This is a genomic window from Dolichospermum sp. DET69, from assembly GCA_017355425.1.
Lineage (GTDB): Bacteria > Cyanobacteriota > Cyanobacteriia > Cyanobacteriales > Nostocaceae > Dolichospermum.
The window spans coordinates 2,505,590-2,563,260 of record CP070233.1; the positions used below are offsets into that span (position 1 = coordinate 2,505,590).

The following is a 57,671-nucleotide window of genomic DNA, read 5'->3' on the forward strand; positions in this document are numbered from 1 at the left end:
ACACTAGTAGATCGTAAAGGTGCAGCACTTGATCAAAGTGATACTTTTAAAACTATCACGGGTTCTTTGCAAAAACCCAATGGTGGTTATTTCTATTTAGATATGGACAAAACCAAAACCATCATTGAGCGCTTATCTGCTCAAAGTCAACCGCTACCTCCAGACGCTACTGCTATTCTCACTTCTATTCGTGGTATTGGTGTGACTGTTAATAGTCCTAGTAAATCAATGACTCAAATGGAGTTGTTGTTATCTCTCAAACCTAGTAAGGGTAAATAAATTTTTCTCCCGCAAAGGCGCAATCACGCTTCGTGATCTCGAAGAGTAGTTTGTAGGGTGCGTCAGACCCGATAATTTGGTAAAAAACAGATATCTTCTCTCTGACGCACCTTATTGATGAGGATAGGTTACGCTTTTCCTAACTAGACATCTGGTGAAAAAGAATGTAGGGACAATTCATGAATTGTCCCTACAAGGGTTTCAGGCTACGCATATTTAATTTCTACAAGATGTCTAGTGCAGTGAGAGCATAAATTGGATTAGCCGAGTACCATTAACCATCAAAGCATCTCAAGAATTAACTCAAATTTTAATGTTGCATTGCAGTGTTCATTGGTAGCTAATAGATGAATGATTGTTTCTAATGTTGCATTATCAGCAGCACTACTATCTATTCCCAACCAATCAGCATCTTCTACTAAATCAATTCCTTCTAAAAGTATTGCTAATTGTGATTTTGGTGCAGAAATTACACTACTCCAATCTAAGATAATTTTATGTTGATGGAGTTTTTGATTTATCTCTACTAAATTAAGTTCACCGGGGAGAATTGCAGGAAGTTGGATAATCATATATTGGGGAATTGGGAATTGGGAATTTTGTTTTTTAGGTTGCTAATTTTTATTCACCAGCTTGGTGTTTAAGTATATTAACCATACTATCTGATAACCATAATCCAGCATTACGTAAAGCCTCAATTCTAGGAGATACACTAGAAATTAATCCCCTCCTTTTCGCTAATATTAATAAACCTCCTGTACCCATAGTAATAGTTGACTTTTAAACAACACAATTAGAGGTGAGGAATTAATAATACAGCACTTCCCGGTGTTATGAGGTACACCATTAGCGGGCAAGATGCCCGCACTACAAGAGTTTCATGATTCAACTTTGTACCTCATAAGAGCGGAAACCGCTGTAATGCGATCAATCAACATTTGACATTTCCTCAGCTAATTCTTCGGCTGTATATTGCATAAAATCAACTCGATAACGAGATAAAGCATGAATAAACTCTGTACGAGTTAGTCCGGCTATTTCTGCTGCTTTATTTTGCGATATATCACCTAATTCGTACCATTTTACGGCGGCTGCAATTTTCATTTCTTGTACAAATTCTTCAGGATTTTTTCGCAGTGCAGAAAATGCGGTTTCTGGTAATTGAATAGGTATGGTTTTCATGGTTTGGGAATGGGGAATTGGGTATTTATAAGATGTTAAAATTAGGGAGTTAGCATATTTTTTAACATAATCAAATTATACATCATATTGGTGAAGTATTAGTAATAGTATAACTTATAACAAAAATTTAAGCTAGATTACAATTATTAAAGTTTATTTAAAAAATGTCAGAATCAGGATTTCCAGGATTTAAGGATATGCAGGATGTGGTTTTTAGTTTGGTTGTGTAGTGTTTTTGATTTTTTTGTCAGAAATGGCTAACGCCACACAAAAAATTTATCAACAACATCCTGAAAATCCTATAATCCTGGACATCCTGATTCAGACAATTACCAATTACCAAACACCAAACAGAAAATTTATCAACAACATCCTGAAAATCCTATAATCCTGGACATCCTGATTCAGACAATTACCAATTACCAAACACCAAACAGAAAATTTATCAACAACATCATGAAAATCCTATAATCCTGGACATCCTGATTCAGACAATTACCAATTTAAGTTATAATTGAAAATACTATATAAATTCTGTTCAAGCTGTGAGTTTTGACAACATTTGTAAGCTATTAGCTGAAAAATATCCTCTTGATTTTGCCCGGTGGTTACTACCAGAAGAACCACAAAGCGTCAAAGTTTTAAAAACCGAATTGAGTATTGAACCAATTCGTGCTGATTTTGTCACGTTTCTGAAAAGTGAAAACCAAATTTTACACATCGAATTTCAGACACTATCAACTTCTCGAAAACCCATTCCTTTGCGAGTCATAGATTATTATATCCGGTTAAAAAGACTCTACCCCGAATGTACCATTATCCAATTTGTGATTTTCCTCCAGGAAACAGAAGATAAAAATGCTTTTATCAATGTTTACCAAGATGTAAATACTACCCACTATTATCAAGTAATTAGAATGTGGGAACAAGACCCTGTTTTATTTCTTAATAATCCCGCACTCTTACCATTAGCACCATTAACCCGCACAAATGCACCTCAAGATTTATTATCGCAGGTTGCTGAAAGTGTTGCTAAAATTGAGGAAATAGAAATCAAGCGGGATATTGTAGCCTGTACTGAGATTTTAGCAGGTTTACGGTTTGAGAAAAAGCTGATTAGTCAATTACTTAGGGAGGACATTATGCGAGAATCAGTAATTTATCAAGATATTTTCCAAAAAGGTGAGAAGCAAGGTGACAAACGAGGTGAACAACGAGGTAGAGAATTAGGTGAACAACGGACAATTATCCGTTTACTTAATCGTCGGTTTGGAGAATTAGATTCATCATTGGTTGATAGAATCAAAACTTTGAATATTGAAAAGTTGGATAATTTAGCAGATGCTTTATTAGACTTTTCTAATATCAATGATTTGGGAACTTGGTTAAATTCAAATCAAGATTAATCATCCCCAATATTGGTCATTTTATCATCATTCTAGTCAGGGAATAAATTCCCTGTCTAAAAGCTAAAGTCGGTTGAAACCGACTATTTTTTTACAACATCCTGTAAATCCTATAATCCTGGACATCCTGATTCAGACAAATAACAATTACCAAACACCACACAAAAAATTTATCAACAACATCCTGAAAATCCTATAATCCTGGACATCCTGATTCAGACAATTACCAATTACCAAACACCAAACAGAAAATTTATCAACAACATCCTGAAAATCCTATAATCCTGGACATCCTGATTCAGACAAATAAAATTACCAAACACCAAACAGAAAATTTATCAACAACATCCTGAAAATCCTATAATCCTGGACATCCTGATTCAGACAATTACCAATTACCAAACACCAAACAGAAAATTTATCAACAACATCCTGAAAATCCTATAATCCTGGACATCCTGATTCAGACAATTACCAATTTAAGTTATAATTGAAAACACTATATAAATTCTGTTCAAGCTGTGAGTTTTGACAACGTTTGTAAGCTATTAGCTGAAAAATATCCTCTTGATTTTGCCCGGTGGTTACTACCAGAAGAACCACAAAGCGTCAAAGTTTTAAAAACCGAATTGAGTATTGAACCAATTCGTGCTGATTTTGTCACGTTTCTGAAAAGTGAAAACCAAATTTTACACATCGAATTTCAGACACTATCAACTTCTCGAAAACCCATTCCTTTGCGAGTCATAGATTATTATATCCGGTTAAAAAGACTCTACCCCGAATGTACCATTATCCAATTTGTGATTTTCCTCCAGGAAACAGAAGATAAAAATGCTTTTATCAATGTTTACCAAGATGTAAATACTACCCACTATTATCAAGTAATTAGAATGTGGGAACAAGACCCTGTTTTATTTCTTAATAATCCCGCACTTTTACCATTAGCACCATTAACCCGCACAAATGCACCTCAAGATTTATTATCGCAGGTTGCTGAAAGTGTTGCTAAAATTGAGGAAATAGAAATCAAGCGGGATATTGTAGCCTGTACTGAGATTTTAGCAGGTTTACGGTTTGAGAAAAAGCTGATTAGTCAATTACTTAGGGAGGACATTATGCGAGAATCAGTAATTTATCAAGATATTTTGCAAAAAGGCGAAGAAAAGGGTAGAAAGGAAGGTGAGAAACGTGGTGAACAACGAGGTAGAGAATTAGGTGAACAACGGACAATTATCCGTCAACTTAATCGCCGATTTGGAGAATTAGATTCATCATTGGTTGATAGAATCAAAACTTTGAATATTGAAAAGTTGGATAATTTAGCAGATGCTTTATTAGACTTTTCTAATATCAATGATTTGGTAAATTGGTTAAATGACAATCAACATGAAGGTCAAAATTAATCAACACTAACAACTGTAATTTTATGAAAGTCCGTTTTAACGGACTTTCTCTATAAGATGAGGACATTATGCGAGAATCAGTAATTTATCAAGATATTTTCCAAAAAGGTGAGAAGCAAGGTGAAAAACTCGGTAGGACAAAAGGTGAACAAAGGACAATTATCCGTCAACTTACTCGCAGGTTTGGAGAATTAGATTCATCATTGGTTGATAAAATAAAAACTCTGAATATTGAAAAGTTGGATAATTTAGCAGATGCTTTATTAGACTTTTCAAATATCAATGATTTGGTAACTTGGTTAAATGATAATTAGTTAGGGAATTGCGTAATAATAATTTTATTTTGTCTGAATCAGGATATCCAGGATTTAAGGATTTACAGGATGTTATTGGTAATTTGTTTGTGAATATTTGAGATTATAATAAAATTAAGTTACACTAGTAGTCAATCAATAATAGCAAATAAATTATCAAATCATTTATTCATTATATATCATCCTCAAATCTGTATTTCTCATAGACAATAAAACACTTACATCCTGAAAATCCTATAATCCTGGACATCCTGATTCAGACAATTACCAATTACCAAACACCAAACAAAAAATATCAAAACAACATCCTGAAAATCCTATAATCCTGAAAATCCTGATTCAGACAATTACCAATTACCAAACACCAAACAGAAAATTTATTAACAACACCCTGTAAATCCTATAATCCTGGACATCCTGATTCAGACAAATAACAATTACCAAACACCACACAAAAAATTTATCAACAACATCCTGAAAATCCTATAATCCTGGACATCCTGATTCAGACAAATAACAATTACCAAACACCAAACAGAAAATTTATCAACAGCATCCTGAAAATCCTATAATCCTGGAAATCCTGATATGGCTAACGCCACGCTACGCTATCAGACAATTTCCCCATTCCCTAAAACATCTCAATCTGTTTCATATCATTATTCACTTCCTCCTGTACCTTCTTCTTCCCCCCACCTTTCGCTTTTTTCTTCCCTTTATCATGCAAACCTTGGGCGACTTCTTGGGCGTATCTTTGATGATTTAATTGCAATAATCTATCTAATATTTCTCTGCGGGCATTTTCGCAAATCGTGAAACGGATACCTTGTTTTGTATCATGAAAATCATGATCTAATTCTATATCTTCCCAATCATAAGCAACAGCTACGGCGTTATCCATTTCTATGTGTAATGTGCGTAATTGTTCAATATCTGGGTTGGTTTCGTCGGGGTTGTGAAAACGGTTATAGGTTTTGGTTAATCCCTCTTGATGGGTTAACATGATTTTTTGGCGGTGAGTGTAATATTTTTCGCCTATTTCTTCTAGGTTTGCGGTTGATGTGGGGAAGGTGAATGTTTGAAAACAATCTGAAGGAGAATAATTAACAGTAAACCAAAAAGTTTTTCCCAAAGAGTGATTTTTACGGAGTGCTGACGCTATTGCTACAGACGCAGCAGGCATCACTAACAAAATACGACAGATACTCATGTACTATAGAATACCAAATATATAAGAAATAGTTATCATAATTTGCACTGGATCAAAATATGAAATGATGAAAGTAGTGTGTAGCATATTGGCTGAAAAAATTGACTGTTTCATCTCTAACAAAAGCCACGCGGGGCGAGTCTACAGAAGAACTCGTTTTAACCGACTCAGAAACTCTTGATGAGGTTATTCAGTGTTTAGTAGAAAATTTTTCGATTGAAACGCAAGGAGCCTGTGACCAACAAACTTTATTCGAGATTCTGGTTAAAGCAGCCAGCACTGGAGACAGTATTGAAAACACAGCTAAATTGTTAAAAAATATTCCGACAGCTAATGATATTAGATATCATCTCAATAAAATTAACAATTTTGAGGAATTAGAAGCGCAAATAAATCAAGCATTAAAAAGTCGAATTCCTTTAGGATTAAAAAAAGGGTGTTTGAAAATAGCGATTGATTTAAATTTAATTTGTTATTATGGTCAACCAACATCGTCAGAATTACCCTACATATATCGAAGTGAAGCTAAATCTGGTACTAATTCATTTTATGCCTATGCCACTTTATATGTTATTAGTAATAATAAGCGTGTAACTCTAGCAATAAGAGGTGTTCGCCAATTAGATACTAGTGTGGCTTTAATTACTTATTTATTAGCAGAACTTGAATCCCTAAAAATAAATGTAAAAAAACTCTATTTGGATAGGGGATTTTTTAATACTCCTGTAATTAGATGGTTACAGGCATTAGATATTCCCTTTCTTATGCCTGCTATCAAGACTGGAAAAAAAGGAGGAATCAAACAATTCCTCAAGGGTAAAAAAAGTTATAAAACTACCTATACTATTACAAGAGACAAAGATGATTTTGTCACATTTGATTTATGGATCGTCTGTAAATATAGAAAGGGAAAGCATAAAAAGCATGGGGTTCAATACTTTGTTTATGTTGCTTATAAGGTCAAAACAAATTTAAATTATATCTATCAAGATTATCGAAAAAGATTTGGCATTGAAACCAGTTATCGTCTGAAAAATATTTGTCGAATTAAGACGAATAACAAAAATCCAGTCTTGAGATTACTATTCATTGGAATATCCTTTCTTCTAATTAACATCTGGGTGAATCTACTATGGCTCAAAATCAGTCGTAAAAGGAAAGGTAGTAGATTAATTTATCGCACACTTTTTACACTCAAACAGATGTTAGCCTTTTTATCTCAAGCCCTACAGAAGAAATATCAAGTCGTTGAAAGCATTTATATTCCATCCGGTTAGCGTCAAGAAATTATTAACCAGCTAATCATAAGTAATTATTATCTATACTATGTCTGCTGATTAGAGTATCGGGAATAAAAAAGTATTTTATACTACACAGTATTTGGCGATCTCCCTTCAGGAAAAAACTTTTTGGTTTACTGATTAATATCTTTTCGCATTGTAGAACTATATTCCCAAGCCCAATGATAATGAAAATTAGATTGTATGACAGCAAATGATCTATATTCTTTAAATGGAAATACAGCCAATCTGTGAGCAAAAACAATATTTTTTGAAGCAAAAGCAAATCCTAAATGATTATTAACAAGTGAAAGAACTAACACTCGTTCCATTTTTGCGATCGCACTATAAAGTTCTGAACGAATTCGCCAAAACTGCCACCAAGGTGCAGATGCAACATCAGCAGCTTTATTTAATCTTTCTGATTTAACTTTTTCTTCTAAAATCGCTAAACAATCAGGATAATCACTTGCATAGGGTCTACCTTTAGGATTTTTCAGGTCATCATGTTCAGCATCTAAAGGCCAATCTTTAAAATTAATTACCCAACGATTTGGAGACTGATCAGGATTGGTATTCAAATCTTGTCCATTCAAATAAGGAAATAAAACATCTTGATTTTTTGCATCCTTTTCAATTAATGCTTGTGCCTCTTCTGGAGTCAAAACAAAACCCATCCCCAAAACTAAAGTACCTTGAAAAGATTTATCTCGATTTGCTGCTAACTGATCAGGATTACCAGATGTTTTACCAGGAATTGTTAAAAATGCTGTAATTCCATCAACAGGCTTTTCATCTAAAATAAAATCACCATTCCAATTACCTTTTCTTGACCAAACATAAGCCACTTCTAAACTTGCAATACCCGGACAAGTTCTACTAGGTACAGCCCGATAAATGGTACAATCTTCTATTAACTGGTCTAACCCTACTTCCCTTGTATCACCTTGAGAAATGGTATTAGTTGCAATTAACCCAAACCCACCATTTTTATTTAATAAATGTTTAGCTTTGAGGAAGAAGTAAGCACAAAAATCAGCATTACCTTTTTTATCATTCCCAATCCATTTAACAATAAAATCTCGATAAACAGTACCCAAACTACCAGTAATTTTCTTACCACCCATAAACGGCGAATTTCCCACAAGTGAATCAAAACCTTTTTGGGAATGGGGAACACTTCGACTTTGTTCAGTACGAGTTGGTAATGAAGAATTGGTAGATTTTGATTTTGACGACTTTGATTTTTGAGAACTCGAAGAATTAGCAACCAAAGATAAAGAACTATCAATAAAAACTTCAGGAAATTCTAACTCCCAATGAAACGGACGCAACTTATCAAAATCAGGTAAAGCCTTACCCATACCATCAGGAATATCCGCACTTTCCCGAAACGCATTTAACAAAGTCTTCCTTAAACCTTCCCTTTCCTTCTCATTCCAATTATTCAAATAACTCCCCACCAATAAATTACAACCTTGACGTAAATCAAAACTAATTGCTTCAGCCTTTGTCAATAAAAACGCCTTGCGATTTTGGTCTTCTGGAGTCAATACAGGTAAAGCCGCAATTTCTCGCCGTAACTCCACCATCTTATCAATTTCTCGGCGAATTTCCTCTGCAAATAATTCCAGTGTTCCAGTAATATCCAAATTCCAATAACCCAACTGTTCCAAACTCACACCAATTAACGAATCACCACATTTAAAAGCATGATCTAAAAAAGTAAAGGGACGGTTTTTTTGCAACGTTATCAACCATAAAGATAACTTCGCCATTTCCACCGCCAACGGGTTTTTATCCACCCCATACAAACATCTATCCGCAATAATCCGCCTCGCCACCGTCAAGCGTTCATCAGCTTCCTTGGGAATTACGCACTCCTGTGGTACAGATTTTGACAGCGTACCCTCCGGCGCTACCACCACCTTACCAGGATTGGCCTTTTCCGCATTTTCCCAGGCTTCCACCAACCTTTCCGCCAAATAGCGACAAGTCTGCACTAAAAACGCCCCCGAACCCATAGCCATATCGCATATTTTCAACTGTAATAACTCAGCCGCAGATTTAAGTTGCCATTCCTGCTGCGGTTTCCCCTCCGCTACACCCTCATATACCAAAGGTTCTAAAGTATATTTGACAATTTCCTCAGTTAAATTCCGGGGTGTGTAGTGAGTTCCCGTTTCCCTTCTATCAGTCCCCTGAGTCACATACACACTACCAGCAGGAATCACCACCGGATAACCTAAAGTATCCAACCGCACCAACCCCGCCAAGGGACGCACCTGGTTAAACAAATCCAGATCATTATTACAAGCAGTTAATAAACGTTGTTCCTCATAGCTTGTTAATTCCACCTGCAAAGCCTTTTTTAAAGCCGTCTCTGACCTGCCAGTAGCTTTTTTGAGAAATTTAATCAAATCCTGATTATCTTCCAGCTTAGGCTTTTTATCCGGGGTTTCTTCCCCATTTTGACTGCCATTTTTTTGACTTTTGACTTTTGACTTTTGACTTGAATTTTCCCCATTCCCAATCCCCAATTCCCCATTCTCCAATTCCCCAATTCCCAATTCCCCCAACCCAATTTCCGGTTCTTGATACTTAGTCCCCACCAGTCCCAATACTGTTCGGTTAAGGCTAAAAAAACGAAAATACGTAGGTTGGGTTGAGGAACGAAACCCAACATTTTCCATAGTTTATCAGTTTTATTAATAGGTTCTTTAGGTGGAAATTTTCGTTAACCGAACAGTATTGTTTGTGGATGGGATTAAATCTTCGATTCAACTCACAGATAGACAAAAACTGATTTTACAGTTCCTTGCTGAATGTGGGTTGAACGCAGATAAACGCAGATAAGAACGGATGAATTAATGGATTTGATGATTCTTTGCATTACTCCATAACGGCTAATACTGATTTTGGTAGGAGTTTTTCTTTAAACCAAATTATTCTCGCAGGGACGTTATCTAGTTTGACTCCAGCTTTTTCTAAATTCAATCTTTCGGAAATTGCTAAAATCAAATTATCACAATTTGCCTTTCTTACTTGAGCAAATTTCTTTTGTAAATATTCTGGTCGCCAATAACCAACTATTTCTAAAATAAATACGCGTCCGTCTGGATGAACTAGACGAAAATCGGGAATCATGACACTACCAGGAATGGGGATTAAATCTACTTCTCTTTCTAAAATCCAACCACTTTTTAAGGCATCCCATTTACTCGCAAATGATTCCTCCAACATACTATCATAGGGTTTACCTGGGGGATAGTGGGAGACTAATCCACATTCAGAATTAAGGGTGAAACGTCCTGTTTTCCATTCATTTGTGTAAAAATCACGGGTTTGTAAGGTGGCTGATAAACTCCATTTTGTCACATGAAGTAAAGCGGGAATTAATTTGGCTATAGCTAAACCGTAGCGAGTGCTGGGAGTAAATAAACTTGTCGGACCATCCACACTAATTGTAAAACCATGATCGGCATCACCTTCAATATAAGCCATTAATTGAAATAGTTTTAAATATCGAAATAAGAGTTTATATTCTCCGGGAACATTCCGATGAGCATTTAATATTAATTGACTGGCTTTATAAAAAATTCCTTGCACTTGAGATAAGTTATAACGATGTAAAACATCTTCTGGTTTAGGAACATCAAAAGCAGTTAAAATTTTATTTTCTGATAAATCAGCATAAAGTCCATCTCGGATTTGAGCAGGTAAAACTTCTTGGTTGAGTTCTTGGCTTAAATCATCAGCTATTTTATTTAAAGTCATATCCGTTGATTCCCGACTAGCAACGGATTTTGTTGCTAAAGCAAATACCCTCGCTCTTAACATGAGTGGTTCGAGGGGACTGACTATTTCAAAGGTGCAAAAACTACTTTTGAGAATATATGCTAAACCCCGCTTCATGCGATAATCTGTCGTATCTCCTTCAAAGTCAGTTAATTGACGTTCTAATAATCCTTGAGTTTTACCAACTGCTTCTTGAAAAAAACTAATTAATTCAGTCGCTAAACTCAAATGTTTTTGATCAAGTTTCAGTCTTTTTGGGATAATTTCCTCGCCGTTTTGGCGGTGTATCAGTAGTTCTGTTGGTAACATCTTTCTTTTGGGTTGAATAATTAATTTCTAGTTGTTCTGCTGCTTTTAAATCGCTTTTCTTTTCACTACTATAAATAACTTGTAAATTTGCTTTTTGCGGCTTTTCTTCCCGGCTGTTATTTTCTCCCCTGCGTCTAGCTGAAGTCTTTTCTTCGCTGGTATCTTCGGCTATAACTTCATATAAAATTGCTTGTTTATTTTCTAAATTTCCTTTCCGTAATATTCTCCCCAATCGTTGAATATATTCCCTGGTTGAACCTGTCCCTGATAAAATAATGGCAATACTGGCTGCGGGAACATCTACACCTTCGTTTAAGACGTTAGAAGCAACTAAAGTATTATATTCACCTGATTTAAATTTAGTTAAAATTTCATGTCTTTCTTTGACTGGTGTTTGATGAGTAATTGCGGGAATTAATAAGTCTTGAGAAATGCGGTAAACTGTAGCATTATCAGCAGTAAAAATTAAAGTTCTTTCTAAAAAATGCGTGGCTAATAAATCCAGAAGTACCCGGATTTTTCCATCTGTGCCTAAAGCAATTTCTTTAGCTTGACGATGTGCTAACATTGCTTTCCTTCCCGGTTGAGAACGCGCACTCATTTGCACAAACATTTGCCAACCTTGGAGACTTCCTAAAGAGATTTTTGACTGCTTCAAAAAATCATTGCGAGTTTGAATTAACTGATTGTATTTTTCCCGTTCCAATTGGGATAATTTGACTTTAATTTGCACAATTTCATGGGCTGCTAAAGCTTTACCAGCCAAATCTTCAGCGCGTTGACGATAAACCTCTTTACCAATGAGAATATTTAAATCAGCGTGTTTTCCATCTGTGCGTTCTGGGGTTGCGGAAAGTCCTAACCGATAGGGAGCGATCGCATATTCAGCAATAACTCTGTTAAAATCTGTAGGTAAATGGTGACATTCATCAAAAATTATCAAGGCATATTTATTACCCAAACTTTCTGCATGAATGGCTGCACTATCATAGGTAGCAACTAGAATTGCGGTTCTATCCCGTGAACCACCCCCAAGTAAACCCACTTCCCCGTCAGGAAAAGCCGCTACTAAGTGGGCATACCACTGGTGCATTAAATCCAAAGTAGGGACGACAATTAATGTCGTGCGTGGTGTGGCTTGCATCGCCATTTGGGCTAAATAGGTCTTACCCGCTGCTGTCGGTAGCACAACTACCCCCTGTCGTCCTGCCAGTTTCCAAGCCGCTAACGCCTCATTTTGGTGGGGATAGGGAGTCATTTCCAAACTAGCAATCAACTCTAAAGGATAAAAAGCCTTAGCTTCATCAATAAAATCTGTGGCTTCTGCTTGCAGGGCTTCAACTAAGGAACGATATCTAATTGCCGGAATACGGAATTTTTCAATTCTATCATCCCAAATTGCATAGTCTATCCAATTTTTACTGCGTGGTGGTGGGTGTAAAATTAACGTACCACGATCAAAAGTTAACGTCGGGGGACGAGCCATTTATTTTTCCTCAATCCGGCTACACTGGTTTAACTACTCATAACGCAAAACGGGCATGATGACTAATATTAATGCTATCAAAACCCAGCTAGAGGCAATTATTAGACCAGAAATATGCGACTTCGAGACAAATGAAGATTTTGCCCAATCTTATCGAGAACAAAGACAAACTTTCCTGCTTAACCGCTTAGAATTACAAGCCCAACTGATGATGATCATTGGCTTAACACTGACTGCTTTTTTTATGTGGGTAAATGAAGGAATTACTAAAAAAATATACGCGCTTAAAATTGGCTTATTGCTAGAATTTTTTATTGTTGTCTGCTGGTTATTATGCAAAACACCTCTAGCACGTCGTTATTTAGATATGTTTTTTTTGGGTTTATGCTGGTCTGCAACTTGTACTGTTCAAGTTTCTACAGCTTTATTATTTAACTATGTTGAACCCATGACAAATATTTGGAACTTGATGTTTCTGACTCAAGCCACAATTATTCCTGTAAAATGGCGGATACATTTAATAGCACAAGTGGGAACAATTATCTGGTACTTAGGATTATATCTAATATACAGACCTACATTTAAATTTACAATTGATCACTATGTAGAGCAAGGTTTATATTTATTTTGGACGGGAACAATTTGCATTTTTTCAGTTTATTTATATGAAAAACTCAAGAAAAAAGAATTTCGCGCTAAAAGAGAATTAGAAATAGCTCAAGAACAGTCAGAACGGCTATTATTAAATATTTTACCTGCGGTAATTGCTAAACAATTAAAACATCATCCTACAACTATTGCCGACAGTTTTCATGCAGTGACAGTATTATTTGCCGATATTGTCGGTTTTACAGAATTATCAAGTCAGACATCACCAGCAGAATTAGTAGAATTATTAAATCAAATCTTTTGTTTATTTGACGAATTAGCAGAAATTCATAGCATAGAAAAAATTAAAACAATTGGTGATGCTTATATGGCTGTTGCTGGTTTACCTAATTATCGCAGTGATCATGCTTTAGCTATAGCAAATATGGCATTGGATATGCAAAAATCTGTGATCTATTTTAATAAAGAAAATAACCTATCTTTTCAACTTCGCATGGGTATTAGTACGGGACCAGTAGTTGCTGGGGTAATTGGTTTAAAGAAATTTGCTTATGATTTATGGGGTGATACTGTGAATACAGCTAGTAGGATGGAATCACATGGTATACCTGATCATATCCAAATTTGTGAAGCTACTTATGAGTTGTTGAAAGATAAATATTTGCTAGAAAAACGGGGTTTAATTAAAATTAAAGGTAAGGGGGAAATGATGACTTATTTACTACATGGAAGGAAGATATAATCTAGTAGAAGTCAGGAGTAAAACTGATTTAGTTTTAGATAAATATCCTCCTCATAATGATCATTACAGCAAATGTTCCCATCAGAACTCCTAGCATAATGATAAAATCTCTTTTAGCTATATTATCCACTTGAGTTGTAGGAACATAAACAACCTTAGCTCCGATAACTGTATTCAATTCCCAATCAAATCCTTGATTACCAAGATATTTGCCCTGTTTGTAGAGAAGTTGTAATGATTGAGGTGCTTTCTCTATAGTTGAATGACAACTCAAACAGTTCTTATCAGTAATTTTTATGGGACGAGATGTATAGAAATATTTCTTCCCATTTATCTTTGCATATCCTTGATTGATGTTTGAACCTGCTAGTTGATTTTGATTACCTAAATCTTGTTGTTTCAATGTCTCAATAATTTTGAATTCCTCAAGCGTCGCTTTATCATTAGGATTAGTCGGATTAATCATCGCATCTTTATAACGGTAATCTCCATAATCATCTTTATAAACATTGGTAAATATATTAAATACTTGATTTACAGCAAAGGTGGGAATGCTTTCCCTCAAAAATGTTTGTTCTGATTGTGTTTTTAATAAAGGTGTAATTTTATCATTATTATATTTGCGAACAGAATCCATTGTTGAAATCAACATATTTGCTTGGGACTTCAATTGATATTCCGCAGAATTCAAACAAATATGATAATAAATAAGACTAGCAACAATAATTATTCCCCCAATAAAAATGACTTTTATAGTTTGATTGGTATTCCTAATTTCAGATTGTGTAGGCTGAATTCGCGTTGCAAAATGTTCCAGTAACATCCTATGAATAAAGATGTAACCACCCCCCACTTTTTGCATAAAAATCCGCTCACTGGCATAATCGAGGAAGCGAGCCAAATTACTAGGGATAAAACCGTTAATCCAGAGAATAAGTCGTAAGTTTAAGTGTTGAATACAGGATATTCCACCGCCAAAAAGTAGCCCTAAAATTAGTCCCCAACTTATTATAGAAGTTTTTGATTGTACCCCTTGAGGAAACCACTTATAAATAATTGGGAACAAAATCAACCAGCTAACTAATGTAATAATCCCTGCATTAAAAGCAGATATCCAAATTCCCTGATTGGGAACAGTTTTTGTCTCTATTTCTGCGCCTCTCAACCCACGAATCAATCCTATAAGTAGCGCAAAGATTAATCCTAAAATTATTCCAAATACTATTATTTTCTCGTAACCTTTTGGCTCTTTCCAAGTTAGACCACACCACACCACCCCAATCGGGGACAAAATTAGACTCCACTTTAGTCCAGAGATTAAGCCATCAAGTAGCTCTTTTCCTGTTTTTTTCCAAGGCCATGTCAAAGTTTCAAAAGTTTCTATTTCTGCTTTACCCCTGCCGAAATTCCACCATAAAATTAGACCCCAGATTGCTGCATCCATCGTTACTACGTTGGAACGGGTAATCATGTTGTTATGTGAATCTAAAGTCTCACTTGAAAACAAGATCAATCCAATAATCAGTATCCCAATTAGGATAGTTCCAATGCGATAAAGTCTTCTTTCCAGAGGAGACTGCAACCAATTAGGCTGTATTTTCTCAATTAAAAAGTTAGATTGAGATGTTTGAGACATCCCTTGCGCCAGCCAATTTAGCCAGTGTATTGCCTGATCTTTTGGGTATTGCTGATTAACTCCCCTGCGTTTGAACATTCGCTCAATATAAGCATTGAATAGGTGTTCGCGGCGTGCTTCTACCGAACCCGTTTGAGATAGTTCTGCCACATTTTTACCTTGATAAGCCAGAGTCATAACACTAAGCGTTAAAGGAGACTTGGCTAACTCTTGCAGTGCGGTATCTTCCTCAAGCAAAGCCTTGACTGCTTCTAGTTGTTCACCGGCACTATCCAAATATTGGTTAACCTGCTCAGGAGTCAAAGAACGAATGCAAATTGCGCCTCGTAATTGCAGACGATGAGAAAGAGCTTCATAATCAGCAATCCGACTACAAACCACCATTTCCGTTTGTCCGTAATTTTGCATAAATTGGTTGATAGCTTCGACACAAGCTTCTCGCAGATCAACTTTTACCTCGTCTAAACCATCCAGCAACAGTAGCAGTTTTTGATTTTTAACCCAGTCTTTACCTACTTCTTTAGGAACTTGGTATTTTTGCCAAAGTTCTTGTACCAGCCACTCGGCAATGGTTTGCCGTTTACTCCCCCAAGAAGATAAATTAAACACCACTGGAATCAGCCGACTCAAATTTGCTTCCGCACGAGCAATCAAATTCTGTGCTAGTTTCAGGAGGGTTATGGTTTTCCCAGCCCCTGGTTCTCCTAAAATTAACAGAGTTCTTCCCTCTCCTATTTGATTGAAAACTTCAGTTGCACCTGTTCCTTTAGGTAAAATTTGTCTAGACTCTTCTGGTAATTCTTCAAAGCCACTAAATGGACGCTCTACTGCATCTAATCGCTTTTCTAGACCAAGTTTAATCATGGCTTGGGTATGCAATGACTTTTCTAAAACCCCTTCAATCCAATATTCTTTGACTTTACTGAGTAAAACTTTCCTCTGTCCGTATTCTACTTGAGTTAAGGGCTGTTGTGTACCAGATATTTGCCCACTAAACAACTCAGATACTTGGGAAATAAAGTATTGAGAGACAATTCCATGATTTTCTTGGATAAACCCCTGAACGTTACCTCCAGAGATATTAACAAAATTATCGTCAGTCATTTTCTAAATACTCTATAAATTAACTGAAGTTCTGAGTTATTGTTCCAGGATTGTTCTGTGTCAAACCCTGAACTGTACCTCCAGAAATTTGCACACTAAACTTTCCCTCTGCTGCTGCTTGAGGATTTAATTGCTCCATTAATTTTTGAGCTAGTTTAATAATTTCTTCATCCTTATCAGCCCCAACCTCAGTTAATTCATCTTCTAAAAGAGCTTTCGTCTTTTCGGGCTTTTGTTCGTACTTATCCAAAATAGTAGCTGAATCTGTTTTGCCTTGGCTCTCGAATTTACGCTTAATCAAAGCTTTCAATCCGTCGTAAGTATCTTGAGCTACACTGCCAGCCGTTTTTGCTGCGCCAGCTACCAATGCTGCAAGAATAAGAGAAGTCGGGTCCATAAACTCATTTCCTAAATATGTTTGGCCTATTATCTCGAATTTGCTCCATAATTAAATACATCCTAATGATGATTTTGATTTACTTATGCTTATCCTTTCATAAAGAAAGTGGTAAAAACCGGATAAATTAGTTGAAAATGCCACTTAAGAAATCAAAATATTAGTTAGTTAAAAACCTTACAAACTCATTGCTTATTACATCCAGGAATAAATGAGATTTTCGAGAAAATTATCAAGAAACAACGAGAAAATTGATCACGAATTTATCGGATAAATATACTGTAAATATTACCAGGGATTGTATTAATTTTAGACAATATATGTCCCTGAGTAATTGCTTGTATTAGGTGTAATGTTATAGCTTTAGAAAATTTCCACTAAAACAGAGGTATAGAAAATCCAGATTTAGGTAAAGATTCAAAAATTATCAGGTCAAATATGATTATCATCGGGACTACAATAGGAATTGTTGTCATGTTCTCTATTAGCTAAAGTGTCAGACTCTTTACCATTACGCGATCATTATCTCGCTTTAATTAACGACATTATCGAAACCACTCTCAAGGGTAAAATTAGCTCTGTAGAGCAGGTTTATCAAATGTTGCTCAAAGGTATCACTTCCGGTACAGGGGAGGTGTTTGAGTTAGTTTTGAGCGATCGCTTGAATACTATACAATCTCAGGTAGACTCGGAAACGGATGAACTCAGAAAAGCCAAAGCTACCCGGAGTTTACGCGCTGCTAAAACGATTCAAACTCAATGGCAACGGTGGCAAGAACAAAATAAAGCCACTGAAGCGATTTCTTTGTCTATGCGGGAAATTACCACAGCTACCGCAGATGAACGATTAACGGCTTTATTACGAGCTACAGATCCCAATCAAAAGTATCCCTTAAATTTGTCCCAGCTTCAACAGTTAGCTCAATCTTTACAAAAATTTACTAGTGCTAATGAAGATTTTGGACAAATTGCTGACGGTATTACTCGTGGTATAGCTTCTTGGCAAAGAATCCAAGCAAATTTACTGAATTGGATGTATGAACGCAAAAATTCTTTAGGATTTGGTGGTGTACCAGGAGAAAATAGTCCCTGGGCAAGTTGGGCTAAAGTAGTTAATAGTGAAGTTCCCCAAGCCTTTTTTCATACCCTAGCAGTAGAACAATCAGCTTTGGAATTTGCCGAAAAACAACAGACAATTAGTTTGAGTAATTGGGTAGAATTAACAATAATTTTACAGCTTTTGCAAAGGGGTTTAATCAATTGGTTTGATGAACAAGCTTATGATATTCAAGCAGGTCCTAAACTATCTATTTCCACATTTTTAACATTTGCAGTCATTTGGAGTCAATTAGCCAGCGGTTTTCAAAATCAGGCTTTAATATATAGTAACGGTGCATCGCAAATCATGCTGCAAATTTTGCGAACCTTTGCCCAACGTCCTTATTTTCCTCTTTATGGGGGGATTTTCGCCTCATTTTCTGGTAGTTATTTGCGGGATGCTTTGGATTATTTAGATGCCCCTTTACGTTCTGCTGAAGGTACTCAGGAAAAAGCCCGGATTTTAACATTATTGGGTTATTCTCAAAGGGGTTTGGGTAGATATGATCGCTCCCTTGATTTTCATCAACAAGCCATAGAAATAGCTAGAAAAGCTGGAGATAAAACCTGTGAAATTGCTAATCTTAATCATCTTAGCCGGACTTATGTACAACAACAAAATTATGCTCAAGCAATTAATTATAGTCAACGGGCATTAATTTTTAGTAGACAAACAGGAGACAAAACTGGAGAAGCTAATGCCTTGGTAAATCTAGGTTATAGTGAAGTTATGCAGGCAAAGCAAACAGAAATTAGTGAACCTGAAGTTTATGAATCAGCGATTAACTATCTGGAACAAGGGTTAAAATTAGCAGAAAAATTAAGTGATTTACAAAGTCAAGCTTTATGTTTTAGTAGTTTAGGTATTGCTTATTTAGTTACAACACAATACACCACAGCAATTAAATATTTAGAAAATGCCTTTAGAACTGCTCAAGTTTCTGGTGATTTGTATTTACAAGGCAGAAATTTAGCATATTTAGCTGAAGCTAATTATCAAATCGCTAATTATGAAAAAGCAGTTTATACTGGTAGTTTAGGAATGTATCTTTTAGAACAAATTGCTGCTGATGAATGGCGACAACCCGCTGGTTTATTGACAATTATCAGGGGACAAATGGGTATAGATAAATTTCAATTATTACTGCAACAAAATCGCCCAAAAATGATTGCTGTTATTGGTGTTGATGGCTATGATCACATTCCTAAATTGTTAGTGAAATATCAAGAAGATATGTAATTGCAAATTTAGATTCTAATCCGTTTAGTGCAAAGAAAATTATAGGTTGGGTAAAACGAAGTGTGCCGTGGACACAACCCAACCTTGTGTATTATATTGGAGAAAGTTATAGAAGCTAATTTTATGGATAAACAGCAATTAAAAAAATTGCTTATTGGTGATTTAACCTGGAAACGAATGTTAAAATCTCTTATATTTATTTACGCTTTTTTTGCTGTCTATGTTTATTTCCGCGCTGACAGCATGATTTTTCTGCCTCAAGCATCTAGTTATCAAGATAACCAAGATATTTTCAAATTAAAAACCGCAGATAATAAAAATATTTCGGCAATTTATTTACCAAATCCTCAAGCTAAATATACCATTCTTTATGCTCATGGTAATGCTGAAGATTTGGGATATATTAAACCACATTTAGCAAAAATCCGAGATTTGGGTTTTAGCGTCCTTGCTTATGATTATCGCGGTTATGGTACAAGTGAAGGAACTCCAACAGAAAAAGCTGCTTACCAAGATATTCAAACAGCTTACAATTATTTAACTCAAACTTTAAAAATTACTCCCCAACAAATTATAGTATTTGGGCGTTCTGTTGGTGGTGGTTCAGCAGTAGATTTAGCATCTAAAAAACCCCTAGCTGGGTTAATAGTTGAAAGTAGCTTTACTTCTATTTTTCGGGTAGTTGTTCCTGTGCCACTTTTACCCTTTGATAAATTTACTAATCTCGACAAAATCAAAAAAGTAACCTGTCCAGCTTTGATCATTCATGGTAAAAGTGATGAAATTATTCCTTTTACTCATGGAGAAAAATTATTCGCTGCTGTATCATCTCCCAAACTTTCTTTTTGGGTAGAAAAAGCCAGCCATAATGATTTATCTTCAGTTGCAGGAAAAAAGTATTGGGAGATGTTAAAAAAGTTTGCTGATTTAGTAGACAAAAATCACTAAAATTCAGAATTCAGATCCCCGACTTCTCCAAGAAGTCGGGGATCTAAGGATCTAAGTAAGTATTCTATTGACACTCTCAGGTCTAAAGACGCGCTCGATTCTTTAATCAATGAGCCAACTTACAATTGCTGGATTACTCCAACAAAAACAGAGGTCGATTCTCCTAAAGCGTTAATGACCGTATCCCTACCGTACTCGTTTTTTGCATTTCATTTTTCACCAAATTTAGCTTTCCTAAACAGCAATACCGTTAGGTATGACTACGCACTCAACCAAATAAGTTAAGTTTTTACGTCGTTTAGTTATACTTAAATTCTAGAATTGTTTACATTGTATCACATCTACTGTTATCAAGTCAATGAGTTAGGCTAAATATTTTCGCCCGTGTCGCTTATATCTCAGCACTAAAGTGACTGAGCTTTACGCTTACCGGGTAATACTGTAACTATCAACCAGATATCCATGTACCATGGAATCCATAGGGTACACGTTGAGGAATCATTACCCGCGCTACAGGTTGACTGGTCATATCTTGAGCATTAATAACTACAAGTTCTGATGTTTGGGAACTTTCATCGTAAACAAATGTTACCAGCCATCCTTCATCTTCTGCGGTGGAATTAAGACATGGTGCAAATACTGCTTCTCCACCATAACGATGCTTACCAAATTCATGGGTTTGGGATTTACCATTGATAAAATCGTATTTGATGACACCACCAAATAAGGGATTTTGACTATGTGCCATTTTTCCCACATAGCCATATTGGGTTTTTCTTCCTAACAGGTTTTCGTTGACACGGGGAAATTCTCCCGGTACATCATCTAGTTGTTCTTCTGTAACTGTACCTGTGCTGAGGTTAAAGCGCCAACGGTGTAAAAAAGGCGTTTCTTCCAGGGTATTTTCAGCCATAAGAACACTAGTAGAATTCATTCGACAAGCAATAAGCACCACTTCGTCTCCGGCTTCGTAAGCATTGAGGGTGTGGAAGACGTAGCAAGGGGGACATTCAAACCAGCGAATATTGCTGTTGTCACCATGACGAGGCATTATACCAAACCGACTGGGGCGATCGCTCTCAAACATCAACATTGGTTCTCCCCGCTGCATTCGTTCCATACTAAATGTCAGCGGTAAATCCATGAAAATAGTATAATTTTCCGTAATGGCGAAATCGTGCATCATCACCGCCATTGGTATCTCCACTGGTACTGTTTGTAATAACTCACCTTGGGCAGAAACTACGCCATATTGTAGATAAGGTGGTCGAAAACCGTAACCAAAAAACATCATTTCCCCTGTAACAGGATCTACCTTGGGATGGGCGGTAAAAGCAGAAACTAGTTTATCATTATAAGTATATTCCCCAATAGTTGCCAAATCGGGAATATTGATGTGATGGGGCGCACCTCCTTCCCATAATGCTAAAAGTTGTCCATTGTGCCACACGAGGGCTGTATTAGCGGTATTTTTCCCAGGTCCGTGGGGGTTATCCATTTGGGGTGGTTCTAAAAGTCCACTCCACACAGCTTTACCAACTTCATTTTCAATATTCCAGCCCCTAGTTCTCACATAGCGATTGTGATAAGTGGCTTTACCGTTATTAATTTGGACACCATGTAACATTCCATCGCCATCAAACCAGTGATATTGACCAATAGGACTCCATTGGGGGTTGGGTCCATTACGGACAAACATCCCTGATAAATCTGGAGGTAATTCTCCGATGACTTCTAAGGTATCAGTGCTGATTTCTGTGTTTATAGGGGCAAAGTTGCCCGCTAAATAAGGATTTACTGCTGTTGATGCTATGGTCATAATTCAGGGAGCTAGATAAAGACACTGTACTTAATATAATTATGGTTTGCTATTTGTGCTAGAAAAAACAGTAGGATTTGGCTTTATCCTTTTCTATCATTTCCATGAATAAGTAGATGGGCTGAAATAAATATCAAAATAATATTGTTGACTCTGGACGGGCTAGAAGCCCATCCCACAAGAATATTATACTTATTGTGGGGTGGGCATCCTGCCTGCCCAGATTATATTTAATTGTGCCTGCCTACTTATGTAATAGTTAATGTATCTTTAATTTAAAAGATAATTTCCATCAAAGTCAAAATAATCTATTAATCATAACTGTAAACAATGCAAGTAGAATCACAAGTCTCTAATATTGATAATAATAATATTTTTACTGATTTCGGTGGGGTAATGATTCCCCAAGCGCCTGCTGGATTTAAATCAGGTTTTATCGGCATTATCGGCCGGACTAACGTGGGTAAATCCACCTTAATGAATGAACTGATTGGGCAAAAAATATCCATTACTTCCCCAGTATCCCAAACCACTCGAAATCGGTTAAAGGGGATTTTAACTACAGAAACAGCCCAATTAATTTTTGTAGATACACCGGGTATTCATAAACCCCATCATCAATTAGGGGAAGTGCTAGTAAAAAATGCCAAAATTGCTATTGACTCAGTAGATGTGATATTATTTGTAGTTGATGGTACAGTAGCTTGTGGTCCAGGCGATCGCTATGTGGCTGAATTACTAATACATAGTCAAACACCTGTAATTTTGGGAATCAACAAAATTGATGAGCAACCAGAAGATTTTCACAGAATAGATGAAAGTTACATCCAATTAGCTAATACATATAACTGGCAAAGTGTGAAATTTTCTGCTAAAACCGGAGCGGAATTATCGCAATTAGAAGAGATATTAATTAATCATCTTGAACCCGGACCATTTTATTATCCACCAGACTTAGTTACAGACCAACCAGAACGGTTTATTATGGGTGAATTAATTCGAGAACAGATATTATTATCAACTCGTCAAGAAGTTCCCCATTCTGTCGCCATAGCCATTGATTTAGTCGAAGAAACCCCAAAAATTACCCGTGTTCTTGCCACCATCCATGTTGAGAGAGATTCTCAAAAAGGTATCCTCATTGGTAAAGGGGGAGCAATGCTCAAAGCAGTCGGTAGTGCAGCGAGAGAACAAATTCAAAAGCTAATTGCTGGGAAAGTTTATCTAGAATTATTTGTCAAAGTCCAACCCAAATGGCGACATTCACGGGTGCGATTAGCAGAACTAGGTTATCGTGTCGAAGAATAATAGATTTGTCAACAGGTAGGGGCGCAGGGCCTGCGCCCAATTATCCTAACCTGCGCCCAATTATCCTAACCTGCGCCCAATTATCCTAACCTGCGCCCAATTATCCTAACCTGCGCCCAATTATCCTAACCTGCGCCCAATTATCCTAACCTGCGCCCAATTATCCTAACCTACGCCCAATTAGCCTAACCTACGCCCAATTAGCCTAACCTACGCCCAGTCAGATAAATAAACCACCATTTCCTGCTCTATTGTAATTTCAAAAATTTATTCAAAGCTACTACCATACTCGGTGGCCAACGGCGGATATTTGTTACCCAATTCATATCTTTATAACGGGTATCTAGTCCATAAGCTGCTACCCAATTACTTTCCGCTTCACCGATGTTTCCCGTTACCCAATAAGCGGCTGTTAAAGCGGCTCGCATATCGGCAAACTGGGGATATTTACGAACTATATTCCGCATTTCACGGATAGCTTTATCTGTTTGACTAGTTTCATATAAAGCCAGGGCATAATTAGCTCTCGCAAAGGCAAAATTCGGGGCAATTTCTGTGGCTTTTTGGTAGTCTAAAATGGCTTCTTGCCATTTTCCTAAACCTGCTTTGGCGTTACCACGATTATTATAAGCCATTTCATCTTTAGGATCTAATTCTAATACACGATTATAGTCAGCGATCGCTTCTTCCCATCTTCCCAAACCTTCTAATGCAGTCCCCCGATTCAAAAAAGGGTCTGTAACATTGGGAGCGAGTTCTACAGCTTGGTTATAATCTGTCAACGCTGCTGCTAACTTATTCTGACTGACACGAGAATTACCGCGATTACTCCATGCTCCGGCATTAGTGGGGAATTTTTCAATAATTTCTGTCCAATAAGCTTCTGCTGTGACAAAATCACCTTGATTTGTAGCTGCAAAGGCTTTAGTCGCTAGTTCGTCCCCTGCTTGTAACTCTTGGGCAGTAATAGTTTGAGATTCTGCCATAACTGGTGTATTCCAGCCAAAAACCAGCAACAGACTCAGGAAAATACTAATTAGTTTCATTATTTAACTCTGACGTAATATACAACAAAATTAATGATATAGCAGATAACAGCTAAGAAAGAAGATTCCCAAATTTCTGGACTCATTGGTCAATTAGTCAAAGATTGAGTTAAAATAAGGGGTCGCAAACTAAGTAAGTAAAACCCGGATATTCCCCGGAGGTGTAATTGACCAAGTTCATTTTGAAAATTCTCTGGTTAGACGAAAACGTCGCTCTCGCAGTTGACCAAGTTGTTGGTAAAGGTTCTAGTCCCTTAACCAAATACTTCTTTTGGCCCAGAAATGATGCCTGGGAAGAGCTAAAAAAAGAGTTGGAATCCAAACACTGGATTACAGATGTTGATCGGGTGGAGTTGCTCAACAAAGCCACTGAAGTGATTAACTACTGGCAAGAAGAAGGCAGAAAACGCCCCATGGCAGAAGCGCAGTTGAAATTTCCAGAAATCGCCTTCACAGGTAGCGCCTGATTATTTTAAGTTGGTAAGAGAACTACACAAAAAAGATGATCCAATCTTGTGGGATGGGTATCTTGCCCGTCCTTCTATTATTAGCGGGCAAGATGCCCGCACCACAAGAAATTTTGGGATATTTTTTTAATTGGCAGTCTCTAATGGGTAATTGAGAGTTGAGAATTGAGAATTGATAATTGTCAACTATTAATTCTCAATTCTCATCTAAGCCACAATTTGATTGTCTTGTCCTTACTGCCACTGGCAATCAATCCTACATCATCATTCATGGCAACGCTAGATACTGAGTCTGTATGACCTATAAGACTAGCAATTTCTTTTTTTGTGCTAATTTGCCAAATTTTTACCGTTTTATCCCAACTGCCACTAATTAGCGTTTCTCCATCGGTACTAAAAGCCACAGCTACCACTGACCAGGAATGACCTGAAAGTGTGCTAATTAACTCACCAGTATTAACATCCCATAAATTGATGGTATTATCACCGCTACCAGTCGCTAACATTTGACCATTAGGACTAAAAGCAACTGTCAAAACTGCCCAAGTATGACCTGAAAGGGTTGTTAATAACTTAAATTTTCCCTCTGCTAATTTCCAGATGCGAACCGTGCGATCATAACTAGCACTAGCTAAAAGCTGTCCTTGGGGACTAAAAGCAACAGCATTTACTTGTAATTTATGTCCGGTTAAAGTATCCAGTGCTAAACCTGTATTTATATCCCAGATTTTAATAGTTTTATCCCAACTTCCACTAGCTAAAATTTGTCCTTGGGGATGAAATGTTAGGGATTTAACAGCGTGTGCGTGTCCAGAGAAAGTATGAATTTTTGCTAATGTCTTTACATCCCACAAATTGATAGTTTGATCATCACTAGCTGTAGCTAAAATTGTATCATGATCATTAAAAATAACCGCTGTGATAGCTTGAGTATGTCCAGAAAAGTTCGCTATTAATTGCTGATTGCTTAAATCCCATAATTTAATCCTTTTATTATCTTCACCACTAGCTAATATTTTACTATCATGGCTTAATGCCACAGTATTAATAGAACTATGAATTTGATTTTCGAGAGTATGGGAAATTTGCCAAGAATGATTTTTATTTGGGGATAATAAAGGTAGATAATTATCCTTAATTCCCAAAGTATAAATAAGTTGTTCTACTGATTGCCAACGTTCTTGTAAATCATACTTTATTAGTTTATCAAGGGTTTGCCCCAGATATTCACTAATTTTATCGGTAAGATAATCTCGCCATACCCAGCTATTATTAGTAATATCAAATAATTCAAAAGGTGGTACTTGAGTTAATAGATAAATACAAGTTACACCTAAACTATATAAATCGCTGGCAAAGACTGGTTTACCTTGTGCTTGTTCTGGGGAAATATATTCTGGACTACCAAATATATCATTTGTTGATTGATTTGCACTAACAATCTTCATTTCCGTAAAATCAACCAAGACCAGATTCTCTAATAAATCTTGATTTTGATTTAGAGAATGTAAAATAATGTTTTTTGGTTGAATATTTCGATGAATAATTTGATGATCATGAATAAATTTGATTATTGGTAATAAACTTTTTAAAACTTGCCAAATCTGAGTTTCATTAAAAACACCTTGCTTTGCTAATAAGGTATCTAAATTATCACCATCAATAAATTCTTGAACTAAATAGTAATATTCATTTTCTGTAAAATATGTAATCAATGCAGGAATTTGAGGATGTTTACCTAATTCCGTTAATTGCTGTACTTGATATTGAAAATATTCTAGTGTTTGATGTTGAGATGAAAATTGTTGAATAACACAGGGAATTGGTGGAAATTGACTTTCATCTACAGCGAGAAAAGTTTGGTATAATTCCCCTTGAGCAATCGGCTTGATTAAACGGTAAAATTCTTTAATTAACACAACTTATTTTTTAGATTTCTCTTGACATCTCTGCGTGAGAAAAAATAGTTACTAATCAACTATAACAATTCCTGAAAAATAGTCATGTAGGGTGGGCAATGCCCACCAGAGACTACGTAGGGTGCGTTAGCACCAGCGTAACGCACCTTTTATTGAGTTTAAAGTGCGTTACGGCTATGCCTAACACACCCTACAAATACTTAGAGACTTCCAAATAAAAAAATACTCCAAAATTTCTTGTAGTGCAGGCATCTGGCCCTGCTAATAATATTAGGACCGGACCAGATGCCCATCCCACAAGATTGGATAATTTTTTTTGTGGCGTTCTCTTGCTATCCGATTTCTATATATCTTGAAAATATTGGGTTGACCAAACCAGACCAAAGGGTAACAACTTAGAGATATTTTTGTATCATGAATTAAATATTTTGTCAATTCGTAATTCCCATTATTTACAAAAATTACGATCATTATTAAATTAATTTACATAGAACATTAAGTTAATCATGAACATTTTTAGCTTAATTCTTGATAGCGATTAATTAACAAATTATCTGGGAGATTCCGATTGTGGCTTTAACTATCCAGTCTGCTCAAACTATTTTTTCTAATACTCAAGTTCCTAGTCCTATTCCCGCAACTATAGCATTATTTGATCAACTTAACGCTGATGATCAACTAGCTTATCTTTGGTATGCTTATACTGAAATGGGTAAAACCATTACTCCCGCAGCGCCTGGAGCAGCACGCTTACAACTAGCAGAAAGTTTGCTGACCCAAATTAAGCAAATGTCTCGTGAAGATCAAACCAAAGTTATGCGGGATTTGGCTAACCGTGCTGATGCTCCGATTAGCCGTTCCTATGGTTTCTTTAGCGTTAATACCAAACTAGCTTTCTGGTACGAGTTAGGAGAATTGATGAAACAGGGAATCATTACTCCTATCCCCCTTGGCTATCAAATGTCTCCTGGCGTAAAGATGGTATTAGAAGCCACACAAAAACTTGATCAAGGTCAACAAATTACCGTGTTACGGAATACCGTAGTAAACATGGGATTTGACACTTCTGAGCTTAGTCCTAGTGCTTACCCCAAAGCAAATACAGAACCTGCTTTCCAACGGACAACCCCAGTTATTTCCTCTGTTAAAATTGATGGGATTATAGAACCCGCTGTGTTAGGCTACATTGAAGCCATGAATGCAGATAAATTTGATGCTGCTATTGCGCTATTTACTCCTGACGGTGCGCTACAACCACCATTCCAAAAGCCCATTGTTGGCCGGGAAGCGATCGCTAAATATATGCGCGAAGAAGCACAAGGACTAAACATGATGCCACAACAAGGTATCTGTGAAGTTCAACCAGACGGTTCTAAGCAACTTAAAATCACAGGAGTAGTACAAACTCCTTGGTTTGGTGTCACAGTTGGCATGAATATTTCTTGGCGGTTTTTAATCAATCCCGAAGGACAAATTTTCTTCGTAGCGATTGATATGCTGGCCTCTCCTCAAGAACTCATGAATCTGCGCCGCATTTAATTAAATCCAGAGGCTGTCGAAAATCAAATTTATTTGTCAATTCTACAGCCTCGCAATAATAGAGTGAAAGCTATTGACACCGACCAGAAAATTTGTTATCATAGAACCGACGAGGAAGAACTGCCCCTTTCGCATAAGCGCAATCAATCAAGCTAAGTCAGCAAATAATGAAAAAAGCTATTTAATGTGTAAGTTATAGACATTTAGGGCTTCACTACCTCTAATGCCTTTTGGATATTTTGATTTTAAAACTGTTGCTATATGATGATTTAAAGTCCCAGCATCATTAAACTCTTTTGATTCCTGTAGTGCCTCATATAATGAGCGGATCTCTTGTAGTGACAGATTCGTGAATGTGCGTAATTCGGTAATGTCTAATCTATGGTTGAACTCATTCACAGTATGCCGCCATTGATGTAGAAGCGAAAACAAGTCACTATCTTTGCGTTCTGCAAAAACACCAGATGCGATCGCTGTTTCATTGACTGATATAATTAGTCGTGGAAAGACTAGAGGTTGCCCCAAAATATGTGAATTTGATGTGAATCGCGCATCAGATAAAATTGCCTCATTTGCTATGCACTCATTCAGTAAGGCTTGCAGCAATGCAGTCTTCTTTTCGTAAGCTGATACCCACCGTTCGCCAACAATACCTGTAATTGTTGCCAATGCTCCGAGAGCCGATAGTAGTGCATCAAAATCTGGTTTTTTAGTCAACCAGACAATGGCTAAAATAAATCCAAGAAACAGAGGGAAAAAAGTGGCAAATGTGACTAAGTTTTTCATACTGACATCATCTGTTATTCGTCTAAATGCTTCTAGCGTTTTGGTGTCCATACAGTCACCAGTGGAGTTCCTGAAATGCCAGGGGTAACTCCCGATGACTCAGGAGCAAGCAGAATTAAATCTATACCAAATCTACTCTGAGAACGTGCTTCAAAAGGTGTGTGTAGTCTATCAACAATTATTAGGTTGCTATCTGATATGCTTTTCTTGATACCATCTGAGGTATACTTCCTAGTCAGCAATAAACGAATAGTATCTTGAGGTTCAAAATTCATAACTGAGCGGTCAGGTAACATAACGTCAATTTTTTTGCCAGTTGAATTTTGATATAGGACTTTTATCAGAATTGCTTTATTTGTTTCAATAGAACCTTGAAATAAAATACTATTCAAGTCAATGTTTAAATCAGTGTTTTGAAACAAAGCACTTGTAACAAACTCTTTGAATAACCTAGTTTTTGCATATTCTTTCGCTGCTGTTTGTGCCGCTTCCTCGTTTAAGTCTTCAGTGGTTGCTACTTCTATAAGAAGTCTATCTTTAGGTCGCATTAGTTTAGAAAGAAGTTGCAGTAATTCTGTGTCTTGTTGGAAATTAGCTAATGTATTTCCAAGTAAAGAAAACAGAACAGGATTATCATTGGGAATTTGGTCAAACAGTTCGCGTAAATGTCCAATATTTCTCTCAATTGAGAAGTCAATTTGAATTGTTATTACATCATTCTTCAATTGCAATCTTTCTGTTGCCTTTTGAACACCGAATCTTAACATCTCCGAACTCATATCAATTGGAAAATAGAGTAGGTCAGGATTTGTGTTGAGTAAAATACTCAAAATATGCTGGTCTTTTTCTCCTGTACCTACACCTAAACTAACGTAATGATATTGTTTATCTTTTATGTTGTTAGCATGAATTTGTTGCCATTGAGAGTTAAAAAATTTTATGCTCTCTTTCATGACAAAATAGAAATTATCTTTACAAGCATGATCCCAAGCAATAGCTGAACCTACACTCCAATAGGCAAAACCAGATAATATCTCTTTACCATCACCTGTAGTCGAAAATTCCCCTCTCAATCCCTGGGTGAGTTCTGCCAGTTTATTAGATTGATCTTCTCCTATCAAGCAGAGATTCCATCCTTTTCCTGAAGTCTCTAATGCAAAATTTATACCCATTTCGAGCCTCGCTTGTTAAGCAATTTATCTGAATTAATCCTCTACTTATGTATAACAAATACCACATGGTATTTGTTATTGTCAATCAAATATTATGTCTGCCGTACTATAGAGTAGTTTAAGTAGGTGAACACAATAAAACCAAACTGTGTAAAGAAATGTAAAATCGCTGAAAACTTCTTTACTCTTGCCTCTTGCCTAGTGCTATGACGACAATTTTCAACGCCAACCTACTTAATTTGCTTATTCAGTGTTCAGTTTCTGTTTGACATTCTTGTTTTCAGGAAATCAATCCTTCCCCAAAACAAACCAACCCAAACTCGTAGATTGTTCATAAACCTTCTTCAAAGTATTGACATCACGCACAGAAATAAACGGTGGTTTACGAACTTGGGAAAAATACATAGTGTCAGTTTCGAGAAGACTATGACCCCAAATTCCCAAAGCATGGCCAAGTTCATGACGGGCTGCTGATAATACATAATCACCAGTTTGACTAGGACTCAACAGAATTGTAAACCGGTGAGATAAAATATTATTTTCAGTATATAAATCATAAGTAGTTAAAGCCGAACGCGCCCGCAGTATTTTACCATTAGGTTCACGTTGCAAAGCCGGTGCTTTTCGGGAGATTGTAATATCAGCAATAGCGGATTTTTCTACTACCTGTAAAGGTAAATAAATATTCCATTCTTGAACAGCTTGGAAAACACTATTCACCCATATTTGTGATTGCTTTTCATTAATATTTGTTGGTGTTTCTATCTTCACTTTCACTGGAAAATTTGACCAAATTAAATAACCAACTTTCGTAGGTTTGATTTGATCAAAATAATCACCACTATTTATTTTATCTTGCCACTGAGCCAGAGTCGGTGGTAAAGGATGATGTTTTTGGAGAATAGGTAGAGAATTTGATAATTGAATCTTTCTTTCCTGTTCCCCAACAACAGCATTAACTGAAAAGTTAGCGAAAATAACTAGCAGTCCTGTACTTATCACTAAAGTCAGAACTGCTATTAATCGGCGCTGAAATCGTTGATTTTGGGTAATTTTTCCCATGTTCAGTTTCAATTATTTGGGTAACCAATTAGCACTTAAAACTACAGTTAAACCCATAAAAACCACAACTAATGCCCAAGTAACTCGATTTAAAGTATTTTCGGCACTTTTGGTACTACTAAATAATTGTGCCTGTCCACCGATAGCACCAATGCCATCACCTTTAGGACTATGTAGTAAAACGAGGATAATCAAACCTAGAGCGGAAAACGCCCAAATGCCTTGGATGATGTTACTAATTGCCATATTTAGAAATGTTGTTGATAAGAAATTTGAAATTAATTAATCAATTTTGTAGGGGTTTAGCAATGCTAAACCCCTACCATTTTACGATTTTACAAGCCTAGTTGTACAGGAGTACGAGTTAGTTGTAAATCATATTCTGCGGCTGTAAGTAATGATTGCCCGGTCATTTCTTGGGGTTGGGATATTTGTAATATATCCAGAATTGTGGGGGCAATATCGGCTAATTTGCCATCATTTCTTAATTCCACATTTGTTCCATATCCGGGTATTTTGGCTTTTTCGCCTTCTACCAAAATTAAAGGAACTGGGTTAGTAGTATGCGCTGTCCAAGGATGACCGTTTTCATCCAGCATATACTCAGCATTGCCATGATCAGCAGTAATAATTGCTGTACCACCAGCTTTACCAATAGTATCAATGAGACGACCTAAACAGCGATCTACAGCTTCAACGGCTGTGACTGTCGCTGGAATTTGCCCTGTATGCCCTACCATGTCTGGGTTAGCATAGTTCATCACTACTAGGGAGTAAATGCCCTTTCTAATGGCAGCGATCGCCACATCTGTTACAGCTTGTGCTGACATCGCCGGGGCTTGATCATAAGTTGCCACCATGGGACTACTGACTAATTCCCGGTCTTCTCCCTCACAAGGGTCTTCTAGTCCCCCATTAAAGAAGTAGGTGACATGAGCATATTTTTCAGTTTCGGCCGTTCTAAATTGCTTTAAACCACGATTAGCGATAACTTCACCCAGAATATTGCTCAGATTTTGAGGTGCAAAAGCCACCGAAACTGGCAATTCTGGATCATACTGGGTAAAAGTTACAAAAGAAAGCGGCTGAATTGGCTGTCTTTCAAAACCGTTAAAAGTTTTACTGACAAAAGCCTGAGTTAATTCTCTGGCCCGGTCGGGACGGAAGTTAAAAAATATCACTCCATCTCCCGATTCTACCGCACCAGGTTGAAGACGGACAGGGAGAACAAACTCATCAGTAATACCTTCAGCGTAGGATGCTTGCAATACCTCTACGGCGGTAAGTCCATTGCCATCACTATCTGTTGTCATCACATCGTAGGCACGTTGGACTCGATCCCAACGGTTATCACGATCCATTGCATAATAGCGACCGCTGATGGTCGTGATTTCACCAATGCCAGTTTTATCCATGTAGTCTGCCAACTGCTGGATGACGTTAATAGCATCTGTCGGTTTGGTGTCACGGCCATCAGTAATGGCGTGGATACAAACTTGTGAAAGTTGCTGTGCCTTGGCTAAGTCAAGGAGTCCAAATAGATGGGTAATATGGGAATGTACCCCGCCATCAGAACAAAGCCCCACTAGATGTAACTTGCCATTAGCTGAACGCACTTCTTGGCAAATTTTGACAAGGGCTGGGTTTGCGGCTAAAGAACCGTCTTCTACAGCATCTGATATCCGTACCAGTTCTTGGGGTACGACTCGACCAGCGCCAATGTTCAAATGACCAACTTCCGAGTTGCCCATTTGTCCTTCTGGTAACCCTACGGCTTTTCCTGATGTGCGAATGAGGGTGTGGGGATAAGCTGCCCATAAACTGTCCATGATTGGCGTTTTGGCAGCGGTAATGGCGTTTCCTCGGGTTTCCTCACAGTAGCCCCATCCGTCTAGAATGACTAGCACCACAGGAGCAACAGGTGCTTTGGTCATAGTAAAATTGCCCTTTACTTTTTGTAATAGTTGTAAAAAATATAGACAAATATCTTTTACTTTGAAAGTGTTACCAATACTGGAGAAACTACAATCCCCTTTATCCCATCAGATTTCATCATTAGGGATTACTTTTATGGTTTTTTGCATTTTATTCTCTGATTGATTATCTCGATCTGATGTGATTTACTTTTTAGTTCCTATAGATTCGGATTGTTTACCGACTTCGCACCCCAAAAGGACTCTCACCCAACATTCAGATGTCTTCGACTCTTGAGAATATAGTTTTATTTTACAATACTATTGCCAAAATAAGAGCCTTGATAATTTTTGGCAAAAACGGCAAAAATAAGCATATATAAGCGTTTCGACGAAAAGGTAATTTAGAATCTAAAACCCTTATCTACCCCGTCAATACATTTAAAAAATCCTTGTCGGAAACCTTTAAGGAATTTTTAAGGCTGATTGTTTTTGCCAAGCAAGAGTGAGAAACGGGAGTTCATGGTTAAAGCATTATCATCTCACCTTCGTAATTTGGCTAAGGTATTGATTTTATAGGCAATTTACCATGAATGACAATGTCTATAAAATTACTAGAATTTTACCAATAATTTTCATATATTTGTCTATATTCGGCAATGCCTGTCTATAAAATCAGAGAAATTTACCAATACCATTGCTAACTGACTCTGGAGGTTAATTTCTGCTTATCTAAGGGCAGTTAATAGTCAGCAGTCACCTAGTATGTTAATTTTGTGTGTTTTGGAGCGATTTCCTGGGAAATTATTGGTGTTACCGTAGTTTACACCGAAAGCATCTGTTCCAGGCACTTTCTCATAAAAATATGCGACACATTTTGTGCATGAAGTCTTATGGGATAAGGGATTCAGAATTAACACACTAGCAGTCACCTGTCAGGTTTTTAAAACTTTTGTCTGACAGATATTTCAGTAGGGTTGGCAATGCTCACTTTACACTTTTTATTTCGAGCAAAGACGCAAATAAGAGTTTACAGGATTAATTTCAGGAAGCGTTTATGCTTAATAAGTTTAATTCATTACTATATCATACCTGTTGAATCATATTTGAATTTAGTTATTACAAGTTAATTCAAATAAAATTTTGTCAATACACAACTAATAAATAACCAGACTTGTCCAATCGAGAAATAAAATTGCGGCTCAATCTGTGTAAAAAAAGTTGCTAAAAACACTTGCATTTTAAAAAAAACTATGAAATACTTTGAATGTACGATAACTCGACTGAGAAACCGGACTTTAACTTGATTAGTATCAATAATTTCCCATTTAAAGCGATTTCGTACAGAAATTTTAACAGTTCATCATGAGGTACGTATGCCTAATTTAACATTGAAAGGTTCCTATGACACGGCTGGTGCTGCTTACCGTACTCAACAGGTAGGCAACTTACTCTACGTAGCTGATTGGGATAAAGGATTAGTAATCCTTGATGTCACTAATCCCATCGCACCAACTCCAGTTGGCAGTTATGATACTCCTGGCAATGCGAGGGGTATCCAGATAGTCGGAAACTTAGCTTACATATCTGATCAGGATTCAGGACTACAAATCATCAATGTCAGTAATCCTGCTACTCCCACCCTAGTTGGCAGTTATAATACTCCTGGCAATGCCTATCGCGTCCAAGTAGTAGGCAACCTTGCTTATGTGGCTGATGACACTTCAGGACTCCTAATCCTCAATGTCAGCAATCCTGCTACTCCCACCCTAGTTGGCAGTTATGATACTCCTGGTGCTGCGAGAACTGTCTTGATCTCTGGCAATCTTGCTTATGTAGCAGATGATACATCAGGATTACAAATCATCAATATCAGCAATCCTGCCGCACCTACTCTAGTTGGCAGTTATGATACTCCTGGTAATGCGAATAGTCTCCAGATAGTAGGCAACTTGGCGTATTTAACTGATCAGGGTTCAGGACTCCTAATTCTGGATATCAGCAATCCTGCTGCACTCACCCTAGTTGGCAGTTACGATACCCCTGGAACTGCTCGGAGTGTTCAGGTAGTAGGCAACTACGCCTACGTGACTGATAGCGCTTCAGGTGTGCAAGTTATTAACATCAGCGATCCCGCCGCTCCCACTTTGGTAGAAACTTATGATACTCCTGGTACTGCGAGGGGTATACAGGTAATAAACACATTAGCTTATGTATCTGATGATATTTCAGGGATACAAATTCTTGATGTGAGTCCCTTAGATAATTTAATCAGTACGACACTGCAACAAGATATCATTAATGGACAAGCTGGAGACGACACAATTACTGGTACATTAGGCAACTTACAACAAAATGACACCATCAACGGTGGCATTGGTACAGATACTCTTGTCATCACAGGTGTGAATGCTGACGACAGTATCGCCATAGATGCTAATAACAGCACTAGTCAAGTTTTAGATATAGCAGGTACATCTGTACTTGGATTTGAACGCTTTGATTTAAGTGGGTTTGCTGGTACTTTTAGCTTTAACGGTACTGCGGCTAATGATTGGGTTAAAGGTGGGACAGGAAACGATGATATTGCCACTGGAGACGGTAATGATTACCTGGACGGAGGATTAGGTGCAGACTTATTAATCGGCGGTACAGGCAATGATACCTATGTAGTAGATAATGTTGGAGATATTGTTGCGGAAGGTCTAAATCGGGGAATTGATACTGTTGAATCTTCCATCACTTGGACATTAAAAGTCAATCTGGAAAACTTAACCTTAACTGGCACGACTGCTATTGATGGTACAGGTAATCAACTGAATAATACTATTAAAGGTAATAGTGCTAATAATATCCTCAACGGTGGAAAAGGCGCAGATACCCTGATTGGTGGTTTAGGTAACGATTCCTACTATGTAGATAACGCGGGAGATAGCATTACTGAAAATTTAGGAGAAGGCACAGACAGTGTTTTCAGTATTATCAACTACACATTAAGTAACAACGTAGAAAACCTGACCTTGCAAGGAACAACTGCCATTAATGGTACTGGTAACATCTTAGATAACACCATTACTGGTAACGCTGCCGCTAATATTCTCACAGGTGGTGCAGGTGTAGATACTCTCATTGGTAATGCTGGTGCAGATACTTTTATTGGTGGTCTCGGTAACGATCAACTCTATTTGGGTTTAAAAGATAAGGCCATAGATATAGTTAATTATGCCTCTGGAGATGGTGCAGATACCATTTATGAGTTTGTGCGTGGTGTCGGTGGTGATAAAATCCAGTTTACAGGTATTGCCAATATTGATGTGGTAAAATCTGGAACAAGTACACAACTTCGCGTTAGTGATGGTATTGGTGGTAATTCTGGTTTTGGCACAGGTGATATCTTAGCCACTTTATCAGGTACAACTGGGTTTACTAAATCTGACTTCAATGTGAATCTGTTTGGTGCTAATTTCTTGCTTGTTTAGTTAATTGGTTAAAGTGAAAAACATCTAATTTGCATAATCGCATTCAGCATAACTCTTGTGGGGTGGGCATCTGGTTCCCCCAGCTTATGCAACTTAGAGAACTCCATAGAATGATTAATCCTGTTTTAATATCATTCTCCTAAAGCTTGTTGCCACAAAAGTAGGGGTAATTCATGAATTACCCCTACGCTATTGGATATCAAAGCGCTGCTGTAAGCAGTTCATGTTTTTATGGAGTTTTTTTAAATTAGCTTATATTCCAAAAGCCCATTGTTGGCCGGGAAGCGATCGCTAAATATATGCGCGAAGAAGCACAAGAACTCAACATGATGCCACAACAAGGTATCTGTGAAGTTCAACCAGACGGTTCTAAGCAACTGAAAATCACATAAGTAGTGCAAAATCCTTGGTTTGGTGTTACCGTCGGCATGAATATTTCTTGGCGGTTTTTAATCAATCCCGACGGAAAAATCTTCTTTGTAGCGATTGATATGCTGGACTCTCTTCAAAAACTTATGAATCTGCGTCGAGTTTAAGAGAACTCCACAAAAAAGATGAACTGCTTGCAGCAGCGCCTCGCTATCCAATTTTGTGGGATGGGCATCTGGTCCCTCCCTGTATTATTAGGGGACTTTTCGGCCCGCACCACAAGAAATTTTGGATATTTCTTTAATTGGAAGTCTCTAATAGACATATTATGATGTAGAAACGTTTCATGGAACCTCTCTACAAGGGTTTCGGGTTACGCATATTTAATTTTCACTCCTATGTTTAATCAAATTAAGAGGCTGTCAGCAATTAAGTTTGCATAAACATAAAACTATTTCTACAGGGTCGCAATAATAAGGTGAAAGCTATTGACACCGACTGAAAAACTTGTTATCATAAAATGGACGAGGAAGAACTATCGCTATCGCATAATCACAACCAATCTCTTCTCTTTGCGTTTCTGTGTGAGATAAACTCAATCCTGCCCAAAACTCGTAGATTGTTCATAAACTTTAAACCTCTTACCTGATAAAGATTTCAATAGGGTGAGTAATACTAAATTTAAACTTTATGCATCAGCATAAGGAAACTACACTCTGTTATCAAGTGCAAAAACCAAAACTATCTTAAACAACTCTTTTTCAAGTCAAACCACCACAGTTGTCTTCATTGATGCTTCGGTTTCCGACTACAAAACCCTACAAACAGGAGTTGTCAAAGGTGGAGAAACAATCATCCTTTCCCCAAATAGAGACGGTATTGAGGAAATTACAGACTTTTTACAACAGCATCCCCAAATAAGGTGATTTCCAGAATAAAAATTACCACACAACATGATTTCATCGGAGGAGAGAACTGCTGTTCGCTCTCCTAATCGGTAAAATTATTTTGAGAAATCGCCTTGGTAACGGGAAACTTATCAAGCAACAAAATCGTCAAAACAGATGATTTCCGTGAACTGTATGCTTAATTTTACATCATTTTTGAGGACTAGATACTAAGTGTATAGTAGTATAAAATTGCAATCTCTATGGCATTTCTGCATTGGGCTGATACTTGTTATTTGCTGCACTACATTAGGAGTAAATGCCAGTTCGACACCACTAAATTTATACGTTTCTCCTCTAGGAAACGATAGCTGGTCAGGTAATATTGCAGCAGCTAACCCAGAGAAGACCGATGGACCATTCCATACACTTGAGCGTGTGCGCGATCAAATCCGTACTCTGAAAAAGGCAGGTAAATTCCCTAACTCTGGTGTTATTATTAACCTGCGTGAAGGAATTTATGAACGGAAGGTACCCTTTATTCTGAATGCAGAAGATAGTGGCACAAAGGAGTCGCCCATTGTTTACCGTCCATACTTAAATGAGCAAGTTCGCTTATCTGGGGGAAAGGAAATTCAGGGTTTCTACCCTGTTAATGATGAGAGTATCCTGAAGCGGATGCCATCTGTGTCCCGTGGCAAGATCCTGCAAGTTGATTTGAAAGCACAGGGGATTACTGATTACGGACAACTCTCGCCACGCGGCTTCGGGAGACCCGATCATCTTTCTCCCTTGGAACTGTTTTTTGCAGACCAACCCATGCAGATAGCACGCTGGCCTAACCAGGGTTATCTAAAAATCGCAGATGTGCCTGCGGGAAAGGATGGTGGTAAGTTCAGTTATGAAGGTGATCGCCCTCAGCGATGGAATAATGCACGTGATATTTGGTTACATGGTTATTGGACTCGGGATTGGGCGGACTCCTATGCAAAAGTCAAGTTGATTGACACACAGACTCACGAAATTTCTACTGAGCCGCCCCACGGAGTCTATGGTTACACAAAAGGCCAGCGTTATTACGTCCTCAACCTCCTAGAAGAATTGGACACCCCTGGTGAATACTATTTGGATAGTCAAACTGGCATCCTCTATTTTTGGCCACCTTCGCCAATGGAAAACAACCGGGCTATTGTTTCTATGATGAAAGAGCCACTGGTTTCCCTAAATGGTGCATCTTATATTACCCTGAGTGGTCTGATATTTGAAGATTCCAGAGGTGCAGGCATTAGGGTAGTTAAGGGGGAGAACGTCTTGGTTGCAGGCTGTCAAATTCGTAACTTTGGTACTAATGGGGTAGAGATTAAGGGAGGAATCCGGCACGGTGTCATTAGCAACGATGTATATAATATTGGTGAAACGGGTATAGTGTTGAATGGAGGCGATCGCAAAACCCTGACACCAGCAAAGCACTATGCTATCAATAATCACATCCATAATTATGCTAGATGGGTAAAGACGTACCGAGCAGGCATTTCTATTCAAGGTGTTGGTAATCTGATCTCACATAATTTAATTCATGACGCGCCTCACAATGCTATCCTTCTTAGCGGTAACAATCATATCATTGAGTTCAACAATATCCACCACGTTTGCTTAGAAACTGGTGATGCTGGAGCATTTTATATGGGTCGAGACTACACCCAGCAAGGGAACATCATCCGCTATAACTATTTCCACAACCTGTCCGGAATTCAAAAGCAAAAAGGTTTTACAGAAGTTATGGCAGTGTACCTTGACGACGGTGCTAGTGGGACAACAATCTATGGTAACCTATTCTATAAAGTACAGCGGGGCGTGTTAATCGGTGGCGGACGTGATAACACAGTCGAAAACAACATCTTTGTTAAAAATAAGGTTTCAGTATCTGTAGATGCCCGTGTTTTAGGTTGGGCAAAAGTCGGTGCTGCTCGCGGAGGTAATTGGAGAATGGTGGAAAAGCTTGAAGATATGAACTATAAACATCCGCCCTACAGCACCCGCTACCCTCAATTGGTCAAAATTCTAGAAGATGAATATGGCGTTCCCAAAGGAAACAAAATTATAAATAACGTCTATTTTGGTGACGGATGGTTAAAGTTGGAGAACAAACTGACTGATAAAACTATTACTATCGAGGGAAATTTAATTAAGAATGATGTGAGCTTTGTGATACCAAATGATAATCTCTTGCAACTAAAGTCTGACTCAACTGCTTACAAGTTTGGCTTTAAGAGCCTCCCAATCAATAAAATCGGGCTATACAAGGATAAGTATCGTAAAGCTGTTTTCTAACTCCTTAAAAAATGGGCGAACCGGGATGCTGAGAAGTTGCTCATCCCGATGTCGGATATTAAAGCCTGTTCACAATCAAGACTGATAGATATTAAGGTCAAGGACAAAGTTAAGCCAGTGATAGGAAAGTTAAAGGATAAAGTTTTGACAGTTTCTAGTTTTCAAGGAAATATTATTTGGTGTAAGGGTGAGGGACGCGGTGCGACACCTAGTGAATTTTACATTGAAAGATCGAATCTCTCAACTGTGTGAACAATCCGGTATCAAGTTTATTGAAACTGAAGAATCCTATACTTCAAAAACATCGTTCCTAGACCATGATTTTCTACCTATATTTGGCGCAAAACCCGAAGGGTGGAAATCTAGCGGAACTAGAGTAAATCGCGGTTTGTTTCGTTCTCAAGATGGTACAAAAATCAATGCAGATTGCAACGGTCCAGCCAATATTTTCAGAAAAGTAGCGGTAAAGCTGCTAAAGCCATCAGACAGGTACACTGATTTAGTAGCATCCGCGTCCTATGCGGCTTGTGTGGCTACTTGTTTTGCAAATATAGCGATCGCCTATTTACTGTTAATGGTGTAAGTGTGATCAAGTCTGCTTTTTTGATTACTATGTCAGTGGCAGTCTGGGTGGCCTTTGGTCTGAGCAATTCCGTGTTTCCTAATTTAATTAATTAACTAGTAAATAAGTACCAGCTAATATAATACATCAAGAATTTAATGAGTAGCAAAAAAAATAGCGATCGCGTTTCCAGAAATAAAGGATATCGCTCATCAAAAATATTGATTAGAAACGAATATGGTTTTAATTAAATTTAGTCAGAGCTTTAGCTGTATTTCCTAGGAAAATCAAGCTTTTTGGATAGGGGTATTTCCTGATTTTAGGCAAGATTTAGTCAGGGGCAAAAAACCAAAACGCTGAAACCTAATGGGTGAGGAGGGAATCGAACCCGCAACCAATTGATTAAGAGTCAACTGCTCTACCGTTGAGCTACTCACCCGTTGATAAAGCCATAATATCAGACTTTTGACTTTGGCGCTAGTGGTGCAGTTAAAAAACTGGAAATAGTGGAAATTGCATGATAAATGCAATTTGACTCTTAGTGCTTACAACATGAATTAGTCCATTTAAACGTTGTACCATTGTTTTTACCAAAGCCAATTCTAAGCCAGTGTTCTGTGCTTGCCAAGATGAATGTTTGGGAATGCGGTAAAATGGCTGGAACACTTGTGATAATTCATGGTGAGGAATCTCCACACCAGAAATACTAACTTCTAATTCTACTGTGTCTGCATTCAGATCAGCGGTAACTGTAATGGATTTACCTGCGGGAGCGCATTGACAAGCTTGGTTGAGTAACAAGGTAATAATTTTTTCTAAATCAGTAATATCTGTGGAGAAAGGGGGAATTTCTGGAGAGATATCCAGGTGTAACTGTTGTTGCTGACAATTGGTAACATCTCGAAAAGATTCAACAATGGGAAATAACCAATTTGAAAAATCAATAGTAATTAAAGTAGGCGGTTCAGGATGGTTTTGGAGATATGTAAAGCTAAGAAGATCGTTAAGTAATTTATTTTCTCGTCCACATTCATAATTCAGAATTTGTAATAGCTGGGATACTATTTCTCTATCTAAACTTCCGGCTGGTGTCATGAGACTTTCTAAGGTTTGTACAGCTAGACTAATATTAGTAATAGGTGTGCGTAATTCTTGGGAAAGATGTCTGATAAATTCGTTTTTATGATGTTCTCTTTTTTCTATTTCCTTAATCTGGGATTTGGTTTTTGCATATAGTCGAGATTGACGAATTGCGATCGCACATTTATTAGCTATTTGTTGTAAAAAGGCTATTTCTAATTCTCCAAATTTAGCTTCTGTGTGGCGAATTAGCCAAATATTGCCGAAAATACCTTGATGATCAAAAATCGGACAAGCCAGTTGACTCATAAGCTGTAAATTAGCATAATGTCCTGGCAAAATTTCTATAGATTGCCAAATTTGTTTTTGCAACAGAGACTGATAAATTTGGGGAAAGTCAGCAATTGCTGTTATTAAGCCTTGAAAATGGGGTAGATTAGAACTGTATTCATAAGTAACTGTAGTGGCAGTTAGGCAGGGATTATAAAATTCAATTTGACACCGATTCAGTGATAACAAATCAACTAATTCCTGAGTAACAATTGTTAATATTTTCCGATCATCTAGACTATCTCGGATTTGTTCAGTTATATGTTGCAATAACCCTTGAAATTTCTGAATTTGTTGGATCTTTTCAGTATGTTCCTGTCTTTCCAACTCTAATTGGATTTGTAAATATTCTACCTGCTGTTGTAATTGTGATACTGATATATCCACACCCAATTGCATAGATACTTCCTCAATAAATATTGCTGAAGACGGCAATTGCGTCCATTTGGAGATGGATTTAACTTGATTTAGATTCATGCAAGAATTTGGGAAATAATGGATAGTTGATAATTTCGGAAGAGGTAAGTGGAAAGAATACTTACTCATGACTGATCTTTCCATCTGCCTATTACCTATTTCCTAACTAGGAAATGACATGAGTATGGAAAAGTATACCAAATATTGTGTATTGCTGATAACAACCCTTGTGACGGTTTGTAAACAGGTACGTTAAGTTACAGCTAATTCTATGACATTAGGACTTACGCACTGTACAAATCAATCATGATATGCTTTCACCAAAATACCTTATTTCCGGCTGCAAGGAATTGTATTTTTGCGGATAAATTAACCGTGGCGTAAGGGTTTAGCAATGCTCATTGGTGTCGGCTTAAGTAAGGGCGTATTGCAATACGCCCCTACCTGAATTATTTGCGGGATGTAGGTTTTAATAGCGTCTGTCTCTATTATGGTAGGTGGAAAATATAGTAGTGAAAATTAAACATACGTGATATAAAACCCTTGTAGTAGAGACGTGACCTGGAACGTCTCTACATTTTATCCCCTATTCCCGATTTCCTTATGACTAACAATACAGATTTTCGCATTGAAAAAGACTCAATGGGCGATCGCCAAATAGCTAACAACGTTTATTATGGTATTCAAACTCAAAGGGCTATCGAAAATTTCCCCATTAGCGGCATCAAACCTTTACCTACTTATGTAGATGCTTGTTTATATATTAAAAAAGCTACCGCTATTGTGAACGGAGAATTAGATTGTATTCCCGCAGATATTAGTAAAGCGATTATTCAAGCCACTGATGAAATCCTAGCAGGTGAATTGCGTGATCAGTTTGTTGTTGATGTTTATCAAGCTGGTGCGGGAACTTCCCACCACATGAATATTAACGAAGTTTTAGCAAATCGGGCTTTGGAAATTCTCGGTAATCAAAAAGGTAATTACAAACTCGTTAGTCCTAATGATCATGTAAACTACGGACAGTCTACCAACGATGTCATCCCTACCGCTATCCGCATTGGTGGGTTATTGGCACTTTCTCGCACCTTGCATCCCGCTTTAGACCAGGCAATTTTGGCTTTAGAAGCCAAAGCCACAGAATTTCAAGATATCGTCAAATCTGGCAGAACCCACCTCCAAGACGCTGTACCAGTGCGATTAGGTGATAATTTCGGGGCTTGGGCGCAAATTCTCTCAGAACACCAAAACCGTCTTTATATTGCTTCCGGGGATTTAATGGTATTGGGTTTAGGTGGTAGTGCGGCGGGAACAGGTATGAATACTCACCCTGAATATCGGCAAAGAGTTGTAGATATCCTCTCGCAATTATTAGAATTTCCTCTAGAACCTGCACCCCATTTAATGGCTGCTATGCAAAGTATGGGGGCTTTTGTGAATGTTTCCGGGGCTTTGCGGAACTTGGCACAGGATTTAGTCAAAATATCCCACGATTTGCGCTTAATGGATTCTGGACCGAAAACCGGATTGAAGGAAATTCAACTTCCTCCTGTACAACCTGGTTCTTCAATTATGCCTGGAAAATATAATCCTGTGATGGCAGAAATGACATCAATGGTATGTTTTCAGGTAATGGGATATGATAATGCGATCGCTTTTGCTGCCCAAGCTGGACAATTAGAATTAAATGTGATGATGCCCCTGATTGCCTATAATTTAATTCACAGTATTGAGATTTTAGGTAATACCATTTCTGCCTTAACTACAAGCTGTATTCAAGGAATTACTGCCAACAAAGAACGTTGTTTGGCTTATGCTGAAGGCAGTTTAGCATTAGTCACCGCTTTAAATACCCACATTGGTTATTTAAATGCTGCGGCTGTGGCTAAAGAATCTTTAGAAACAGGTAAATCTCTCCGGCAAATAGTTTTAGAAAAAGGTTTCATGACAGAAGCACAATTAGCAACTGTACTTGATTTAGAACAAATGAGTGCAATTGTGCCTTTAACATAAATACAAGATTCCCGACTTCTTGAAGAAGTTGGGGATATGATAGAATTTAAATACTCTCACTAGGTCAGAGTCATGAAAACCATTACCGACTTAAAACAACTCTATGAAATTGATGATTCTCAATGGCTAGAAGAAACAGTGAACTTGCTGAAAAATCACCAATTTAAAGAACTAGATTTGGAGAATTTAATTGAGGAGTTAGAAGATTTGGGAAAAGAAAAGAAAAATGCTGTAGTCAGTCTTCTAGAACAAATTATTCGGTATTTATTACTATGGCAATATTGGACAAGTGAATCTGAAAATAATTCAGTTCACTGGCAAGGAGAAATTTATACTTTTAGAACTCAATTAAATCGAAAAATTACAACTAATCTTCGTAATTATTTAGATTCAGAATTAGATTCTATCTATAAAGATGCGTTAGTGTTTATAAAAATCAACACTCAAAATTCTGTCAATTTTCCCTCAGAATGTCCGTACTCACTGGCACAACTGCTTGATATTCAATGGTTATACCATTAAGAAATGTAAATTAATTGTAAAAACCAGCTTAATTCCTTTGTGAATATAGGCTTTGTGGGAATTTTTCATTACTTATTAGCTAAGGCTTGACATTATTTATGGTGAATACTACCATAAATGAAGAGACATTCTTGGTAGGGGAATTTCCAATGACAACTTTCCCAGATATAGACAATAAGAGGAAAAGCTATGAAAATCCTGAACTAAATCTTAGTTCTGAGGATTATAGCTTGCTAACAGATCTTTATCAGCTAACAATGGCAGCTTGTTATGTTGGTGAAGGGATAGAACAAAAACAAGCCAGCTTTGAATTGTTTGTGAGGCGCTTACCTGATGGTTTTGGCTATTTAATAGCAATGGGTTTAGCGCAAGCTTTGGAATATTTGACTAAATTTCGGTTTAATGATTCGCAAATTGCCGCTTTGCAGTCAACAGGCATTTTTACCCATGCCAATGAGCGTTTTTGGCAACTTTTGCGAAAAGGTTGTTTTACAGGAGATGTGTGGGCAGTTGCCGAAGGAACAGCGGTATTTGCTAATGAACCTATGCTAAGGGTAGAAGCACCTTTATGGCAAGCGCAAATAGTAGAAACATATCTTTTAAATACTCTCAATTATCAAACTTTAATTGCCACTAAAGCCGCAAGATTACGGGATATAGCGGGAGAAAAAGCCACACTTTTAGAATTTGGTACGAGAAGGGCTTTTAGTCCCCAAGCCTCTTTATGGGCGGCGCGGGCGGCTTTGGCAGGTGGTTTAGATGCCACTTCCAATGTGTTAGCTGCGCTACAGCTAGGACAAAAACCGAGTGGTACAATGGCACACGCTTTAGTCATGGCTTTATCAGCTTTAGAAGGGAGTGAAGAACAGGCTTTGACGACATTTCATCAATATTTTCCCGATGCACCATTATTAATTGATACTTATGATCCGGTGGCTGCGGCGGAGAAATTAGCAGAAAAGGTTAATTCTGGCAACTTAGAATTATCGGGAGTGCGGTTAGATTCTGGGGATTTAGTTAGTTTATCAAAACAAGTGCGATCGCTATTACCTAATATCTCAATTTTCGCTAGTGGAGATTTAGATGAATGGGAAATTAGCCGACTGAAAAAAGAAGGTGCAGAAATTGATGGTTATGGATTAGGCACAAAATTAGTTACAGGTTCACCAGTAAATGGCGTTTATAAACTTGTAGATATTGATGGTATTCCTGTAATGAAAGAATCAATTGGTAAATTCACTTATCCGGGTAAAAAACAAATTTTTCGTTCCTTTATAGATGGTAAAATATATAAAGATAGATTAGGCTTAATCGCCGAAAAATCAGAACATGAAAAACCTTTATTACAGTTAGTAATGAAAGAGGGTAAACAATTACAAGCACCAAAAACTTTAACAATAATTCGTCAAAGAACTGCGGCTTCAGTTGCTAGTTTACCAGAACAAACACGCAGATTAGAAAATCCTACTTCTGTTAAAATCGAAATCTCAGAACCATTACAGAAATTGACAGAAAAAACCAAACGAAGAGATAAATAATATAATTTTCTTACCTCTGTGAACTCTGTGCCTCTGTGGTTCGTTTAAATTAATCTAGAAATTCTCAGCAAGCAGCATCAAAAATCATGAAAATAGCCTTATTTGGGACAAGTGCAGATCCTCCAACTGCTGGACATTTGATAATTCTTAAATGGTTATCTGAACATTATGATTGGGTAGCTGTTTGGGCTGCGGATAATCCTCTCAAATCCCAACAAACGCCTTTAGATCATCGGGCAGCCATGTTAGAGTTGTTAATTAAAGATATCAATGTTTCTAGACAAAATATTGCTTTAGAACAAGATTTAAGTAGTTGGAAAACTATAGAAACCGTAGCCAAAGCAAAATTGCGCTGGGGTGAAAATATTGAATATACTTTAGTAATTGGTGCTGATTTAGTCAATCAATTACCTCGCTGGTATCATGTTCAAGATTTATTACAACAAGTGCAATTATTGGTAATTCCCAGACCAGGATATATTATAGATGATTCCAGTTTAGACAAAGTTAAACAAATAGGAGGAAAAATTGCCATTGCTAATTTAATTGGATTAAATGTTTCCTCTACCGCTTTTCGTGAACAAGGAGATATTAATAATCTCACACCTCCTGTCATTGCCTATATTCATCAACAGCATTTGTACGAATGCCAATACGTAACCCCAAAAAGATTTTGAACCCTATAAATCAACAACCTTTAGCTGACTTTAAAGTTGGTGTTGATAATGTGATTTTTTCTGTAGATACTGCCCAAAATAGGCTGTTAGTTCTCTTAGTCATGCGACAACAAGAACCATTTGCAAATTCTTGGAGTCTTCCTGGTACTTTAGTTCGTCAAGGAGAATCCTTAGAAAATGCAGCTTATCGGATTATGGCTGAGAAAATAAAGGTAAATAATCTTTATTTAGAACAACTTTATACTTTTGGTGGTCCTAACCGTGACCCCAGAGAAGAAATTGATAGTTATGGAGTCCGTTATTTATCAGTTAGTTATTTTGCCTTAGTCAGATTTGAAGAAGCAGAATTAATTGCTGATAAAGTTGCGGGTATTGCTTGGTATCCTGTCAAACAATTACCACAATTAGCATTTGACCACAATGAGATTATTACCTATGGACATGGAAGATTAAAAAACAAATTAGAATATAGTCCCGTAGCTTTTGAAGTCTTGCCAGAAACTTTTACTTTAAACGATTTGTATCAACTATACACTACAGTTTTAGGTGAAAATTTTGCAGATTATTCCAATTTTCGAGCGCGGTTACTCAAATTAGGTTTTTTATCTGATACGGGAATTAAAGTATCAAAAGGTGCAGGTCGTCCTGCGAGTTTGTATAGGTTTGATAAGGAAGCATTTGCACCATTTAAAGATAAGCCGTTGGTGTTTATTTAATGAAGGCAAGAGGCAAAAGGCAAGAGGCAAAGGGCAAGAGTAATTTAAGATATCATATTACTTTAAAAGAGGAAGTTTAAAATGGCAGAAATAAATGATTTTAAAGATTTATTTATTTGGCAAAAAGGTATGGATATAGCTGAAAAATGCTATTTACTAACTAAACACTTTCCTAAAGAAGAAATTTATGGCATGGTTCAACAAATTAGAAGATCATCTGTTTCTATTCCTGCTAATATTGCAGAGGGTTATGGAAGAAGATCATCTAGAGATTACGCAAGATTTTTAAATATAAGTCAAGGTTCAATAAATGAGTTAGAAACTCATCTTATTTTATCAGAAAGAATCGGGTTATGTACTTTGAATGAAATTGATTTGATTATTAAATTGCTTCACGAAGAAACTCGAATGATTATTGCTCTTATAAAAAAATTAGAGCTATAAACGATCTGATCTATTCCCTATTCCCTATTCCCTCTTGCCTCTTGCCTCTTGCCTCTTGCCTATTCCCTCTTCCCTAACTATGAAAATCGCTATCGCTCAAATTAATCCTATTATTGGTGATTTACCAGGAAATGCTCAAAAGATTCTGGAAATGTCACAACAAGCAGTATTAAAAGGTGTGCGTTTATTATTAACACCTGAATTATCTATTTGTGGTTATCCACCTAGAGATTTATTATTAAATCCTACTTTTGTAGAAGCAATGGATAAAACTTTGCAAAAGTTAGCTGAAGATTTACCAGCAAATTTAGCTGTATTGGTGGGAACTGTTGTGATAAATTCCCAAGCGCATATTACTGGAGGTAAAAATTTATTTAACAGTATTGCTTTATTAGAAAATGGAAAAATTCAGCAAATTTTTCACAAAAGGCTATTACCTACCTACGATGTCTTTGATGAAAAACGCTATTTTGAACCTGGACTAAAACCTAATTATTTTATATTAGATGATTTGAAGATTGGTGTGACAATTTGTGAAGATTCATGGAATGATGAGGAATTTTGGGGTAAACGGAGTTATGCGGTTAATCCTATTGCTGATTTAGCAAATTTAGGTGTAGATTTAATTGTGAATTTATCGGCTTCACCCTATACAGTTAGTAAACAATATCTGCGAGAAGCGATGTTAAAATATAGTGCAGTTAATTTTCAACAACCGATTATTTATACAAATCAAGTTGGCGGAAATGATGATTTAATTTTTGATGGTCGGAGTTTTGCTTTAAATAAACAAGGTGAAATTGTCTGTCGTGCTAAGGGTTTTATTTCTGATTTTCTGACTGTTGAATTTAATAGCAATAAACAAGATTTAGAATTAGGTGATATTTCCCCAGTTGATAAATCTGAAGAAGAGGAAATTTGGAATGCTTTGGTTTTGGGAGTTAAAGATTATGTCGGTAAATGTCGCTTTTCTAAAGTCTTGTTGGGGTTAAGTGGTGGAGTTGATTCGGCTTTAGTTGCGGCTATTGCTGCTGCTGCATTAGGTAAAGAAAATGTGATTGGTGTTTTAATGCCTTCTCCCTATAGTTCTGAACATTCTATTAGTGACGCTTTAGCATTAGCGGACAATTTAGATATTCAAACTCAGATGTTACCCATTGGGGAATTAATGCAAGGTTTTGATAATTCTCTGGGTGAGTTATTTACAGGAACAGAATTTGGTATTGCCGAGGAAAATCTGCAATCTCGGATTCGTGGTAATTTATTAATGGCAATTTCTAATAAATTTGGTTATCTGCTTTTATCTACTGGCAATAAATCAGAAGTTGCTGTTGGTTATTGCACTCTTTATGGGGATATGAATGGTGGTTTATCAGTCATTGCTGATGTTCCTAAAACCCGTGTTTATTCACTTTGTCAATGGTTAAATTCTTATCATCAACAAGAAATTATTCCCCAAAATATTCTTACCAAAGCACCTAGCGCGGAACTTAAACCTGGTCAAGTTGACCAAGATTCCTTACCAGCTTATGAAATTTTAGACGATATTCTCGACCGTTTAATTCATCAACATCAATCAACCGCAGAAATTATTATTGCAGGTCATGACCCAGCCATTGTTGATAGAGTATTACAATTATTATCGCGTGCGGAATTCAAACGCCGACAAGCCGCACCAGGATTAAAAATAACTGACCGTGCATTTGGAACTGGTTGGAGAATGCCTATTGCTAGTAGTTGGTTAGCATTAAGAGGGTGTTTGAAAAGTTTTTAATGTATAAACAAACCCCTCTTGTAAACCTCTCCCCGAAGCGGGGAGAGGCTTTGAAAACCCCCTTCCCTCGTAGGGAAGGGGGGCAGGGGGGTTAGGTTTTTGGAGATTATCGGTTTCATCTAATACTTTTAAAACATCCTCTAAGAGGATGTTTTAAAAGTTTTCAAGGTGTAAATTAACCCCTCTTGTAAACCTCTCCCCGAAGCGGGGAGAGGCTTTGAAACCCCCCTTCCCAGCCTTCGGCACGCTGCGCTAACGTAGGGAAGGGGGGCAGGCTGACAGGTGTAGGTTTTTAATATTCTCTGTAAAGGCAAGACCAGGAAGACAAGGAGGGATAGTAGACAAGGAAGATTTTATCCATAAAATACCCAATTTATGGTTTGTTTTATGACCAATCATCCATTTCTTGTCCGGTTTTCCTCCCTTGTCACCTTGTCTGCCTTGTCTTCCAAGTCCTGTCCTCACCCAATTGTAAAAAACCTACACCTGTCAGAGGGGGGCAGGGGGGTTAGGTTTTTGGAGATTATTGGTTTTATTTAATACTTTTCAAACACCCTCTAAAAAATAGTTCTTGTTGATCATTTCCTTGTCATACCAGTTCTATGTGAGGTTGCGCCAAATAAATGTAGAGCCGAGAATCCCTACCCAGGTCACGTCTCTACAAATAAAAATAAAGCGCATTTTTATCCAGAAATGGTATCACTTGTTCCTAAAGCTATAACAGCATTTTGTCCACCAAAACCAAAACTAAAACATAACCCTTGCTGAATTTTACTTGCTTGTGCTGATGTGATCAAGTTTAAATTGAACTCTGGTTGCTGTAGTCCCACACAAGGAGGTAAAATTCCCTGCTGTAATGCCATTAATGAAAAGGCTACACCTAAAGCTCCAGATGCTCCTAATGTATGACCTGTGCTACCTTTAGTGGAACTAATCGCTAATTTTGTCGGAAATAAGCTTTGGATAATTTTGCTTTCAATGCGGTCATTTAACTGAGTCGCTGTACCATGAGTATGAATGTAGTCTATGTCCGTGGGTGTGATCTGACTACGTTCTAAACATTGTTTAATTGCCATAATTGCACTTTTACCCGTTGGTTCTGGTGAATTTCCATGATATGCGTCCGCTGTTAGTCCAAAACCTAAAATTTCTCCATAAATCTTGGCTTGTCTTTGAGTTGCTAACTCCGCAGACTCAAGCATCAAGACAGCACCACCTTCACCTAATACCAACCCTTCCCGCTGCAAATCAAAGGGATAAGCCCCTGTTTTCGCTAAAGCCCCCATTTGCTGAAATCCGGCAATTGTCAGTGGGGTAATAGGTGCTTCTATTGCCCCTGCAATTACTCGTTGATATTGTCCAGATTTAATTAACATAGCAGCTTGAGCGATCGCCCAAATTCCCGTTGCACAAGCCGCCATTGGTGCTAAAACTGCCCCTGTTGCCCCAATTTGTTGTGCCACAGCGATCGCATTCATATTAGGTAAAGTATTTAACCAGTGATCTAAATTTACTCCGTTTTCTTGCCCATACATCTGTCGGGCCATCATCTCCCAAGATGCTTGATAACTCCGACTAGAACCAATAACTACAGCACAATCAGCCAATGGTGCTACTAATTGGGCATCCTCTAAAGCTGAGGTAACAACTATTTCCGTTAGTGTATTTAATAAAGAGGGTTTTTCAGCAATTAATCCCAGGGGAATCATTCCCAATTCAGGAAATAGTTGATGTAATTTAATCCCAGTTTTTCCTAATAGTAAATTTTGCCAACTAGTCTCTAAGCTTTTACCTAAAGCGGAAACTAGACCAATACCCGTAACAACAACCCTAACCAATTTTAGATTTTAGATTTTAGATTTTAGATTTTAGATTTCAAGGAAAAATTCACAAAAGTCAGTAGCCAGAATCCTTATAAAACTACTATTTGCAACTGACTACTGACTAATGACTACTGACCAGGTTGGAAATTTTCTGCACCTTTCGTAACTTTAGCAGACTCAATGCGATCGCCTTGCTGGATTTTGTTAACTACATCAAAACCTTTGGTAACATGACCAAACACAGCATAGTTACCATCCAAGAAGGATAAATCTGCTAAAGCAAAGTAAAATTGAGAAGAAGCAGAATCAGGGGATTGTGATCTGGCCATAGCGATCGCCCCTTGCTTATGCTGTAACTCAGGCTTCTCAGTAATTGTCTTACTGTAAATAGGCTGTGTTGCGCCTTTGGGCTTAATTTCTAAAGGTATACGGCGCTCACTTCCAGTTTTAGAATCAATATAACCACCTGTTCCCAGTCTATTTTCGGGGAATTTTGGATCTTTGCCTTGTGGATCTCCACCTTGAACTACAAAAGGTTGAGGATCACGGACAACGCGATGGAATACTAAACCGTCATAAACGCCTTTTTGTACCAAATCCACAAAATTACCAGCAGTAATTGGTGCATTTGTGCCATCTATTTCCATCTCAATTGGTGCGCCTTTAACGGTCATCACCACCGTAGCTTTACCTTCAAGACGTGGTAAACCTTTCAGACCAGGAACACTCTCACTAGTAGTTTCTGATACTGTTTTTGCGCTAGTAGTAGCACTGTTAGTTGTTGCTGAGGTAGCTGTTGCTGCTGGGGATGTACTAGAGGATGTTGTATTGCTTGTACATCCTCCCAAGGTCAAAGTACCAATCATCAACAGAACTACAAAAAATTGTGGAAATTTTAACCGCATTGTTAGTAACTGCATTAACCAAAGTATTTTAATTTTTAGATCCCCGACTTCTTTGAAAAGTCGGGGATCTTATTATTCACAAAAATGCCTAGAGTCCTTCTAAGGATACTCCTAAAAAACGAGCTAACTGGGCGCCTTGGGTTTCCAAATCAGCCAAAGATAATGGTTGACCTACTCTTGTGAGAGGAATATCCCTTCTACCCTTAACCCGAAGATACAAAGCCCGTTGAGGATTCAGACCTTCTTTAATCACAATTCTGACAGATTGGACATCTTTGATCCGTCCGTCAATTTGGATTTGACGGTTTTTCCCTGGAAAACCCCAACGAAAAATTTTTAATGTCCCTGTTTCCTGATTGAACTCATTATAGCCGCCGCCTAAATCCCATAAAACTACTAGCCATAAATATGTGGCTAATAGCAAGCCAGCAGTACCATATAATCCCATCACCAATCCTTGAGGGACAAATATTAGTTGCGTTGCATCAGTAACTATGAGTAAATTAACTTTGAGATAACTAGAGATACCAGCTAAGAAAAAACCAGTGGCTCCCATAGTCACAATGCTTGCCCACCAGTAGTTACTAAACCGACGGGAACCAAGGACTTTTTTATAAAGGAGGTTCTCGCTTTTGTTGATTGATGTTGATACCGTCATTAAACTACCTTGGACAATATTCTCAAGTCTGCCACTGAAGCAGCCTAGATTGCAAGTTATCAATGGGATGAGAACGAATGTTATTCTGTAATTAAGCGCACATTTTCCGCGCCTACACCAATATTTCTGAGAAAACCTGTGTCAAATTGTTAAAATTCTGATATTAGTAGTATTGAAGATCCTAAATATTTAACTTTCTGTCTCATATCCAGCGCAAACTCTGACGAATGTGATAAGTTAAGAATCATTACGGTACCACAATCTAGATTACTAGTTAATGGTAGCTACTCATGTCATGGGATAATTTATGAGAAATGATCACTTTGTCAAGTAGTCAGTTCTCACAATCTTAGTATCTGCAAAGCTGCCAAGATTGTCAAAAAAACGTTGAATTCCTCACAGCAGGTCAGTAACCCAGCCCTAAAGGGACTGAGCTTGCAAGAGAAATCAAACAAGCTGTACTGACCAGACCACCTAGAAATAGGTAGCCGTTATTTGAGTCACGACACCCCGGAATGCGAAGCTAGTTCCCTGCTCTGTCATTTGCAATTAAACAGTTTTAAGGTCACTGAAACAGTGTTGCAAGTATAACAAGCTCTTATAACAGGTCGAAGCTAACATCACCCCAGAAATGGGAGTTGGTTTTTCAGGTTTCCAATCAAAAAACCTGACTAAAATTTAAGATTCAAAGCGGTTAAAACCGCCCGTGTCGCTTCCCTCTCAGCCCTAAAGGGACTGAGTTTCCCGCATACCGCGAGGTCTTATGATATAAATCGGTAAAACACTGAAACACTGCTTAAAAAAAACGTTGTACTTTTAGTAAAAAAACGAGGATTTTAGTTAAATGACCATCGCAGTTGGACGCGCCCCTAGTAGAGGGTGGTTTGACGTATTAGACGACTGGTTAAAGCGCGATCGCTTCGTATTCGTAGGCTGGTCAGGAATATTATTATTCCCCTGTGCCTTCCTTGCGTTAGGCGGTTGGCTAACCGGTACAACCTTCGTCACATCTTGGTATACCCACGGACTAGCATCCTCCTATTTAGAAGGAGCTAACTTTCTCACAGTAGCAGTATCCACACCAGCTAATAGCATGGGACATTCCCTGTTGTTCCTGTGGGGTCCTGAAGCTCAAGGTGACTTCACCCGTTGGATTCAACTGGGTGGTTTGTGGCCTTTCGTAGCCTTACATGGTGCTTTCGGTCTGATTGGCTTTATGTTACGCCAATTTGAAGTAGCCCGTCTTGTAGGTCTTCGTCCTTATAACGCTCTTGCTTTCTCCGGTCCTATTGCCGTATTCGTCAGCGTTTTTCTGATGTATCCTTTAGGACAATCCAGCTGGTTTTTTGCCCCCAGCTTTGGAGTAGCCGCAATTTTCCGTTTCCTCCTATTCCTCCAAGGTTTCCATAACTGGACACTTAACCCCTTCCACATGATGGGTGTAGCAGGTATCTTAGGTGGGGCTTTACTTTGTGCCATTCATGGTGCGACAGTAGAAAACACCCTATTTGATGATGGTGAAGGTTCAAACACTTTCCGCGCCTTCAATCCTACCCAAGCTGAAGAAACCTACTCCATGGTGACAGCAAACCGTTTCTGGTCACAGATTTTCGGTGTTGCTTTCTCCAACAAACGTTGGTTACACTTCTTCATGTTGTTTGTCCCAGTTACAGGACTGTGGATGAGTTCCATTGGTATCGTTGGTTTAGCATTAAACCTGCGGGCTTATGACTTCGTTTCCCAAGAATTACGGGCAGCAGAAGACCCAGAGTTTGAAACTTTCTATACCAAAAATATTTTGCTAAACGAGGGTATCCGCGCTTGGATGGCTCCTCAAGATCAACCCCACGAACAGTTCGTATTCCCAGAGGAGGTACTCCCACGTGGTAACGCTCTCTAATAGAGTTATTAGTGGTGGACGCGACCAAGAATCCAGCGGTTTCGCTTGGTGGTCCGGCAACGCCCGTCTAATCAATTTATCTGGTAAACTGCTTGGCGCTCACGTAGCCCATGCTGGTTTAATCGTCTTCTGGGCTGGAGCAATGACTTTATTTGAAGTCTCTCACTTCGTCCCAGAAAAGCCCATGTATGAACAAGGCTTGATTCTGCTTCCTCACATTGCCACATTGGGTTGGGGCGTTGGTGCGGGTGGTGAAGTTTTTGATACATTCCCATATTTTGTTGTCGGTGTACTTCACTTAATTTCCTCCGCAGTTCTAGGTTTTGGCGGTATTTATCATGCCGTTCGTGGTCCTGAAACCTTAGAAGAATATTCTTCTTTCTTTGGTTATGACTGGAAAGACAAGAACAAAATGACCAACATCATCGGCTTCCACCTGATTATCTTAGGATGTGGTGCGTTGTTGTTGGTGCTGAAGGCTATGTTCTTCGGTGGAGTTTATGATACCTGGGCTCCAGGTGGTGGTGATGTGCGTGTGATTACTAATCCCACACTTAATCCAGCCATTATCTTCGGTTATCTAATCAAAGCTCCTTTCGGTGGCGAAGGCTGGATTGTGAGCGTTGATAACATGGAAGATCTTATCGGCGGTCACATCTGGGTTGCTTTGATTTGCATTGCCGGTGGTATCTGGCACATCTTCACTAAGCCTTTTGCTTGGGCGCGTCGGGCTTTGATCTGGTCAGGTGAAGCTTATCTTTCCTATAGCTTAGGCGCTCTTTCCTTGATGGGCTTTATCGCTTCTATCATGGTTTGGTATAACAACACTGCATACCCCAGCGAATTCTTTGGTCCTACTGGTCCTGAAGCTTCTCAAGCACAAGCTTTAACCTTCTTGATTCGTGACCAACGCTTAGGTGCTAACGTCGGTTCTGCTCAAGGTCCTACCGGTCTAGGTAAATACTTGATGCGCTCTCCTACTGGTGAAATCATCTTCGGTGGTGAAACCATGCGCTTCTGGGATTTCCGTGGTCCTTGGTTAGAGCCTCTTCGTGGTCCTAACGGTCTTGATTTAGAAAAAATCAAGAACGATATTCAACCTTGGCAAGCACGTCGTGCCGCTGAATACATGACACACGCTCCTCTGGGTTCTTTGAACTCTGTGGGTGGTGTAGCTACAGAAATTAACTCCTTTAACTATGTGTCTCCTCGCGCTTGGTTGGCGTGTTCACACTTCGTTTTAGGATTCTTCTTCCTCATTGGTCACTTGTGGCACGCAGGCCGCGCCCGTGCTGCTGCTGGTGGTTTTGAGAAAGGTATTAACCGTGATACAGAACCAGTCATGTTTATGCCTGACCTTGACTAGGATTTTCTTAGTTCGATTTCATTACTGACAATATAATGTTTTTTATAGCTCTTGCATGACAGCAAGGGCTTTTTTTGATGGTTTGTTTGAGGATTTTACTCACCTATATAGCGGTATGCACTTGAATGAGATACATCATAGCCCCCTCCTTGCTTGCGGGGAGCTACGGTGTACACACAAGTCTTCTAGAGTTGCCCCACAACGTTTAGATCCCCCCAACCCCCCTTAAAAAGGGGGGCTAAATTCTTCAAAGTCCCCCTTTTTAAGGGGGATTTAGGGCGATCGGATCACGTTTAGCATCCTGTCTAGAGATGTGTGTACACCGTAGCTTGCGGGGAGGGGGTTGAGGTTGGGGTTCTTGTATCTCACTCAACTAAAAAACGCTACATAACCCATATTCCGCAC

The 57,671-nt window shown here is 37.9% G+C and carries 41 protein-coding genes, 1 tRNA gene and 5 pseudogenes (1 of these 47 cut by a window edge); 25 read left to right on the forward strand and 22 right to left on the reverse strand.

Annotated features, from left to right (window positions below; genetic code table 11):
* Positions 1-279: the 3' end of a DUF3352 domain-containing protein gene (locus tag EZY12_11525; protein ID QSX70138.1), read on the forward strand. 1,380 nt of this gene lie to the left of the window's left edge; 279 of the gene's 1,659 nt are visible here — the last part of the coding sequence; the start codon falls outside the window, past its left edge; the stop codon is at positions 277-279.
* Positions 280-560: 281 nt separating this feature from the next.
* Here EZY12_11525 and EZY12_11530 read toward each other — a convergent pair whose 3' ends face one another.
* The 3 genes and pseudogenes from EZY12_11530 to EZY12_11540 form a co-directional block, all read right to left on the reverse strand.
* Positions 561-851 carry a hypothetical protein gene (locus EZY12_11530; GenBank protein QSX70139.1) on the reverse strand — a complete coding sequence of 97 codons (291 nt, stop codon included), beginning with the start codon at positions 849-851 and terminating at the stop codon, positions 561-563.
* 49 nt (positions 852-900) lie between these two features.
* Positions 901-1,056, reverse strand: a pseudogene (locus EZY12_11535) (DUF3368 domain-containing protein).
* Between the two features lie 150 nt (positions 1,057-1,206).
* Entirely contained in the window at positions 1,207-1,461 is a 255-nt protein-coding gene (locus EZY12_11540) for a UPF0175 family protein (GenBank protein QSX70140.1), read from the reverse strand.
* Between the two features lie 545 nt (positions 1,462-2,006).
* On the opposite strand from EZY12_11540, the gene EZY12_11545 reads away from it, so the two are divergent.
* From EZY12_11545 to EZY12_11555, 3 genes are all read left to right on the forward strand, one after another.
* Positions 2,007-2,867 carry an Rpn family recombination-promoting nuclease/putative transposase gene (locus EZY12_11545; protein ID QSX70141.1) on the forward strand — a complete coding sequence of 287 codons (861 nt, stop codon included), beginning with the start codon at positions 2,007-2,009 and terminating at the stop codon, positions 2,865-2,867.
* A 521-nt stretch (positions 2,868-3,388) separates the two neighbouring features.
* Positions 3,389-4,273: an Rpn family recombination-promoting nuclease/putative transposase gene (locus EZY12_11550; GenBank protein ID QSX70142.1), complete on the forward strand. Its 885-nt coding sequence runs from the start codon at positions 3,389-3,391 to the stop codon at positions 4,271-4,273.
* 68 nt (positions 4,274-4,341) lie between these two features.
* On the forward strand, positions 4,342-4,587 hold the full coding sequence (locus EZY12_11555; GenBank protein QSX70143.1) for a DUF4351 domain-containing protein: 246 nt from the start codon (positions 4,342-4,344) through the stop codon (positions 4,585-4,587).
* Positions 4,588-5,218: 631 nt separating this feature from the next.
* On the opposite strand, the gene EZY12_11560 is transcribed toward EZY12_11555, so the two are convergent.
* Complete coding sequence (locus EZY12_11560) at positions 5,219-5,797, reverse strand: hypothetical protein (GenBank protein ID QSX70144.1); 579 nt, start codon at positions 5,795-5,797, stop codon at positions 5,219-5,221.
* Positions 5,798-5,898: 101 nt separating this feature from the next.
* Between EZY12_11560 and EZY12_11565 the strand changes: the two genes are divergently transcribed.
* Positions 5,899-7,074, forward strand: a complete 1,176-nt coding sequence (locus EZY12_11565; GenBank protein QSX70145.1) for an ISH3 family transposase — start codon at positions 5,899-5,901, stop codon at positions 7,072-7,074.
* A 155-nt stretch (positions 7,075-7,229) separates the two neighbouring features.
* On the opposite strand, the pseudogene EZY12_11570 reads toward EZY12_11565, so the two are convergent.
* From EZY12_11570 to EZY12_11580, 3 genes and pseudogenes are all read right to left on the reverse strand, one after another.
* A pseudogene (locus EZY12_11570) lies at positions 7,230-9,701 on the reverse strand (restriction endonuclease).
* Positions 9,702-9,969: 268 nt separating this feature from the next.
* Positions 9,970-11,184, reverse strand: a complete 1,215-nt coding sequence (locus tag EZY12_11575; GenBank protein ID QSX70146.1) for a DUF790 family protein — start codon at positions 11,182-11,184, stop codon at positions 9,970-9,972.
* Positions 11,114-12,670, reverse strand: a complete 1,557-nt coding sequence (locus EZY12_11580) for a DEAD/DEAH box helicase family protein (protein ID QSX70147.1) — start codon at positions 12,668-12,670, stop codon at positions 11,114-11,116. Before EZY12_11580 ends, EZY12_11575 begins: the two co-directional genes overlap by 71 nt.
* Before the next feature lie 55 nt (positions 12,671-12,725).
* On the opposite strand from EZY12_11580, the gene EZY12_11585 reads away from it, so the two are divergent.
* Positions 12,726-14,021 carry an adenylate/guanylate cyclase domain-containing protein gene (locus EZY12_11585; GenBank protein ID QSX70148.1) on the forward strand — a complete coding sequence of 432 codons (1,296 nt, stop codon included), beginning with the start codon at positions 12,726-12,728 and terminating at the stop codon, positions 14,019-14,021.
* Positions 14,022-14,055: 34 nt separating this feature from the next.
* Here the strand turns inward: EZY12_11585 and EZY12_11590 are convergent, their stop codons facing one another.
* On the reverse strand, positions 14,056-16,761 hold the full coding sequence (locus EZY12_11590; GenBank protein QSX70149.1) for a DUF3365 domain-containing protein: 2,706 nt from the start codon (positions 16,759-16,761) through the stop codon (positions 14,056-14,058).
* A 19-nt stretch (positions 16,762-16,780) separates the two neighbouring features.
* A complete protein-coding gene (locus EZY12_11595) occupies positions 16,781-17,158 on the reverse strand; it encodes a hypothetical protein (GenBank protein QSX70150.1) in 378 nt (125 codons plus the stop codon).
* Between the two features lie 493 nt (positions 17,159-17,651).
* On the opposite strand from EZY12_11595, the gene EZY12_11600 reads away from it, so the two are divergent.
* Together EZY12_11600 and EZY12_11605 are read left to right on the forward strand one after the other, a co-directional pair.
* Positions 17,652-19,496, forward strand: a complete 1,845-nt coding sequence (locus EZY12_11600; GenBank protein ID QSX70151.1) for a tetratricopeptide repeat protein — start codon at positions 17,652-17,654, stop codon at positions 19,494-19,496.
* A 123-nt stretch (positions 19,497-19,619) separates the two neighbouring features.
* Positions 19,620-20,444 carry an alpha/beta hydrolase gene (locus tag EZY12_11605; protein ID QSX70152.1) on the forward strand — a complete coding sequence of 275 codons (825 nt, stop codon included), beginning with the start codon at positions 19,620-19,622 and terminating at the stop codon, positions 20,442-20,444.
* Positions 20,445-20,892: 448 nt separating this feature from the next.
* On the opposite strand, the gene EZY12_11610 is transcribed toward EZY12_11605, so the two are convergent.
* Positions 20,893-22,257 (reverse strand): carotenoid oxygenase family protein, encoded by a 1,365-nt coding sequence (locus EZY12_11610; protein QSX70635.1) that lies wholly within the window; start codon positions 22,255-22,257, stop codon positions 20,893-20,895.
* 336 nt (positions 22,258-22,593) lie between these two features.
* Between EZY12_11610 and era the strand changes: the two genes are divergently transcribed.
* The gene (gene era / locus EZY12_11615; protein ID QSX70153.1) at positions 22,594-23,571 is read left to right on the forward strand and encodes a GTPase Era; all 978 of its coding nucleotides are present in this window, start codon (positions 22,594-22,596) and stop codon (positions 23,569-23,571) included.
* 248 nt (positions 23,572-23,819) lie between these two features.
* Here era and EZY12_11620 read toward each other — a convergent pair whose 3' ends face one another.
* Positions 23,820-24,620, reverse strand: a complete 801-nt coding sequence (locus tag EZY12_11620) for a tetratricopeptide repeat protein (GenBank protein ID QSX70636.1) — start codon at positions 24,618-24,620, stop codon at positions 23,820-23,822.
* A 164-nt stretch (positions 24,621-24,784) separates the two neighbouring features.
* Here EZY12_11620 and EZY12_11625 point away from each other — a divergent pair, with 164 nt between their 5' ends.
* Complete coding sequence (locus EZY12_11625; GenBank protein ID QSX70154.1) at positions 24,785-25,084, forward strand: 30S ribosomal protein PSRP-3; 300 nt, start codon at positions 24,785-24,787, stop codon at positions 25,082-25,084.
* Between the two features lie 203 nt (positions 25,085-25,287).
* On the opposite strand, the gene EZY12_11630 is transcribed toward EZY12_11625, so the two are convergent.
* Positions 25,288-27,003, reverse strand: coding sequence for a serine/threonine protein kinase (locus tag EZY12_11630; GenBank protein ID QSX70155.1), 1,716 nt, complete (start codon positions 27,001-27,003; stop codon positions 25,288-25,290).
* Between the two features lie 570 nt (positions 27,004-27,573).
* Here EZY12_11630 and EZY12_11635 point away from each other — a divergent pair.
* The gene (locus tag EZY12_11635; GenBank protein ID QSX70156.1) at positions 27,574-28,542 is read left to right on the forward strand and encodes a nuclear transport factor 2 family protein; all 969 of its coding nucleotides are present in this window, start codon (positions 27,574-27,576) and stop codon (positions 28,540-28,542) included.
* 177 nt (positions 28,543-28,719) lie between these two features.
* On the opposite strand, the gene EZY12_11640 is transcribed toward EZY12_11635, so the two are convergent.
* From EZY12_11640 to EZY12_11660, 5 genes are all read right to left on the reverse strand, one after another.
* Positions 28,720-29,379, reverse strand: a complete 660-nt coding sequence (locus EZY12_11640; GenBank protein QSX70157.1) for a hypothetical protein — start codon at positions 29,377-29,379, stop codon at positions 28,720-28,722.
* Complete coding sequence (locus tag EZY12_11645) at positions 29,361-30,500, reverse strand: L-histidine N(alpha)-methyltransferase (GenBank protein ID QSX70158.1); 1,140 nt, start codon at positions 30,498-30,500, stop codon at positions 29,361-29,363. The genes EZY12_11640 and EZY12_11645 overlap by 19 nt, the downstream gene beginning before the upstream one ends.
* Positions 30,501-30,788: 288 nt before the next feature.
* Positions 30,789-31,562, reverse strand: coding sequence for a peptidase (locus tag EZY12_11650; protein QSX70159.1), 774 nt, complete (start codon positions 31,560-31,562; stop codon positions 30,789-30,791).
* A gap of 12 nt (positions 31,563-31,574) precedes the next feature.
* A complete protein-coding gene (secG, locus tag EZY12_11655; GenBank protein ID QSX70160.1) occupies positions 31,575-31,808 on the reverse strand; it encodes a preprotein translocase subunit SecG in 234 nt (77 codons plus the stop codon).
* A gap of 89 nt (positions 31,809-31,897) precedes the next feature.
* Positions 31,898-33,496, reverse strand: coding sequence for a 2,3-bisphosphoglycerate-independent phosphoglycerate mutase (locus EZY12_11660; GenBank protein ID QSX70161.1), 1,599 nt, complete (start codon positions 33,494-33,496; stop codon positions 31,898-31,900).
* A 1,355-nt stretch (positions 33,497-34,851) separates the two neighbouring features.
* Between EZY12_11660 and EZY12_11665 the strand changes: the two genes are divergently transcribed.
* The 5 genes and pseudogenes from EZY12_11665 to EZY12_11685 all read left to right on the forward strand — a co-directional run bounded on the left by EZY12_11665 (position 34,852) and on the right by EZY12_11685 (position 41,007).
* Positions 34,852-36,954 carry a hypothetical protein gene (locus tag EZY12_11665; GenBank protein QSX70162.1) on the forward strand — a complete coding sequence of 701 codons (2,103 nt, stop codon included), beginning with the start codon at positions 34,852-34,854 and terminating at the stop codon, positions 36,952-36,954.
* Positions 36,955-37,211: 257 nt separating this feature from the next.
* A pseudogene (locus tag EZY12_11670) lies at positions 37,212-37,490 on the forward strand (Red carotenoid-binding protein).
* Between the two features lie 576 nt (positions 37,491-38,066).
* Positions 38,067-38,243, forward strand: a pseudogene (locus tag EZY12_11675) (DUF4347 domain-containing protein).
* 219 nt (positions 38,244-38,462) lie between these two features.
* Positions 38,463-40,541: a right-handed parallel beta-helix repeat-containing protein gene (locus EZY12_11680; GenBank protein ID QSX70163.1), complete on the forward strand. Its 2,079-nt coding sequence runs from the start codon at positions 38,463-38,465 to the stop codon at positions 40,539-40,541.
* Positions 40,542-40,764: 223 nt separating this feature from the next.
* Positions 40,765-41,007: pseudogene (locus EZY12_11685) on the forward strand (transposase).
* Positions 41,008-41,470: 463 nt separating this feature from the next.
* On the opposite strand, the gene EZY12_11690 reads toward EZY12_11685, so the two are convergent.
* Both EZY12_11690 and EZY12_11695 read right to left on the reverse strand, forming a co-directional pair.
* Positions 41,471-41,542 (reverse strand) — tRNA-Lys (locus tag EZY12_11690).
* A gap of 50 nt (positions 41,543-41,592) precedes the next feature.
* Entirely contained in the window at positions 41,593-42,990 is a 1,398-nt protein-coding gene (locus tag EZY12_11695) for a HAMP domain-containing histidine kinase (GenBank protein QSX70637.1), read from the reverse strand.
* A 543-nt stretch (positions 42,991-43,533) separates the two neighbouring features.
* On the opposite strand from EZY12_11695, the gene EZY12_11700 reads away from it, so the two are divergent.
* The 7 genes from EZY12_11700 (at position 43,534) to EZY12_11730 (ending at position 50,614) form a co-directional block, all read left to right on the forward strand.
* Positions 43,534-44,943, forward strand: coding sequence for an aspartate ammonia-lyase (locus EZY12_11700; protein QSX70164.1), 1,410 nt, complete (start codon positions 43,534-43,536; stop codon positions 44,941-44,943).
* A 72-nt stretch (positions 44,944-45,015) separates the two neighbouring features.
* A complete protein-coding gene (locus EZY12_11705) occupies positions 45,016-45,465 on the forward strand; it encodes a DUF29 domain-containing protein (protein QSX70165.1) in 450 nt (149 codons plus the stop codon).
* A gap of 149 nt (positions 45,466-45,614) precedes the next feature.
* Positions 45,615-47,003, forward strand: a complete 1,389-nt coding sequence (locus EZY12_11710) for a nicotinate phosphoribosyltransferase (GenBank protein QSX70166.1) — start codon at positions 45,615-45,617, stop codon at positions 47,001-47,003.
* A gap of 86 nt (positions 47,004-47,089) precedes the next feature.
* A complete protein-coding gene (locus EZY12_11715) occupies positions 47,090-47,680 on the forward strand; it encodes a nicotinate-nucleotide adenylyltransferase (protein ID QSX70167.1) in 591 nt (196 codons plus the stop codon).
* Complete coding sequence (locus tag EZY12_11720; protein ID QSX70168.1) at positions 47,650-48,396, forward strand: NUDIX hydrolase; 747 nt, start codon at positions 47,650-47,652, stop codon at positions 48,394-48,396. The genes EZY12_11715 and EZY12_11720 overlap by 31 nt, the downstream gene beginning before the upstream one ends.
* Before the next feature lie 81 nt (positions 48,397-48,477).
* The gene (locus tag EZY12_11725) at positions 48,478-48,840 is read left to right on the forward strand and encodes a four helix bundle protein (protein QSX70169.1); all 363 of its coding nucleotides are present in this window, start codon (positions 48,478-48,480) and stop codon (positions 48,838-48,840) included.
* Positions 48,841-48,919: 79 nt separating this feature from the next.
* Positions 48,920-50,614, forward strand: a complete 1,695-nt coding sequence (locus EZY12_11730) for an NAD+ synthase (GenBank protein QSX70170.1) — start codon at positions 48,920-48,922, stop codon at positions 50,612-50,614.
* 683 nt (positions 50,615-51,297) lie between these two features.
* On the opposite strand, the gene EZY12_11735 is transcribed toward EZY12_11730, so the two are convergent.
* From EZY12_11735 to EZY12_11745, 3 genes are all read right to left on the reverse strand, one after another.
* Positions 51,298-52,452, reverse strand: coding sequence for a beta-ketoacyl-ACP synthase (locus tag EZY12_11735; GenBank protein QSX70171.1), 1,155 nt, complete (start codon positions 52,450-52,452; stop codon positions 51,298-51,300).
* A gap of 113 nt (positions 52,453-52,565) precedes the next feature.
* Positions 52,566-53,342 (reverse strand): peptidylprolyl isomerase, encoded by a 777-nt coding sequence (locus EZY12_11740; protein QSX70638.1) that lies wholly within the window; start codon positions 53,340-53,342, stop codon positions 52,566-52,568.
* An 88-nt stretch (positions 53,343-53,430) separates the two neighbouring features.
* Positions 53,431-54,000 carry a photosystem I assembly protein Ycf4 gene (locus EZY12_11745; GenBank protein QSX70172.1) on the reverse strand — a complete coding sequence of 190 codons (570 nt, stop codon included), beginning with the start codon at positions 53,998-54,000 and terminating at the stop codon, positions 53,431-53,433.
* A gap of 844 nt (positions 54,001-54,844) precedes the next feature.
* On the opposite strand from EZY12_11745, the gene psbD reads away from it, so the two are divergent.
* The gene (gene psbD / locus EZY12_11750) at positions 54,845-55,900 is read left to right on the forward strand and encodes a photosystem II D2 protein (photosystem q(a) protein) (GenBank protein QSX70173.1); all 1,056 of its coding nucleotides are present in this window, start codon (positions 54,845-54,847) and stop codon (positions 55,898-55,900) included.
* Positions 55,884-57,266 carry a photosystem II reaction center protein CP43 gene (gene psbC / locus EZY12_11755; GenBank protein ID QSX70174.1) on the forward strand — a complete coding sequence of 461 codons (1,383 nt, stop codon included), beginning with the start codon at positions 55,884-55,886 and terminating at the stop codon, positions 57,264-57,266. The genes psbD and psbC overlap by 17 nt, the downstream gene beginning before the upstream one ends.
* Positions 57,267-57,671 lie beyond the last annotated feature (405 nt).

Coding starts and splice junctions, on each gene's coding strand:
- EZY12_11530 (QSX70139.1), bottom strand. CDS start 851: ATGATTATCCAACTTCCTGCAATTCTCCCCGGTGAACTTAATTTAGTA.
- EZY12_11540 (QSX70140.1), bottom strand. CDS start 1,461: ATGAAAACCATACCTATTCAATTACCAGAAACCGCATTTTCTGCACTG.
- EZY12_11555 (QSX70143.1), top strand. CDS start 4,342: ATGCGAGAATCAGTAATTTATCAAGATATTTTCCAAAAAGGTGAGAAG.
- EZY12_11560 (QSX70144.1), bottom strand. CDS start 5,797: ATGAGTATCTGTCGTATTTTGTTAGTGATGCCTGCTGCGTCTGTAGCA.
- EZY12_11575 (QSX70146.1), bottom strand. CDS start 11,184: ATGTTACCAACAGAACTACTGATACACCGCCAAAACGGCGAGGAAATT.
- EZY12_11580 (QSX70147.1), bottom strand. CDS start 12,670: ATGGCTCGTCCCCCGACGTTAACTTTTGATCGTGGTACGTTAATTTTA.
- EZY12_11585 (QSX70148.1), top strand. CDS start 12,726: ATGATGACTAATATTAATGCTATCAAAACCCAGCTAGAGGCAATTATT.
- EZY12_11590 (QSX70149.1), bottom strand. CDS start 16,761: ATGACTGACGATAATTTTGTTAATATCTCTGGAGGTAACGTTCAGGGG.
- EZY12_11595 (QSX70150.1), bottom strand. CDS start 17,158: ATGGACCCGACTTCTCTTATTCTTGCAGCATTGGTAGCTGGCGCAGCA.
- EZY12_11605 (QSX70152.1), top strand. CDS start 19,620: ATGGATAAACAGCAATTAAAAAAATTGCTTATTGGTGATTTAACCTGG.
- era (QSX70153.1), top strand. CDS start 22,594: ATGCAAGTAGAATCACAAGTCTCTAATATTGATAATAATAATATTTTT.
- EZY12_11640 (QSX70157.1), bottom strand. CDS start 29,379: ATGGACACCAAAACGCTAGAAGCATTTAGACGAATAACAGATGATGTC.
- EZY12_11645 (QSX70158.1), bottom strand. CDS start 30,500: ATGGGTATAAATTTTGCATTAGAGACTTCAGGAAAAGGATGGAATCTC.
- EZY12_11650 (QSX70159.1), bottom strand. CDS start 31,562: ATGGGAAAAATTACCCAAAATCAACGATTTCAGCGCCGATTAATAGCA.
- secG (QSX70160.1), bottom strand. CDS start 31,808: ATGGCAATTAGTAACATCATCCAAGGCATTTGGGCGTTTTCCGCTCTA.
- EZY12_11660 (QSX70161.1), bottom strand. CDS start 33,496: ATGACCAAAGCACCTGTTGCTCCTGTGGTGCTAGTCATTCTAGACGGA.
- EZY12_11665 (QSX70162.1), top strand. CDS start 34,852: ATGCCTAATTTAACATTGAAAGGTTCCTATGACACGGCTGGTGCTGCT.
- EZY12_11695 (QSX70637.1), bottom strand. CDS start 42,990: ATGAATCTAAATCAAGTTAAATCCATCTCCAAATGGACGCAATTGCCG.
- EZY12_11700 (QSX70164.1), top strand. CDS start 43,534: ATGACTAACAATACAGATTTTCGCATTGAAAAAGACTCAATGGGCGAT.
- EZY12_11705 (QSX70165.1), top strand. CDS start 45,016: ATGAAAACCATTACCGACTTAAAACAACTCTATGAAATTGATGATTCT.
- EZY12_11710 (QSX70166.1), top strand. CDS start 45,615: ATGACAACTTTCCCAGATATAGACAATAAGAGGAAAAGCTATGAAAAT.
- EZY12_11715 (QSX70167.1), top strand. CDS start 47,090: ATGAAAATAGCCTTATTTGGGACAAGTGCAGATCCTCCAACTGCTGGA.
- EZY12_11720 (QSX70168.1), top strand. CDS start 47,650: ATGCCAATACGTAACCCCAAAAAGATTTTGAACCCTATAAATCAACAA.
- EZY12_11725 (QSX70169.1), top strand. CDS start 48,478: ATGGCAGAAATAAATGATTTTAAAGATTTATTTATTTGGCAAAAAGGT.
- EZY12_11730 (QSX70170.1), top strand. CDS start 48,920: ATGAAAATCGCTATCGCTCAAATTAATCCTATTATTGGTGATTTACCA.
- EZY12_11740 (QSX70638.1), bottom strand. CDS start 53,342: ATGCGGTTAAAATTTCCACAATTTTTTGTAGTTCTGTTGATGATTGGT.
- EZY12_11745 (QSX70172.1), bottom strand. CDS start 54,000: ATGACGGTATCAACATCAATCAACAAAAGCGAGAACCTCCTTTATAAA.
- psbD (QSX70173.1), top strand. CDS start 54,845: ATGACCATCGCAGTTGGACGCGCCCCTAGTAGAGGGTGGTTTGACGTA.